General features: G+C 66.2%; 44 protein-coding genes and 3 pseudogenes (1 of these 47 cut by a window edge). 35 read left to right on the forward strand and 12 right to left on the reverse strand.

The features are described 5' to 3' along the window. Positions 1-391: 391 nt before the first annotated feature. Positions 392-928, forward strand: a complete 537-nt coding sequence (locus H582_RS0110930) for a hypothetical protein (RefSeq protein WP_028598559.1) — start codon at positions 392-394, stop codon at positions 926-928. Positions 929-1,016: 88 nt separating this feature from the next. On the opposite strand, the gene ilvA is transcribed toward H582_RS0110930, so the two are convergent. Continuing rightward, positions 1,017-2,327, reverse strand: coding sequence for a threonine ammonia-lyase IlvA (ilvA, locus tag H582_RS0110935; RefSeq protein ID WP_084137080.1), 1,311 nt, complete (start codon positions 2,325-2,327; stop codon positions 1,017-1,019). A gap of 150 nt (positions 2,328-2,477) precedes the next feature. Here ilvA and H582_RS0110940 point away from each other — a divergent pair, with 150 nt between their 5' ends. From H582_RS0110940 to H582_RS0110960, 5 genes are all read left to right on the forward strand, one after another. Beyond that, positions 2,478-3,026, forward strand: a complete 549-nt coding sequence (locus H582_RS0110940; RefSeq protein WP_028598561.1) for a hypothetical protein — start codon at positions 2,478-2,480, stop codon at positions 3,024-3,026. A 195-nt stretch (positions 3,027-3,221) separates the two neighbouring features. Further along, positions 3,222-4,040 carry a hypothetical protein gene (locus H582_RS27015; protein ID WP_052333147.1) on the forward strand — a complete coding sequence of 273 codons (819 nt, stop codon included), beginning with the start codon at positions 3,222-3,224 and terminating at the stop codon, positions 4,038-4,040. Positions 4,041-4,069: 29 nt separating this feature from the next. After that, positions 4,070-4,522, forward strand: a complete 453-nt coding sequence (locus H582_RS0110950) for a flavodoxin (protein ID WP_028598562.1) — start codon at positions 4,070-4,072, stop codon at positions 4,520-4,522. Between the two features lie 477 nt (positions 4,523-4,999). Continuing rightward, entirely contained in the window at positions 5,000-5,623 is a 624-nt protein-coding gene (locus tag H582_RS0110955; protein ID WP_028598563.1) for a deoxynucleoside kinase, read from the forward strand. Beyond that, the gene (locus H582_RS0110960) at positions 5,620-6,264 is read left to right on the forward strand and encodes a deoxynucleoside kinase (protein WP_043111204.1); all 645 of its coding nucleotides are present in this window, start codon (positions 5,620-5,622) and stop codon (positions 6,262-6,264) included. Before H582_RS0110955 ends, H582_RS0110960 begins: the two co-directional genes overlap by 4 nt. Positions 6,265-6,345: 81 nt before the next feature. On the opposite strand, the gene rsgA is transcribed toward H582_RS0110960, so the two are convergent. Next, complete coding sequence (gene rsgA / locus H582_RS27020; RefSeq protein ID WP_084137171.1) at positions 6,346-7,509, reverse strand: ribosome small subunit-dependent GTPase A; 1,164 nt, start codon at positions 7,507-7,509, stop codon at positions 6,346-6,348. A gap of 873 nt (positions 7,510-8,382) precedes the next feature. Then, positions 8,383-9,678, reverse strand: a complete 1,296-nt coding sequence (locus H582_RS0110970) for a hypothetical protein (RefSeq protein ID WP_028598565.1) — start codon at positions 9,676-9,678, stop codon at positions 8,383-8,385. Between the two features lie 600 nt (positions 9,679-10,278). Here H582_RS0110970 and H582_RS27025 point away from each other — a divergent pair. Further along, positions 10,279-13,605 (forward strand): glycoside hydrolase family 3 C-terminal domain-containing protein, encoded by a 3,327-nt coding sequence (locus tag H582_RS27025; RefSeq protein WP_084137083.1) that lies wholly within the window; start codon positions 10,279-10,281, stop codon positions 13,603-13,605. Between the two features lie 216 nt (positions 13,606-13,821). On the opposite strand, the gene H582_RS0110980 is transcribed toward H582_RS27025, so the two are convergent. Next, a complete protein-coding gene (locus tag H582_RS0110980; protein WP_028598566.1) occupies positions 13,822-14,115 on the reverse strand; it encodes a DUF3817 domain-containing protein in 294 nt (97 codons plus the stop codon). A 236-nt stretch (positions 14,116-14,351) separates the two neighbouring features. Between H582_RS0110980 and H582_RS0110985 the strand changes: the two genes are divergently transcribed. Beyond that, a complete protein-coding gene (locus tag H582_RS0110985; protein WP_205621421.1) occupies positions 14,352-15,326 on the forward strand; it encodes an arsenic resistance protein in 975 nt (324 codons plus the stop codon). A gap of 626 nt (positions 15,327-15,952) precedes the next feature. On the opposite strand, the gene H582_RS32820 is transcribed toward H582_RS0110985, so the two are convergent. Continuing rightward, complete coding sequence (locus H582_RS32820) at positions 15,953-16,045, reverse strand: putative holin-like toxin (protein WP_338047394.1); 93 nt, start codon at positions 16,043-16,045, stop codon at positions 15,953-15,955. Between the two features lie 118 nt (positions 16,046-16,163). Continuing rightward, complete coding sequence (locus H582_RS0110995; protein WP_240478994.1) at positions 16,164-17,324, reverse strand: AraC family transcriptional regulator; 1,161 nt, start codon at positions 17,322-17,324, stop codon at positions 16,164-16,166. A gap of 134 nt (positions 17,325-17,458) precedes the next feature. Between H582_RS0110995 and yicI the strand changes: the two genes are divergently transcribed. After that, positions 17,459-19,795, forward strand: a complete 2,337-nt coding sequence (yicI, locus tag H582_RS0111000) for an alpha-xylosidase (protein WP_028598569.1) — start codon at positions 17,459-17,461, stop codon at positions 19,793-19,795. A gap of 160 nt (positions 19,796-19,955) precedes the next feature. Here yicI and H582_RS0111005 read toward each other — a convergent pair whose 3' ends face one another. From H582_RS0111005 to H582_RS0111020, 4 genes are all read right to left on the reverse strand, one after another. Then, positions 19,956-20,909 carry an ABC transporter substrate-binding protein gene (locus tag H582_RS0111005; RefSeq protein WP_028598570.1) on the reverse strand — a complete coding sequence of 318 codons (954 nt, stop codon included), beginning with the start codon at positions 20,907-20,909 and terminating at the stop codon, positions 19,956-19,958. Positions 20,910-20,948: 39 nt separating this feature from the next. Continuing rightward, positions 20,949-21,968, reverse strand: a complete 1,020-nt coding sequence (locus tag H582_RS0111010; protein ID WP_028598571.1) for a FecCD family ABC transporter permease — start codon at positions 21,966-21,968, stop codon at positions 20,949-20,951. Continuing rightward, a complete protein-coding gene (locus tag H582_RS0111015; protein WP_052333148.1) occupies positions 21,969-22,973 on the reverse strand; it encodes a FecCD family ABC transporter permease in 1,005 nt (334 codons plus the stop codon). 150 nt (positions 22,974-23,123) lie between these two features. Continuing rightward, entirely contained in the window at positions 23,124-24,791 is a 1,668-nt protein-coding gene (locus tag H582_RS0111020) for a helix-turn-helix domain-containing protein (RefSeq protein WP_164820194.1), read from the reverse strand. A 507-nt stretch (positions 24,792-25,298) separates the two neighbouring features. On the opposite strand from H582_RS0111020, the gene H582_RS0111025 reads away from it, so the two are divergent. From H582_RS0111025 to H582_RS0111090, 14 genes are all read left to right on the forward strand, one after another. Next, positions 25,299-26,189, forward strand: a complete 891-nt coding sequence (locus H582_RS0111025; protein WP_084137175.1) for an ABC transporter permease — start codon at positions 25,299-25,301, stop codon at positions 26,187-26,189. Between the two features lie 12 nt (positions 26,190-26,201). Continuing rightward, positions 26,202-27,116 (forward strand): carbohydrate ABC transporter permease, encoded by a 915-nt coding sequence (locus H582_RS0111030; RefSeq protein WP_028598575.1) that lies wholly within the window; start codon positions 26,202-26,204, stop codon positions 27,114-27,116. A gap of 140 nt (positions 27,117-27,256) precedes the next feature. Next, positions 27,257-28,978, forward strand: coding sequence for an ABC transporter substrate-binding protein (locus H582_RS0111035; protein WP_028598576.1), 1,722 nt, complete (start codon positions 27,257-27,259; stop codon positions 28,976-28,978). 168 nt (positions 28,979-29,146) lie between these two features. Continuing rightward, entirely contained in the window at positions 29,147-30,940 is a 1,794-nt protein-coding gene (locus H582_RS0111040; RefSeq protein ID WP_028598577.1) for a sensor histidine kinase, read from the forward strand. A 2-nt stretch (positions 30,941-30,942) separates the two neighbouring features. Beyond that, on the forward strand, positions 30,943-32,481 hold the full coding sequence (locus tag H582_RS30010) for a response regulator (RefSeq protein ID WP_028598578.1): 1,539 nt from the start codon (positions 30,943-30,945) through the stop codon (positions 32,479-32,481). A 115-nt stretch (positions 32,482-32,596) separates the two neighbouring features. After that, the gene (locus tag H582_RS0111050; protein WP_028598579.1) at positions 32,597-33,463 is read left to right on the forward strand and encodes a helix-turn-helix transcriptional regulator; all 867 of its coding nucleotides are present in this window, start codon (positions 32,597-32,599) and stop codon (positions 33,461-33,463) included. Positions 33,464-33,520: 57 nt separating this feature from the next. Beyond that, positions 33,521-34,219, forward strand: coding sequence for an SOS response-associated peptidase (locus H582_RS0111055; protein ID WP_028598580.1), 699 nt, complete (start codon positions 33,521-33,523; stop codon positions 34,217-34,219). A gap of 313 nt (positions 34,220-34,532) precedes the next feature. Continuing rightward, positions 34,533-38,147 carry a chemotaxis protein CheB gene (locus H582_RS0111060; protein ID WP_240478995.1) on the forward strand — a complete coding sequence of 1,205 codons (3,615 nt, stop codon included), beginning with the start codon at positions 34,533-34,535 and terminating at the stop codon, positions 38,145-38,147. A 370-nt stretch (positions 38,148-38,517) separates the two neighbouring features. Next, on the forward strand, positions 38,518-38,718 hold the full coding sequence (locus tag H582_RS0111065) for a hypothetical protein (RefSeq protein ID WP_028598582.1): 201 nt from the start codon (positions 38,518-38,520) through the stop codon (positions 38,716-38,718). Between the two features lie 169 nt (positions 38,719-38,887). After that, positions 38,888-39,076, forward strand: coding sequence for a hypothetical protein (locus H582_RS0111070; protein WP_028598583.1), 189 nt, complete (start codon positions 38,888-38,890; stop codon positions 39,074-39,076). A 114-nt stretch (positions 39,077-39,190) separates the two neighbouring features. Beyond that, positions 39,191-39,967 (forward strand): type I methionyl aminopeptidase, encoded by a 777-nt coding sequence (gene map, locus H582_RS0111075; protein WP_028598584.1) that lies wholly within the window; start codon positions 39,191-39,193, stop codon positions 39,965-39,967. 245 nt (positions 39,968-40,212) lie between these two features. Next, on the forward strand, positions 40,213-40,884 hold the full coding sequence (locus H582_RS0111080; RefSeq protein WP_101807747.1) for a bifunctional 2-keto-4-hydroxyglutarate aldolase/2-keto-3-deoxy-6-phosphogluconate aldolase: 672 nt from the start codon (positions 40,213-40,215) through the stop codon (positions 40,882-40,884). Between the two features lie 110 nt (positions 40,885-40,994). Further along, positions 40,995-42,383, forward strand: a complete 1,389-nt coding sequence (fumC, locus tag H582_RS0111085; protein WP_028598586.1) for a class II fumarate hydratase — start codon at positions 40,995-40,997, stop codon at positions 42,381-42,383. Between the two features lie 143 nt (positions 42,384-42,526). Further along, entirely contained in the window at positions 42,527-43,252 is a 726-nt protein-coding gene (locus H582_RS0111090) for a class I SAM-dependent methyltransferase (RefSeq protein ID WP_028598587.1), read from the forward strand. Between the two features lie 79 nt (positions 43,253-43,331). Here the strand turns inward: H582_RS0111090 and H582_RS0111095 are convergent, their stop codons facing one another. After that, entirely contained in the window at positions 43,332-44,321 is a 990-nt protein-coding gene (locus H582_RS0111095; protein WP_028598588.1) for an ABC transporter substrate-binding protein, read from the reverse strand. 262 nt (positions 44,322-44,583) lie between these two features. On the opposite strand from H582_RS0111095, the gene H582_RS0111100 reads away from it, so the two are divergent. The 11 genes and pseudogenes from H582_RS0111100 (at position 44,584) to H582_RS0111150 (ending at position 55,752) form a co-directional block, all read left to right on the forward strand. After that, entirely contained in the window at positions 44,584-45,567 is a 984-nt protein-coding gene (locus tag H582_RS0111100; RefSeq protein WP_028598589.1) for a FecCD family ABC transporter permease, read from the forward strand. Further along, positions 45,564-46,607: a FecCD family ABC transporter permease gene (locus H582_RS0111105; protein WP_028598590.1), complete on the forward strand. Its 1,044-nt coding sequence runs from the start codon at positions 45,564-45,566 to the stop codon at positions 46,605-46,607. The genes H582_RS0111100 and H582_RS0111105 overlap by 4 nt, the downstream gene beginning before the upstream one ends. Before the next feature lie 20 nt (positions 46,608-46,627). Further along, on the forward strand, positions 46,628-47,452 hold the full coding sequence (locus tag H582_RS27035; protein WP_043111205.1) for an ABC transporter ATP-binding protein: 825 nt from the start codon (positions 46,628-46,630) through the stop codon (positions 47,450-47,452). Between the two features lie 331 nt (positions 47,453-47,783). Next, a pseudogene (locus tag H582_RS33340) lies at positions 47,784-48,617 on the forward strand (ABC-F family ATP-binding cassette domain-containing protein); the annotation flags it as partial. A 198-nt stretch (positions 48,618-48,815) separates the two neighbouring features. Further along, positions 48,816-49,130 (forward strand): annotated as a pseudogene (locus H582_RS33345) (ATP-binding cassette domain-containing protein); the annotation flags it as partial. Between the two features lie 441 nt (positions 49,131-49,571). Then, a pseudogene (locus H582_RS33350) lies at positions 49,572-49,805 on the forward strand (ABC transporter C-terminal domain-containing protein); the annotation flags it as partial. 6 nt (positions 49,806-49,811) lie between these two features. After that, entirely contained in the window at positions 49,812-50,471 is a 660-nt protein-coding gene (locus tag H582_RS0111120; RefSeq protein ID WP_240478996.1) for a fumarylacetoacetate hydrolase family protein, read from the forward strand. Between the two features lie 182 nt (positions 50,472-50,653). Then, complete coding sequence (locus H582_RS0111130; protein WP_028598593.1) at positions 50,654-51,244, forward strand: ribonuclease H-like YkuK family protein; 591 nt, start codon at positions 50,654-50,656, stop codon at positions 51,242-51,244. Positions 51,245-51,448: 204 nt separating this feature from the next. Next, on the forward strand, positions 51,449-52,627 hold the full coding sequence (locus tag H582_RS0111135) for a YhgE/Pip domain-containing protein (protein WP_028598594.1): 1,179 nt from the start codon (positions 51,449-51,451) through the stop codon (positions 52,625-52,627). 28 nt (positions 52,628-52,655) lie between these two features. Continuing rightward, positions 52,656-53,252: a TetR/AcrR family transcriptional regulator gene (locus tag H582_RS0111140; protein ID WP_028598595.1), complete on the forward strand. Its 597-nt coding sequence runs from the start codon at positions 52,656-52,658 to the stop codon at positions 53,250-53,252. 277 nt (positions 53,253-53,529) lie between these two features. Then, positions 53,530-55,752: a methyl-accepting chemotaxis protein gene (locus H582_RS0111150; RefSeq protein ID WP_028598596.1), complete on the forward strand. Its 2,223-nt coding sequence runs from the start codon at positions 53,530-53,532 to the stop codon at positions 55,750-55,752. Between the two features lie 781 nt (positions 55,753-56,533). Here the strand turns inward: H582_RS0111150 and H582_RS0111155 are convergent. Further along, positions 56,534-56,938 carry a secondary thiamine-phosphate synthase enzyme YjbQ gene (locus H582_RS0111155; protein ID WP_028598597.1) on the reverse strand — a complete coding sequence of 135 codons (405 nt, stop codon included), beginning with the start codon at positions 56,936-56,938 and terminating at the stop codon, positions 56,534-56,536. A gap of 176 nt (positions 56,939-57,114) precedes the next feature. On the opposite strand from H582_RS0111155, the gene galU reads away from it, so the two are divergent. Then, positions 57,115-57,671: the 5' portion of a UTP--glucose-1-phosphate uridylyltransferase GalU gene (gene galU, locus H582_RS0111160; protein ID WP_052333149.1), read on the forward strand. Its footprint extends 361 nt past the window's final position; 557 of the gene's 918 nt are visible here — the first part of the coding sequence; the start codon lies at positions 57,115-57,117; its stop codon lies beyond the right edge, outside the window.

A 57,671-nucleotide genomic window follows, 5' to 3' on the forward strand; every position in this document is an offset into this window, starting at 1 on the left:
TCGAGAGTGCCTTGGTTAGTGGATTTCAGTCTGACCCGTCCCGCCAGGGAGTCGAGAGTGCCTCGGTTCGTGGACTCCGGTCTGACCCGTCCCGCCAGGGAGTCGAGAGTGCCTTGGTTGGTGGATTTCAGTCTGTCCCGCCCCGCGAGGGAGTCGAGAGTGCCTTGGTTGGTTGATTCCAATCTGTCACGCCCCGCCAAGGAGTCGAGAGTGCCTTGGTTCGTCGATTTCAGTCTGACCCGCCCCGCCAGGGAGTCGAGAGTGCCTTGCCAGAAAGCAGAGTGCATTTGGAATCGGACTTGGCGAATGCAATAGCAATAGCAATAGCAATAGCAATAGCAATAGAAGCTGGAACGGTGAATTCTGCCGAATCCAGAGAGGAGGGGGAAACATGAAACGTCCGGCAAAGCTGCTGCTGGCGGGGAGCCTGCTTCTTGTGGCTGCGCTGAGCGCATCGTGGTTTTTATCTGCCGACAACAACGGAGGCAGAAATTCTGCCTCTTCCCGAGCTCCGATCTTGAACGAACCGATGTCCGGTCGCGTATCAGTCAAGTTGGACGACTCCCCGGCTGCGGTCGGCTTGCCCGCGAAGCCCGGCGTTCCCGACGAGGACGCCGCATGGTCCGGCAGGACCAGCGGCAGCAAGATGACCTCCGTTTCCTTCGAGGTTCCTCGGCATCACGGCTTCGTCGCCTTGGACTTCCTCAATGAGGGAGAAGGTGCGACGACGATCTCCGTCTCTCATCCTTCGTCCGGCGCGTTCTACTTCACGGAGAGCGTCGAGCCGGGGCAGCCTTTCGCCTGGAGCAGCGAACGCGACTATCCCGAGGGCATGCCGTCCGGCACCTACACGGTCAGCTTTCATTCCTCGACGGCTGAGGTGGAGGCAAGCTACTCGGGACGCGCGTCGCAGAGCGGGAATTCTTGAACGCATCTAGGAAAAAGACGGCTCCGCCTGGCGCGGAAGCCGTCTTTGCCGTTTCAATCCTTCCAATCATGCGAATCACTACAATCACTCAAATCAGCAGATCGAACAGCACCGGGTCCTTGTTCAGCTCGACGAACTGGTAGCCCTTGCCCTTCATCCGCTCGATGAGCGGACCGTAGTCCTCGCGGCGCTTGAGCTCGATGCCGACGAGCGCGGGGCCGTTCTCCTTGTTGTGCGTCTTGGTGTACTCGAAGCGCGAGATGTCGTCGTCCGGGCCGAGCACCTCGTCGAGGAATTCGCGAAGCGCGCCGGCGCGCTGCGGGAAGTTGACGGTGAAATAGTGCTTGAGCCCTTCGTAGATGAGCGAGCGCTCCTTCATCTCCTGCATGCGGTCGACGTCGTTGTTGCCGCCGCTGATGATGCAGACGACCGTCTTGCCCTCCAGCTCGTCGCGGTACAGGTCGAGCGCGGCGACCGGCAGCGCGCCGGCCGGCTCGGCGACGATGGCGTTCTCGTTGTACAGGCTGAGCAGAGTCGTGCACGCCTTGCCCTCGGGCACGAGCGCGACGTCGTCGAGCAGGTCGCGGCAGATCGCGAACGTCAGGTCGCCGATCCGCTTGACGGCCGCGCCGTCGACGAACTTGTCGATGGAGTCGAGCGGCGTCACCTCGCCGGCGCGCAGCGACAGCTCGAGCGAAGGCGCGCCTTTGGGCTCGACGCCGATGATGCGGGTGCGCGGCGACACCGCCTTGATGTACGAGGCGACGCCAGCGGCGAGGCCGCCGCCGCCGACGGTGACGAACACATAGTCCGGAATCGTATCGGTCGCATCCATGATTTCTTTGCCGACGGTGCCGTTGCCGGCGATGATCGCCGGATCGTCGAACGGATGGATGAACGCCGCGCCGGAGCGCTCGCATTCGCGGGCCGCCTCGGCATACGCGTCGTCATAGGTGTCGCCGGTCAGCACGATGTCCACCTGGTCGCCGCCGAAAAACTCCACCTGCGTCACTTTCTGGCGCGGCGTCGTGCTCGGCATGAAAATCTTTCCGCGGATGCCGAGCGTCTGACAGGAGTAGGCCACGCCCTGGGCATGGTTGCCGGCGCTGGCGCAGACGACGCCCTTGGCCAGCTCCTCCGGCGGCAGCGTGCGGATGCGGTGGTAGGCGCCGCGGATCTTGAAGGAGCGGACGACCTGCAGATCCTCCCGCTTGAGCAGCACGTTGCAGCCGTAGCGGGCGGATAAGACGCGGTTCGGCTGGAGCGGCGTGCGGGTAATGACCTCGTTGAGCGTCATCTGCGCATGCATGATGTCCTCCAGGGCGATCCGGACCGCGGGCGGCTGGTCCGCGCCGGCTGCATCGGGACGCCTTGGAGGCTGCGGGGTGCTGGGGTTCATTCGCTTCTTCTCTTCCTTTCCGATAGATGAGATGATTGTCTTGTTATACCGCTGGGACTTGCCTTTGTCAATGGCGGGGGCAGGCAGCGGCGGGCTTCGGGCAGGACTGGCGCAGGACCGCGGGCAGAGACGACAGGAGGAGATTTACGTATGGGAAAAGTCGCAAAAGGATTCATCGGCCTGCTCGTCGCGCTGCTCGTGCTGGCCGCAGCCGGCGCGGCCGCGGCCGTCTGGTACATCCGGCCGCAGCAGGAGCTGACGCTCGCGCATGAGCCGATCGACCTCGCGGCCAAAGGGCTGCAGATGGTCCAGGCCGGCAAGGCCGAGCTGTTCCTGAGCGGCGAGGACATCAACAATCTGGCGCGGGCGCGTCTCTCCGCCCAGCCGCAGGTGACGCCGGAATTCCGCATCGAGGGGGCGCAGCTGACGCTGCAGGGACAGCGGCTGACGGCCGACATCGCCGGACGCTACCGCGATCTGCTGGATGCGGGCGTGCAGGCCGAATACCGGCTGGAGTGGCGCGATCCCGACCTCGTCGCGACGCCGCTGTCCGCCAAGCTGCGCGGCATCGCCTTGCCGGCCGGGACGCTGGAGCCGATCGTCATCCCGGTCGGCTCGCAGCTGCCGTCCGTCGTCGGCATCCGCTCCGTCGAGTTCCGGGACGGCGGCGTCGCCGTCGCGCTCGAGCTGCGGCTGTAGGCAGCGAAGGGGGGCCGGAAGGCCCTTCTTTTTTTATGCCGTTGACATCGGCGGCTGGAATCCGTATCCTATAGGATGAGATTGAGAATCATTATCATACAAGCCGCTGAGGCCGACCGCATGTCGGAAGCGTCGGATTGGACGCGCCGCTGAGCGCATAGATCCATACGGAATCGAGAGAGGGTGAGAGCAGCTATGTCGAGGGACCACGCGGCGGAGACGCGCGAGGCGAGGGAGCCGCTGTCCTGCTCGTCGGTGCTGGCGGGGGGCGGCACGCTGTACGCCGCTACGATGGGCAGCGGCATTTACCGCAAGCGCGAGGAGCATCGCTGGGAGCGGATCAGCACGCCGGAGATGGACGGATTGACGGTCAACCGGCTCGTCCTGGCGGGAGAGAGGCTGCATGCGTGCACGAACCGGGGACTGTATATCTTTGACGGAGAAGAGTGGGAGACGGAGGAGCTGGAGCTGCCGGTATTCCAGTACCGCGCCGAGGGAGGATGCCTGTATGCGTGCACGACGCATGGCCTCTGGTGCTCGCATGGAGCGGACTGGGGCTCGGCGGCGTTCGCGGACCGCAAGGTGTACGACATCGTGAACGTGCCTCAGTACCTCATCCTCGGATGCGAGAAAGGGCTGGCGCTGTACGACCGCTTCAGCTCCGCCTGGATGGAGTTCGATCTCGGGGCGGGCGTGACGAGCGTGGCGGTATGCCACGGCCGGCTGATCGGCGTGAGCGAGCTCGGCGAGCTCGTCGTCGGCACGCCTCAGCATGGCTTTGAGCGCTACCGGTATCCGGGGCTGTTCCTGTTCTCGATCGCGGTCCGGGGCGGGCAGCCGCTGCTCTGCTCGGACCGCGGCCTTTACCGCGCGGCGTGGCTGGGAGGCCGGCTCGCGCTCCGTCCGGTGGAGACGACGGGACCGGTGACGGACGTGGATGCGAGCGGGGAACGGCTGTATCTGGCGACTTTATATGAGGGCATCCGTCAGCTCGACGGCATGCTGCCGGGCTGATCGCCCGAGCGAAAGGGAGGAGCGGGGAGATGGAGAAGATCATCCTGGTCTGCTGCAGCATGACCGGCAATACGGAGGAGATGGCCGACGCGATCGCCGCCGGCGCCCGCGAGGCGGGCGCGCAGCTGACCGTGCGGGATATTTTGGACGCGGAGGCGGCGGAGCTGGAGCAATACGACGGCATATTCATCGGAGCTTACACCTGGGGCGAGGGCGATCTGCCCGACGAGAGCCTCGATCTGTACGAAGGGCTCGACGCGGTCGATCTGGCCGGCAAGACGGCGATGGCGTTCGGCTCGGGCGATACGTCGTACGACATTTACTGCGGGGCCGTCGACCAGTTCGAGGCCAAGCTGGCCGAGCGCGGAGCGGCGATTCTCGCGCCCGGCTTCAAGGTCGAGTTCAACCCGTCCGACGAGGAAAAGGAGCAGCTGCGCGAGCTCGGCCGCCGCATGGCCGAACTGACGGTCGAGGCGCTGTGACGGTTCGACCCGCCCCCTGGGCGTAACATTCAAAACAGGCCGGATGGAGCGACAGGCGCTCCATCCGGCCTGTTTTTGCTTGCGGCGAGACGGGCGACGCCCTGCGCGCGATAAAATCGTGCAGCCGGCCGGCGGGCGAGCAGACGCCCTGCGCGCGAAAAACCGGGCGTGCTGCACGGACAGCCTGCTACTTTTTTGACGAAATGTGAAAAAGAGCGTTCTCCTAATCTCTCGGAGCGGCTATAATCAAGCAGTGCGTCTTTGGGCCGCCCTGCGGAGGGTCCGGGCGCAGAGCACTGGGGCAAGCCGCGCCAGCAAGCGAAGCGAGGCCAACTAGCCGCGCCAGTCAGGCCAGCCGCGCCAGCAAGCAAAGCCTGCCCTGCAGGCCAGGCCAGCCCGGCATGCCCAGATCAGGCCGGCAAGTCCCGGCAAGCCGAGAACGGCTGCCGGCAAGCATTCAAGGGGGAAGCAGCTACGATGAGTCATGCGCCATATATCGCCGTCGAGGGGCCGATCGGGGCCGGCAAGACGACGCTCGCCACGATGCTGGCCGAAGCGTGGGGATACCCGCTGGTCAAGGAGATCGTCGAGGAGAATCCTTTTCTGGACAAATTCTATCAGGACATGGACGATTGGAGCTTCCAGCTGGAGATGTTCTTTCTGTGCAACCGCTACAAGCAGCTCGAGGACGCCGTCATCCCGAGGCTGGCCGCGGGCCAGGCGATCGTCTCGGACTACCATATCTACAAGAACCTGATCTTCAGCGAGCGCACGCTGAAGGGCGTGAAGCGCGACAAGTACCGCCACATCTACCATGTGCTCACCGACGATCTGCCCAAGCCGAACGTCATCGTCTACATCCGCGCCAGCCTGGACGTACTGCTGGAGCGCATCGCGAAGCGCGGCCGGCCGTTCGAGGACGAGATGTCCACGGCCTACCTGCAGCAGCTGATCGAGGACTACGATACGGCGATGAGCCAGCTGGCCGAGCGCGAGCCGGATACGATCATCCTGCCGATCGACGGCGACTCCGTCGACTTCGTAGCCGACCGCGGCGAGTTCGACAAGATCGTCGCGCGCGTAAAGGAGTGCATCCGATGAGCGCCAACCCCTACGGCATCCCGCAAAACGCCGTCATCACCGTCGCGGGCACGGTCGGCGTCGGCAAGTCGACGCTGACCGCGGCGCTTGCGCAGCGGCTCGGCTTCCGCACGTCGCTGGAGAAGGTCGATTTCAACCCCTATCTGGAGAAGTTCTACCACGACTTCGAGCGCTGGAGCTTCCACCTGCAGATCTACTTCCTCGCCGAGCGCTTCAAGGAGCAGAAGAAGATGTTCGAGCTCGGCGGCGGCTTCGTGCAGGACCGCTCGATCTACGAGGATACGGGCATCTTCGCCAAAATGCACGCCGATCAGGGGACGATGTCCCCGGTCGACTACGAGACGTACACGAGCCTGTACGAGGCGATGGTCATGACGCCGTACTTCCCGCATCCGGACGTCCTGCTCTACATCGAGGGCAGCCTGCCGTCGATCCTCGCCCGCATCGCTGAGCGCGGGCGGGAGATGGAGATCCAGACCGACGTCACCTATTGGGAGCATATGCACGAGCGTTATGCCAAATGGATCGACGGCTTCAGCGCCTGTCCGGTGCTGCGCCTGAACATCGACGAGTACGACGTCAACGATCCGGCCTCGACCGCCGATATCCTGACGCGCATCGGCCGTGTCATCGGCGGCTGAGCGCAGCCCCTCATTCGAAAAAGGACCTCGATCGTCGCCGGCACGGCGCGATTCGAGGTCCTTTTCATCACTTGAAACGGGTCAGTCCCGCTCCTGCGCCGCTTCCTTGCCGGAGCGGCGCTCCTGCTTGCGGCGCTGCTTGTTCCGGGCGGGAGGCAGGCTCTTGCGCGCCGCGGCCTGCTCCTTGCGGGCGACGCGCGCCAGCTCGCGGCCCGTCTTGAGGTAGTTCTCGTAGCGCCCGGCGTCCAGCTCTCCGCTGGCGAGGGCGCTTTTAATCGCGCAGCCCTGCTCGCGCTTGCCGTGCGTGCAGTCGCCGTAGCGGCACTGTGAGGCGAGCTCCTCGATGTCGGCAAAGGCGCCGGCATGCGAGGACGAGGAGCCGCCCTCGTCCCATAGCTGCAGCTCGCGCATGCCCGGCGTGTCCATGAGCAGCGCGCCGCCCGGCAGGCGGAACAGCTCGCGATGCGTCGTCGTATGGCGGCCGCGGTCGTCGCCTCCGCGCACGCCCTGCACGCGCTGCGAGGCTTCGCCCGCCAGCTCGTTCAGCAGCGTCGACTTGCCGACGCCGGACGAACCGGCGACCGCGATCGTGCGGCCCGGCAGCAAATAAGGCTGCAGCTGCTCGAGCCCTAGGCCGAGCTGCGCGCTGACGGCATGCACGGCGACGCCGGGAGCGGCTCCTTCGACCTCGCGCACGAGCGCTTCGGGATCGTCGGCGAGGTCGGCCTTTGTCAGCAGCACGACCGGCGTCGCCCCGCTCTCCCACGCCGCCACCAGGTAGCGCTCGATGCGCCGCAGGTTGAAGTCATGGTTGAGCGCCATCGTCAGGAACAGGACGTCGATGTTGGCGGCGACGACCTGGCCCTCCTGGACCTGGCCGGCCTCCTTGCGGATGAGCGCCGAGCGGCGCTCCAGCAGCGCGTGGATGCTGGCGCGGGAGCTGTCGCCGGGCTTCGGCACGGAGGCGAGCACCCAGTCGCCCACGGCCGGGTAGGCGGTGCGGGACGCCGCGCCATGCGCGTAGCGTCCGGTCACTTCGGCGAGATGTTCGCCGTCCGCCGCCGCGAGCCGGTACAGATGGGAGAACTGCGCGACGATGCGAGCAGGCTCCAGGCCGGCCGTGGACAAGCCGCCGGCTTGCAGCCGGCCGGCGGCCGCCGCGAGCGGCTCGGACCAGGCTTCGTTCCAGCCGAGCGGCTGCAGCGCTTCTTCGTCGAGGGAAGCGAGGCTAGTAGCGGACCCGATGCCGTCCGGTCCGTTCGGTTCTTGAGGGGCGCTGTTTTTATCGGTGTGGAATGGGTTCAAGGGAATCTCTCCTTTTTTGTAGGGGGAATGAAAAAAAGCCCGCAGCGGCTGGAAGGCCGGGTCTGCGGACCGATTGAGGGAGGCGACGGAGCGGGCGAGCCGCGCCGCCTGCCCGCGAACCTGCGGACGGGGGGGCGCGGCTGCCCGGCCGAAGGCCAAGCAAAAAGCCGCAGGAGACAGCGGTCTCCTGCGGCTTAGGCATGGGCATGGCGTCAGGCAGGCAGCCTCGTCCCGGATGGGACGGCAGGCGGCCTGGCCCGCGTCATGCGGCAAGCTCCGTAGAGACCGGCATAGGGACAATCGACGACAGGCGCATTGCGATAGTAGTCACCATAGAACATCGGCCTCCTTGACTAAGATAGGTCCAGTATAGCTTCCGGCGGGCCGGCGGAGCAAGGTAGAGAACGGGTATAGCGGATTGCGGTCCCGACCGTGGAAGAAGCCCACGCTGCTCGGAGCGAGGGCTTTTGTGCACATGCCGTTTTTGCCGTAAGGGAGAGCGATCTGCCAGCAGAGGCGCGTCCTAACGGCATTTTTGCCGTGAGGGAGAGCGATCCGCCAGCTGCGGCGCGTCCTAACGGCATTTTTACCGTAAGGGAGAGCGATCCGCCGGCAGAGGCGCGTCCTAACGGCATTCTTGCCGTAAGGGAGAGCGATCCGCCGGCAGAGGCGCGTCCTAACGGCGTTAATCCGTGAAGACGGCTTCGAGCTGGGCGCTCATGCAGTCCCGAGCCTCGTCGGTGAAGCCCGGTTGCCGCGGTTCGCTTTGGTGCATGCGGGGAACCATGCGGGACGGCGGCAGCGGCGGCCGCTTCAGTCCGCGCCCGGCGGCAGCCAGTCGATCCGCTCCACGGGCAGGCCGATCTCAGCGAGCAGGGCGGAGCTGACGTACAGGCGGTCGCCGAGCAGCTGGCTCGTTGCGCTGTCGGCGCGGACGGTGCCGGCCGGGCCGGTCAGCTCGAACCAATTCTCGCTGCCGCCCTTGCCGGGAACTCGGTGCGCCTCGACGTGGAGTCCGGCGGTCTCGATCAGCTCCCGTGCGGGCAGCAGCGTGCGGCCGCCGCGGATGAAGGCGAACGACAGGTCGACGCTGATGCCGGGAGCGATGACGGCGCGGGCGACCGGCTCTACGTCCAGCGTCGTCGCGGTCACCGGCAGCTCCTGCGGCTGCAGGCCGGCCGGCGGAGGCTCCGCCGGCGGGGCCGGATTTTGATACGACGTCCCGGGCTGGATCGGCGAGCGAATCTCGCGCAGGTCCTTGTCCGAGGCGGGCCGCCGGGAGCCGTCCTTCAGGTCGAGCACGGAGCCGGGGCGGCCCGGCTCGTTGAGCAGGAGGAGCGCCCGGTTGCTCTTGGCGTCGTAGGCTTGCAGGCGGGCGAATGCGACATGAGACGGATTGCCGGTGACGGGATCGATGCGGAGCACCTCGATCCGCTTGCTGCGAGCATTGTAAGCCTCGCCGATCATGCCGCCGTCCGGCAGCGGAAAGAAGCCGGACGACCAGCCATAGTCGCCGATTTCCCGAACAAGGCCTTTCGGCGAACGGTAATAAAGCTTGTACGAGACGCTCGTGCTGATGCCGTCCTGGAGCTTCTTATAGGACTCGATGCGCAGCATAGTCATGCCCGTATCGCCTTCGCTGAAAGCGGCGTTTACGCCGGCCCGGTCATGTGCCGGATCGTAGCGGCCGACGAGCGGCGTCGTGCGGTTGTACATGCCGGACAAGGCGAGCCGAGGCTCTCCGGCCACGCCGTCCCAGTAGGAGACGACATCAGGCTCGAGCGCGTGCCAGGAGCCCTCGCGGTCCTGGTAGACCTGTCGGATCAAGGGGAGGTAGCGGCCGGTCTCGTAGGCGTAGGCGGTATAATAGGAGCGGCCGCTCGCTTCATCGGCGTAGGCGGGCGAGAACGACCAGTCGTAGCGTGCCGCCGCGTCGTCGCTGTAGACCGAGGCGGAGACGGTCGCGGACGGCTGCCGCTCCTGCGGCGCGGCGCCTGCGGCAAGCGCCTGTGACGGCAGCGCCGCCGTCAGCACGGCCAAGGCGCCGAGCGCGGGCAGGACGGCCAAGGCGCTGAGCGCAGGCAGCAGGCGGCGGATCGGTTTTTTCATCGGCAGGTCTCCTTCGTTGCAGAGGGATGCGAATCTGCTCCGTTGGACGCGAGGGCCGAAGGAAAAGTTGCGTGAAATGGGAAATTCAGGTCGGCGACAGCGGCGGATCGGGCGGGCTACAATGAGCGTTCAACGACAGGATGACGGAGGGGGGGCAATGACGGATTCGTCCGCAAGACGGTGAGCGGCCAGGGTTGGATCTGGATGAACGAGGACGGACGGAAGTTCGAAAGAATGGAGAAGGGGCCGTCTCTCGGCCCCTAGGAAATCTCTCGATCCGCCAGCCGCGGATGAAGGTGAACGACAGCCGACGCCGATGCCGGGAGCGATGACGGCGCGGGCGAAGGGCTCTACGTTCAGCGTCGTCGCGGTCACCGGCAGCTCCTCAGGGCTCCTTTTCCTTCGAATGATGCGGCTGACAGCTTGGACGCGGGCCGGCAGAGCAAGGTTTCGGCGCCAAGACGGAATCTCCGATTTCTATATGAAAACGGCTGCGAATCAGCGGGTGACCAATCGATTGAAAACGCTTTATGATAGAGTGAGTCGTCCTTTGCCCCAGCGGGCAAGGGAGAATCCGGACTGGACGAAGGAGTGCCGAGCATGAGCGAGAACACGAATGCAACCGCTGCTGCAAGCGCGGAAGCTGAGGCCATTGTCGATTCAACCGCCACGACGAGCACGAACGCCGATGCGACGCGAGCGTTCGCTTTTTATAACCATGAGCTGCCGCTGGCGGAAAGGGTCGCGGACCTCGTCTCGCGGCTGACGCTGGAGGAGAAGATCGGGCAGATGCCGCAGTACCAGGAGGAGGTGCCGCGGCTCGGCCTCTCCAAGTACAAGCACGGCACCGAAGGCGCGCACGGCATCGCCTGGCTCGGAGAGGCGACGGTATTCCCGCAGCCGATCGGGCTGGCGTCCACCTGGGACGAGGAGCTGCTGCGGCAGGTCGGCGAGGCGATCGGCACCGAGGCGAGGGTGTTTTACCAGCGCGACCCGGAGCGAAACGGGCTGACGATCTGGGCGCCGACGGTCGACATGGAGCGCGACGCCCGCTGGGGCCGGACGGAGGAGGCTTACGGCGAGGACCCGCTGCTGGCGGGCAAGCTGACAGCGGCGCTCGCGCGCGGCATGCAGGGAGAGGACCCGGCGTATTTGCGCGCGGTCGCGACGCTGAAGCATTTTTATGCCAACAACAACGAGCTGCATCGCGGCTTCGGCTCGGCCAGCATCGACGCCCGCAGCAAGCGCGAATATTATCTCAAGGTGTTCGAGCTGGCATTCAAGGAGGGCGGCGCGAAGTCGATGATGACCGCCTACAACAGCGTCAACGGCGTGCCGGCCAACCTGCTGGACGACATCGAGGCGATCGTGCGCGGCGAGTGGGGCATGGACGGCTTTGTCGTGAGCGATGCGGGCGACGTGCTCGGCACCGTGCATGAGCACAAGCATGTCGGCTCGTACGCCGAGGCGGCCGCGCTCTCGATCCGGGCGGGCATCGACAGCATCACCGACGACGCGGAGACGGTCAAGCGGGCGATCCGCGACGCGCTGGAGCAGGGCTTGCTGGAGGAGGCCGATCTCGACCGCGCGCTGTCGCGCACGTTCTCTGTGCGGATGCGTCTGGGCGAGTTCGACCCGCCGGGGCTGAATCCATATGAAGGCGTGCCCGAGGAAAAGGTCGGATCGCCCGAGCATGCCGCCCTGTCGCGCCTGGCGGCGGAAAAGTCGGTCGTGCTGCTGCGCAACGAGCCAGCGGCAGCAGGAGCGGACGGCACGGCGGCTCCGCAGAGCGAAGCGGCGGCTAACGAGGCCGCGACCCGAGGCCGCGGCGGATCTTCAGCTGCCAGCGAAGCGGCTCGGACCGTAATCGCTGGCGCCGCCGCCGGGGATGCCGCGCCGCTGCTGCCGCTCGCGCCGGAGGGGCGGATCGCCGTCATCGGGCCGCTGGCCGACGAGGCGTTCACGGACTGGTACAGCGGCACGCCGCCGTACCGGAGCACGCCGCTGGCCGGCATTCGGGAGCGGCTGGCCGACGCCGGCGAAGCCGTCTATGCGACCGGCGGCAGCAAGCTGCGTCTGCGCAGCGCGACGAGCGGCCGCTACGTCGGGCGCGGGCCGGTGCTGTCGGCGGACGCGGCAGGGCCGGAGGAGGCCGAGGTATTCGAGGCGACCGACTGGGGCTATGGCAATGTGACTCTTCGCGCCCTGTCGAGCGGCAAGCTCGTCACGGACGCCGAGGACGGGCTGACGGCAAGCGCGGACGAGGCTCGCGGCTGGTTCGTCAAGGAAGTGTTCCATCTGGAAGACGCGCAGGCGGGCTTGGGCGGCCAGGCGCTAGCGGCGGCTGATGGAGTCCGTGCAGGCGCGCATTCAGCAGCGGGAGCCGGCCCGTCCGGGACGGCTGCGGGCAGCCGTCCGAGCGAGGAGAAGGAGCGCGTCGTGCGGACGGTCGAGCTGCGCACCTGGGACGGCACGCCGGTCGGCCTGCTGGCGGACGGTCGGCTCATGCCGGCGGAGCTTGCGCCGGAGGCGGCGGTCAACGCGGCCGACGCGGCCAATCCGGACGCCGCCGCCGAGGCGGAGCGCGCCGAGCGGCTGCGGCAGCGCCGCAAGCCGGCGCAGGCGGAACGCTTCCTCGTCGAGGTCGTCGAGGACGGGATCTCGGCGGCGGCGCGGCTGGCGGCATCGGCGGACGCGGCGGTCGTCGTCGTCGGCAACCAGCCTTTCATCAATGGCAAGGAGGATGCGGACCGCCCCGGCATCGCGCTCGCGGCCGCCCAGCAGGAGCTGATCCGCGCCGTCCTGCGCGCCAATCCGCGCACGGCCGTGCTGCTCGTGAGCAGCTATCCGTTCGCGCTCGAGGGCCTCGAGCGGGAGGCTCCGGCGATTCTGCAGCTATGCCATGCCTCGCAGGAGCTCGGCCGCGCGGCGGCCGGGGCGATCTTCGGCGATTACAGCCCGGCAGGACGGCTGCCGATGACATGGCCGGCGACGGAGCAGGGGATGCCGTCGATCATGGACTACGACATCATCCGCAGCGGCCGCACGTACCATTATGGAGACATTCCGGTGCTCTATCCGTTCGGCCACGGCTTGTCGTATGCGTCGTTCCGTTATGGGGAGCTGCGCGTGGACCGGGAGGCGCTGGAGGCGGGCGATGCGGCGACGGTGCGGCTGGAGGTCACGAATGAGAGCGGCCTGGAGGCCGACGAGGTCGTGCAGCTGTATGCCCGCGTCGAAGGCTCGGCGCTTCAGCGGCCGAAACGGCAGCTGGTCGGCTTCCGCCGGCTGCGGCTCGCGGCAGGGGAGACGGCGGCGGCGGAGTTCCGCGTCGAGGCGTCGCAGCTGGCCGTCTGGGATCCGGCGGCAGACCGCTGGGCGTTCGAAAGCGGCGTCTGCCGCCTGCTCGCCGGCGCGAGCTCGGCGGACATCCGCGCCGAGGCGCAGCTGCGTCTGGACGGCGAGCCGCTGGCCGCCCGGCCGCTCGGCGATTGGACGGCAGCCTCGTCCTATGACGAGGCGCGCGGGCTCGCGATCGACGCCTGCCGGGACGGCGGCGACAGCGTGCGCCCGGCCGGAGCGGAAGCGGCAGCTTTGACGGCAGCTTTTGCAGGCGGAGCGCCCGGCCAGGGCTGGGCGCGCTTCGGGCGCGGCTTGCTGCCGGCGGGCGCGGACCGCTTCGAGGCGCGCGTGTCGGGCGCTGGCGGCGGCAGCGTCGAGCTGCGCCTCGGCGGCCCGGACGGCGAGCTGCTCGCGCGCTGCGACGTGCCGCGCACCGGCGGTCCGCAGGCGTGGACGACCGTCGCCGCGCCGCTGGCGCTGCCGGCGTACTCTGCTGCCGCGGCCGGTCGAGATGGAGCGGACACTGTTTCCGTCGTGCTGCGCGGCGAGATCGGATTGGCGCGATTCCGCGTCGTGAAGTCGTAGACAATTGGAGCGGCCTCATTTCGGCATCAAGCCGAAATGAGGCCGCTTTTCTTGCGAGCAAGAATTTCCTAGCCATCTATAGGACGGTGCTGTCGGTCTGGTAGCCGAGACGCTGCCTTGGTCGCCGGGTCGATACGAATAGGCTCTCAAAAGCAAACCAGGACGTGCCGCGGCACGTCCTGGTTTGCTTTCAGCAAGCTGGTATGGTTGGCTTTGTTATGCCGGGTCGCGCTTGATGCGGGCATCGAGCCAGAACGTGCCGAACGGCACGAACGACAGCAGCACGGCGCCGACGACGCGGCCAAGCTTCCAGCGGGCGGAGATCGTGGCCAGCAGCAGCGTGATCATATACAGCACGAACAGTCCGCCGTGGGCGGCGCCAACGATCGTGACGGGCAAGCCCCAGTCGCCCAAGTATTTGATCGGCATGGCGATGAACAGCAGGATCAGAAAAGACCAGCCTTCCAGCAGAGCGACGAACCGGAAGCGGCCGACAGCCGTTTTGAGCATGGGAACCTCCTCGGATGATGGAAACGATAAGAGCGCAGCAGGCTACGAGCCGCAGAGCGGATAAGCTCCCGCATGGCCGCTGTTGGATGCCCTTGTCCGTGTAACGGCTGAGGCAAGCTGCGGTTTCGCATTCTCGGCCGGAAGTTGTGACAACTCTGGGACAGTTGCGGCGGGATGGAGCGGAGGGGCGGAATGAAGTAGGATGGAAGGAAACAAGCGGAAGCGGAGGAAGCGTCATGCGCATCACGAGAGAAGGGCTGGAGCGCCGTCAGATCGCCGTCTACGCGGCGGCTTTGCTGGTTGGGGCGGCGATCGGCCTGACTGCGGGAGAAAAAGCGGAACCGCTCGGCGTCGTCGTCAGCCCGGCGCTCGCGCTGCTGCTGTACGGCATGTTCACGCAAATTCCGCTGCTGGAGCTGCGGCAAGGCCGGGCGCAGGGCCGCTTCGCCGCCGGGCTGCTGCTCGTCAACTTCGTCCTCGTGCCGCTTGCTGTCCTGGCGCTGGCCTGGCTGGCCCCGCTGGAGCCAGCCGTGCGCTTCGGGCTGTGCCTCGTGCTGCTCGCGCCCTGCATCGATTATGTGGTCGTCTTCGCCCAGATGGGCCGTGGCGACGGCAAGCTGATGCTCGCCTCCACGCCGCTGCTGATGCTGGCACAGCTGGTCGCGCTGCCGCTCTGGCTCTGGCTGATCCTCGGCCGCGAGGCCGCCGCTCTTGTCGAGGCCGGTCCGATCGTACAAGCCTTCCTGCTGCTTGTCGCCGCTCCGCTCGTACTGGCGACGCTGACGCAGCTCGCCGCCCGCCGCAGCCGCGCCGGGGCAAAGGCGCTTGATGCGGCTGCTTGGCTGCCGGTGCCCGGCATGGCGGCGGCGCTGCTGCTCATCGTCGCCTCGCAGGCAGGTACGGCCGTCCGCCATTTGGACGCGATCGGTCCGGCGATCCCGGCCTATGCCGCTTTCCTGCTCATCGGCCCGGCTCTAGCCTGGCCGATCGCGCGCCTGCTTCGGCTCGGCGCCGAGGCTTCGCGGACGCTTGCGTTCAGCGCAGGCACGCGCAACTCGCTCGTCGTGCTGCCGCTTGCGCTTGCGCTGCCCGGCGAGGCGGGGCGGCTGGCCGCGGCCGCAGTCGTCGCTCAGAAGATGGTGGAGCTGATCGGCGAGCTGGTTTACATCCGCGTCATGCCTCGGCTTTTTCGCGGGGGGCGAAGAGCATGAAGACCGCCGTTCGGATCGATGCACGTAGGCAAATGACTCGATCCGACGAATCGGCCTTGGGTTAGCAATTCAGGGCGCATTTGTGCCTTGAATCCGGCGAATCGGCCTTGGGAAGAGCAATCCAAGGCACATTTGTGCCTTGGATCCGGCAAATCGGCCTTGGGAAGAGCAATCCAAGGCACATTTGTGCCTTGGATCCGGCAAATCGGCCTTGGGAAGAGCAATCCAGGGCACATTTGTGCCTTGGATCCATAGATTTGGCGGGAGAATGAAAGGAGCAAGTCTAAAGTCAAAAAACCTGCTTCGGCAATAAGCTCCTCCGCTGGCGTTCCGCCGAACCATGGCCCTAAACAGGCCCCGTTTCGTAGAGCGAGCGGGGGCGATTAGCTCGGTGCCGCGCGCTCGGGAGGTTAGCTTCTTCGGAGGGGCGGGCGAGCTGAAATCGGCCTAGATAGCGGCCTTGATGGTATAAAAAGGGTGTGGTATGCTTAAAAATAGATAGAGGCCCCGGTGTTGACGCACCGGGACCTCCGGGAAATGGCTTCCGCATTAAGAGCGGCGGCTTGCCCCCGTAAGTGTCAGCAGCAGCAAAATAGACCGCCGACCTTATGAGGGGTGTGGGCGGTCTACTTCTTTTTCAGGTACGTGAGCAGCGCCAGCAGGAACATCCCGAACATGAACATGAGGGATAAAGCCTGAAACACTTCCACGGGCAACACCTCCCTTCAACCGGGAGAGCCGCCGACCGCCCTTAAAGCCTATGCGCATTTCTTGAATCGATTATACCAAGATTTTCTAGATTGAGAAGGCGAACATAGAAAAGAAAGGCATGATCATCTACTTCTGCCCGTTACGCCGTCGGAATGCCGACGGCGTTTCTTTGAGCTGCCGCTGGAATTGGCGCACGAAGTAGCTGATGTTGTCAAAGCCGCATTCCAGCGCGATGTCGGCGATGCGCAGCTCGGTCCGTCGGAGCCGCTCGGCCGCGCGGCGAATGCGCAGCGCGTTGAGGTAGGCGATCGGCGTCTGGCCGGTCATCTCGCGGAAGAAGCGGCTGAAATGCCCTTCGCTCATCGCGGCCAGGCCGGCCAGCTCGGCGATGCGGATCGGGCGTCCGTAATGCTCCTGGAGATGAGAGATGACCCGCTTCAGCCGCTCGACCTTGGCCGCGTCCGCCGCCACCCCGCTCGCCGGGCCGCCGTCCGCGCCCGCCCGTCGATCCTCGGCCGCGCCGAGCGCATGCGTGCCGGCGAGCATGAGCAGCAGCCGGCCTTTCACCGCCGCCTCCCAGCCCGGCGGACGCTGGCGGCAGGCTTGCCGGATGTGCGCCAGCTCGCCGAGCAGCAGCGCGCCGGCCGGCTCCTGCGGCCGCGCCTGCCGCGGGAACATCGCGCGCCGCTCCAGCAGCGGCAGCACGACGCGTTCCTCCACCGCGTCGAAGGCCGCGCCCGACAGCAGCGCTCCGTGAAACACGAGCGCGAAGAAGCGGCAGCCTGCGCTTCCGCTCGCATGCGCCGCATGCAGCTCGCCGCTCGGCACGAACGCCGCTTCGCCCGCGCGCAGCAGCAGGCTTTCCGTGCCGATCTGCAGCAGCGTCTCCCCCTCGGCGACGTACAGCCACTCCATCTCCTCATGCCAATGCGCCTCGATGACATGCTCGCCGGGACCATACCGGTACTCGTAGCTGCCGAACAGCCGGCGCGCCTCGTTGTGGCCGCGGGCTTCCCGCAGCCGCTCGAAGCGCTCCTTGCGCTCGGCTTTTCCTTGTGCAAAGCCGAACGGCCCGCCTTGGGCCAAATCCGCGTCTCCCGCCAAGTCTGCGATTCCCGTCAAGCCCGCGATTCCCGCCCAGCCCGCGTTTCCCGCCGCATCCGCGTCTCTCATCGAGGCTCCATCTCCCGCCAAGCCCGCGTTTCCCGTCCAATCCGCCTCTTCTGCTCCGGCCGGATCGCCTGTCGGCCGTTCGCCGCCTTGCCGCGGCGCCATCTCGCTGCCCATGCTCGTGCCTCCCCCTGCGCGATGATCAGAATCGTGTCAGAAACATCACGGGATTCTGCAAGATTAACGATCCGTCCATCGGTATACTGTCAGTATAACGCTTACACTCCCGATACGGAAGGATGGTTCCTCCCATGAAATTCACCGATGGAAACTGGCTCGTCCGCGAAGGCTTCGCCATCGACGGCGCCGTGCAGGCGCATGAAATCGTCGCCGAGGACGGCGGCCTGACCGCCTACATCTCCACGACGCCGCTCCCCGGCCGCGGCGCGATGATCAACACGCAGCTGCTGACCGTGCGCGCCCATGCGCCGCGCGAGGGCATCATCGGCGTGAGCATCTCCCATTTCGAGGGCGAGCGGGAGCGCGGCCCGCGCTTCGAGCTCAGCCGGTCGGCCGATCCGGCCGGCTTCACCGCGATCCGCCACACGGACGAGTACGCCGAGCTGACGAGCGGCGGCCTGACCTTGCGCATGAGCAAGGGAGAGCAGTGGTCGATGGCCTTTTACCGGGGAGAGGAGAGGCTGACGGGCAGCGCGTTCAAGTCGATCGCCCATGTGACGGGGCCGCACGGCGAGCCGTACACCCGCGAGGAGCTGGACCTGACGGTCGGGGAGAACGTCTACGGCCTCGGCGAGCGCTTCACCTCGTTCGTGAAGAACGGCCAGATCGTCGACATCTGGAACAAGGACGGCGGCACGAGCTCCGAGCAGGCGTACAAGAACATCCCGTTCTACCTGACGAGCCGTGGCTACGGCGTGTTCGTCGACGAGCCCGGCGCGGTGTCGCTGGAGGTCGCCTCGGAAAAGGTCAAGAAAGTGCAGTTCAGCCTCCCCGGCGAGACGCTGAGCTATTATGTCATCGACGGCCCGACGCCCAAGGAGGTGCTCGGCCGCTACACCGATCTGACCGGCAAGCCGGCGCTGCCGCCGGCGTGGTCGTTCGGCCTGTGGCTGTCGACTTCGTTCACGACGGAGTACGACGAGGCGACGGTGAATTCGTTCGTGGACGGCATGGCGGAGCGCGACCTGCCGCTGTCAGTGTTCCATTTCGACTGCTTCTGGATGAAGGAGTTCCACTGGACGGACTTCAAGTGGGACGAGCGCGTCTTCCCCGATCCGGCGGGCATGCTGCAGCGGCTCAAGGACAAGGGCCTGCGCGTCTGCGTCTGGATCAACCCGTACATCGGGCAGCGCTCGCGGCTGTTCCGCGAGGGCCGGGAGCGCGGCTACCTGCTGCGCAAGCCGAACGGAGACCTGTGGCAGACGAACCTGTGGCAGCCGGGCATGGCGCTCGTCGACTTCACCAATCCGGACGCTTGCGCGTGGTACGCGGGCTATCTGGACGAGCTGATGGACATGGGCGTCGACAGCTTCAAGACGGACTTCGGCGAGCGCATCCCGACGGATGTCGCCTACCACGACGGCTCGGACCCGCAGGGCATGCACAACTACTACACGTTCCTGTACAACAAGGTCGTGTTCGAGGCGATCGAGCGCAAGCTCGGCCAGGGCGAGGCGGCGGTGTTCGCGCGCTCGGCGACGGCCGGCGGCCAGCAGTTCCCGGTCCACTGGGGCGGCGACTGCTACGCCGACTACGAGTCGATGGCCGAAAGCCTGCGCGGCGGCCTGTCGCTCGGCTTGAGCGGCTTCGGCTTCTGGAGCCACGACATCGGCGGCTTCGAGAACACGGCGCCGGCGCATGTGTTCAAGCGCTGGCTGCAGTTCGGCCTGCTGTCCACGCACAGCCGCCTGCACGGCAGCACGTCGTACCGGGTGCCGTGGGCGTACGACGAGGAGTCGGTGGAGGTGACGCGGACGTTCACCCGGCTGAAAATGAAGCTCATGCCGTATCTGTACGATACGGCGGTCCAGGCGCAGGAGCAGGGCGTGCCGGGCATGCGCGCCATGCTGCTGGAGTTCCCGGACGATCCGGCCGCGGAGACGCTCGACCGCCAGTACATGCTCGGCCGCTCGCTGCTCGTCGCGCCGATCTTCAGCGAGAGCGGCGACGTCTCGTACTACGTGCCGGAGGGCGAGTGGACGTCGCTGCTGACGGGCGAGACGGTGCAGGGCGGGCGCTGGCGCAAGGAGCGCCACGGCTTCCTCAGCCTGCCGCTGCTCGTGCGGCCGAACACGCTGCTCGCGCTCGGCGCGGAGGACGGCCGCCCGGACTACGACCATGCGGACGGCGTGGAGCTGGCGCTGTACGCGCTGGCGGACGGAGCCTCGGCCGAGGCGGCCGTGCGCGACCTGAAGGGCGCGCCGCAGCTGGCGGCAAGCGTGTCGCGCTCCGGCGGCACGCTGACGCTGCGCGTGTCCGGCGCGGGCAAGCCGCTGCGCCTGACGCTGCACGGCGGCCTGCCGGCGGCGGCTGCCGTCAGCGGCGCGGGCGCGCGGCTCGAGGGCGGAGCCGTCTGGCTGAGCGGCTGGGGCGGCGAGGCGACGGTGACGATCGAGCTGCAGGCGTAGGCGTTGGAGTCGGGCGCGGCGCAGGCGCAGAATAAGAGCGTCTGCGCCGCGCCCGCGAGCTTTCCAGCCCGGCGGCCCAGCGGCCCCGCCGCGCAAGACGCAAACGAAAGGAAGCGGAGCCGCCAGGCCCCGCTTCCTTTCGTTTCCTTGCCGGCCTTGCTTAGCTGCCGAACAGCTTCTGCGCGTCGTCGAGCGCCATCTTGTGGCCGAGCGAGGAGTAGTCCAGCCATTTTTGGCCGTCGAGCACGTACACATGGCCGTTCTTCACCGCTTTGAGCCCGGCCCAGAGCGGGTTGCTTTCCAGCAGCTCGAAGTTTTTCTTCGCTTCGGAGCCTTTGCTGATGATGACCAGAATCGCATCGGCGTCGAAGTCGTCCAGCACTTCCTGGGAAATGACCTCGTACGCCTTGCCGATGTTCTCCACGCCGTCGGCCGGCTTGAGGGCCAGATCCTCGTACAGCAGCGGGCCTACCGGCCGCGCCATGCCCATGACGCGCAGCTCCTTGGCCGTCATGCGGATGGCCATCACCTTGGCGTCGGCGCCGAGCTTGCTTTTGATGAGCTCGGACGTCTCGGCGGCTTGCTTCTCGTAGTCGGCGATGAACGTCTCGGCTTGCGGCTCGCGTCCGGTCTCCTTGGCGACCAGGCGCAGATGGTCGCGCCAGGTGCCCTGGTCGAGATCGATCGCGACGACGGGAGCGATCGGCTCCAGGCGCGGCTGATCCGCCGCGGTCTGCTGCACGTCGATGAAGATGCGGTCCGGCTTGAGCGCAAGCACCGCTTCGAGATCGGGCTCGGCGGCGACGCCGAGCTTTTCGACGCCCTCGAGCCGGTCCTTCACATGCGGGAGGAAATCCTTCACGTCCCCGCCGATGGCGGAGCCGACCGGCTTCAGGCCGAGCGCGAGCAGATGGTTGGTGAGATGGATCGACAGCGAGGCGATGCGCTCCTCCGTCGGAGCGGGCGAGTCGGCCGGAGCGGAAGGAGAGGGAGCGGCGGAGCTGGCCGCCGAGGCTCCGTTCGCGGGATCGTTCGTGCCGGCGGAGCCTCCGCAAGCGGATAGAAGCAGGCAAGCGCTTAGCAGCAGCGCGGACAGGGAAAAGATGCGTTTCATGAGATGGTTCAACCTCCAGGAATAGGGTCGCTTCGGCGGCTAGCGCCTGCGTTTGAACAGCAGATACAGGAAATAGGGGCCGCCGATGGCGGCGCAGACGACGCCGGCGGGGATGGCGACCGGCTGGAACAGCGAGCGGCCGATCGTGTCCGCCGACAGCAGCAGGATGAGGCCGCACAGAGCGGCGATCGGCAGGAAGTGCCGATGCTGCGGGCCGGCGATCCGGCGCGCGAGATGCGGAGCGGCGAGGCCGATGAAGCCGATGCTGCCGGTCATCGCCGTGCTGGATGCCGCCAGCGCGACGGCGGCCAGCGCCAGCAGCAGGCGGCTGCGCTGCACCGGCTGGCCGAGGCCGGTGCCGAGAGCGTCGCCGAGAGCGAGCAGATCGAGCTGGCGCGAGGCTCGGTAGACGAGCGGCGTCAGCAGCGCGATCCAGGGCAGCAGCGTCCACGCGTGGATCGGATCGCGCCCCCATACGCTGCCGGCGAGCCAGCGCGCGGCGAAGGCGTACGTGTCCGGGTCGAGCCGCAGCGACAGCATCAAGGTCGCCGCGCTGAGGCCGGCCTCGACGGCGATGCCGACGAGCAGCAGCTGGATCGGCTGCAAGCCGCGCGTCCGGCTCCAGGAGAGCAGGAAGACGATCGCCGCGGCTGCCGTGCCGCCGACGAAGCTGAAGGCGGGAATCCAGAGCGCGGCCGATCCTTCCAGCGTGCGAAAGAAGGAGATGAACAGCATCAGGCCGAGCGCCGATCCGGCATGGATGCCGAGCAGGCCGGGATCGGCCAATCCGTTGCGCGTCGCGCCCTGCAGTACCGCTCCGGCGACGCCGAGTCCGATGCCGGCGAGCATCGTCACCACGATGCGGGGCAGACGGTATTGGAACAGCACGAGCTGCTCCTGCTCCGTCCCGCCGCCGAGCAGCGTGCGCAGCACGGCGTCAGGGCCGAGGCGCAGCGTGCCGGCATTGAGGCTGGCGAGCGCGATCGCCGCCGCTACGGCCGCCAGCGCCAGCGCGGCGAGCAGCGCCTTGCGGGAGCGCGGGGAGAGGGAGGCGGGCATCTACAGCTCCCTCCTCTCGCGGCGGGCCAAGTACAGGAAGAACGGCACGCCGACGAACGCCGCCATCGCGCCGACGGCGAACTCGCGCGGCGGCTGGACCGTGCGCGAGGCGAGATCGGCTGCGAGGAGCAGCGCCGCGCCGAGCAGCGCGGACAGCGGCACGACGAGCCGATAGTCGGTGCCGGCGAGCCTGCGCGCCGCATGCGGGGCGATCAAGCCGATGAAGCCGATGCTGCCGGCCGCGGATACGGAGGCTCCGGCCAGCACGGCCATCAGGCCGAGCGCGGCCAGACGCGTGCGGCCGGTGCGGGCGCCGAGTCCTTCGGCGGCCTCGTCGCCAAGGGAAAGCAGCGACAGCCGGCGGCCGAGCAGCACGGCCAGCAGCAAGCCGAGGACGAGCACGGGAGCGAGCAGCCGCAGCTGCTCCCAGCGGACGGCGGCCAAGCCGCCCGCATACCAGAACGCCAAGTCCTGGCTCAGCTCGAAATAGATTGCCAGGCCCACGGCGAGGCTATGCGCCATCGCGGACACGACCGCTCCGCCGATCGTCAGCTCGAGCGTGGCGAAGCCGCCGCGCGACAGCCAGGCCAGCAGCGCGATGACCGCGGTAGCGGCCGCCGCCCCGCCGAAGGACGCGAGCATGACGAGTCCGTAGCCCATCCACGGGCTGAGCGCGAAGCAGAGCACGACGGCGAGCGCGGCGCCGGCATTGATGCCGAGCACGCCCGGATCGGCGAGCGCGTTGCGCGTCGCGCCTTGGACGAGGGCGCCGGCCGCCCCGAGCGAGGCGCCGACGAGCAGCGCGGCCAGCGCCCGGGGCAGCCGCAGGCCGTGGATCGCGGCATGCTCCGGCAGGCTCGGGTCGTAGGCGGTCAGCGCCTCCCAGATGACGGGAAGCGAGACGTCCTTGGCGCCGTAGGCCAGAGCGGCTGCGAGCAGCAGCAGCACCAGGGCGGCAGAGGCGGAAAATGCGGCCGCCTTCGTCCAGCGGCGGGAATGGCTCATCACAAGCGGCAAAGCCTCCTTCAGGTCGGTGAGAGCGAGAATCATTATCAGTCAAAAAGGGACAAGCCCCAGTATACCAGCTTTCGGGGCGGAGTCCATGTGGAGATTGTGGAATGTGGACTGGACATTTTTCAGATCGGGGAAAGCGGATCAAAAGGGGGCGGCTTGCCCGGCCATCAGCCGAGGCAGGAGCGGCTCCAGCTCCTCCAGCTGGCGGAGCAACGCGCCGGGAGCGTACGGCAGCCAGAAGCCGCGGTCGAGCAGCGCCCAGCGGCCGGAGCGGATCGCCGGATGGCGCTGCCAATGGGGATTGCGGGCGACGAGCTCCAGCAGCTCCTCCCGTTCCTGAGGGCTCCCGGCGAACAGCAGCAGCGCGTCCGATTCGTAGCGGCGCAGCTCGTCCGGAGCGATGGCGGTCCAGTTGAAGCCGGTGCCGGGCGGATGCTGCCGCAGCTCGTCCGCGATGCGTCCGCCCGGGGCGTAGCCGAGCGAGCGGTAGAGCGCATGCCCGAGGTTGCGCTCGCCATAGATGCGCAGGCCGCGCCTCATCGCCGCCAGGCAGGTGAAGCTGGCGGCGCCGACGGCCGCTTCCGTGCGGGAGCGCACGCGGGCAGCCAGCGCGTCATGCCGCTCCCGCCAGCGCCGCGCCTCGTCCGCGCGGCCGGTCAGGCGGGCGATCTCCTCCATTTGGCCGTACACGTCCAGCCCGTTCCAGGGGACGCTGCGGACCGGCGCGATGTCGGCGAGCTGCTCGCGCGCTTTGGCCTCGACATTGGGCTTGCACAGGATCAGCTCCGGGCGCAGCTCCTCGAAGTCGCCGCGCTGCGCCTCCCAAGGATCGACCGCATGCTCCGGCAGCCGCAGCCCGCGCGCCAGCGCATCGGGCGCGAGCGCATAGGCCGGCAGCTGGGCGGCGGCCGGCTGCACGCCCAGCGCGAGCAGATGATCCGTGTACGGCGCCGACAGGCAGACGATGCGGGCGGGCGCGGAGGCGGCGTAGCGGGCGGGCGAGCGGCCCGCGTCCGCCTTGAAGCGGCGGCTGAAGTAAAACTCGTCGGGGTAGCCGCATTCCGCGGCGATCTCCCGGATCGGCCGCTGCCGCCCTTCGCCGAGCAGCAGCTCCTTGGCCCGGTTCAGCCGGATGGCGGTCAGGTAAGCGAGCGGCGTCTTGCCCCAGCGCTGCTTGAACACCTGCGAGAAATATCCCGGATGCAGGCCGGCCTCCTCGGCGAGCGACTCGATGCGCAGCGGCTCCCGGTAGGCGGCCTGCATCGTCTCCGCAGCCCGGTCGAGCCGGTCCAGCAGCTCGTCCCTCGCTGCCGGACGGGCGCCGGCGATCAGCGAGGCGAGCAGATCGTGGAGCAGCTGCTGCGCGCCATGCCATCCGTGCTCGCGGGCTTGGACGGCTTGGGCAGCGAGCCTGCGCAGCAGCCGGCGATGCCGCTGGCCGGACACGCGCAGCAGCCCTTGCAGCGGCATCGCCGTCTGGCGGACGAAGCTGCGCCGCTCGCCGAGCCGCGACTCCGGCAGGAACAGGTCGAAGACGATCCACTGGAGCTCGACGCTCTCGCTCCCCTCCGGCTCCAGCCGCGGGGCTTCGCCGGGAGAGAGCAGCAGCACCGAGTCGCCCTTCAGCCGCATGGGCGGCAGGCCGTCGTCCGGCTGCCAGAGCGCTTCGCCTCGCACGGCGGCGATGAGCGCGAAGTGGGAGAGCGGGTCGGAGGAGCCGGCCCAGTCCGGTACGGAAGCGGAGGAGCCGGCCTCCTCGATTTCATAGATGGCGCCTTTCAGAAACGATTTGCTCCATCGGGGAAGCATGGCTTGCACCTCCAGACGGCTTCGGCGAGCCGGATTCGTTGCTTCCATCTTAGCATATCGCATGCCGGCGAGCAGGCGGGCGCATGCCGCGTCCGGCGCGAAGCGGCCGGAGCCGGCGGCCGCGGACGAAACCGCTTCCGCCAATCTCCGATTTCTATCTGATTTTCGCTCCGATCCGTCCGGTAGGAAGCGCATTCTGTATGCGTTACCATTAGGGCATGAGGTTGGCGGATGTACGGAAACCGGTCGAGCGGCGCTTGCGATGAGCGCTTGCCGGGCGGCCGTCCGGCGAGCCGCGAAGCCTATGGAGCTAGCCGCCTTCGGCGCCGGCGTCCATCGGCATTCGCGCTTGCGTCACGCCAGCCAAGAGAGCCCGCTGGCGAGCCGAAACGGCACGCAGCAAGGAGGTCGAAAGCAGCCTTGGAAGCATACACAGACAAGACGCCCGGCAAGCAGGCGGCTGCGGGCGCGGCCGAGCAGAGCGGACTCTCCCGCTTCTGGCGCAAGATGAAGTCGCAGAAGGTGCTTTATTTCATGGCGATCCCGTTCGTCCTCTGGGTGTTCGTGTTCAGCTACCTGCCCCTCTGGGGCTGGACGATGGCGTTCCAGGACTTCAAGCCGGGACGCACGTTCATGGAGCAGGACTGGGTCGGCTTCAAGCACTTCGTCGACCTGTTCACGGACGAGCGGTTCTACCTGGTCATGCGCAACACGCTGGCGATGAGCTTCATGGGGCTGATCGTCGGCTTCACGGTGCCGATCCTGTTCGCGGTGCTGCTCAGCGAGCTGCGGGGCAAGTACTTCAAGCGGACGGTGCAGACGGTGTCGTATCTGCCTCACTTCGTCTCCTGGGTCGTCGTCGCCGGCATCGTCACCAAGATGCTGTCCACCGAAGGCGGCGCGGTGAACGACCTGCTGCTCGGCCTGAACCTGATCGACCAGCCGATCCAGTTCCTCGCCAAGGGCGAATGGTTCTGGAGCATCGTCACCGCCTCCGACCTGTGGAAGGAGCTCGGCTGGAACGCGATCATCTACCTCGCCGCCATCTCCGGCATCGACCCGGAGCTGTACGAGGCGTCCCGCGTCGACGGGGCGAACCGGCTCAAGCAGATGTGGCATATCACGCTGCCGGGCATCCGCACGACGATCTCGGTGCTGCTCATCATGAGCATCGGCCATCTCATCAGCATCGGCTTCGAGAAGCAGTTCCTGCTCGGCAACAATCTGGTCATGGACTATTCCGAGGTGCTGGACCTGTACGCCTTGAACTACGGCCTCAACCTGGGCCGATTCAGCTTCGGCACGGCGATCGGCATTTTCAACTCGGTGGTCAGCATCCTGCTCCTATTCGCCGCGAACGGCGTGCTGAAGAAGGTCACCAAGGAAAGCATCATGTAAGGAGGGGTATCCATGGCAAGGGCAACGGCGGGCGGCTTCAACGCCACCCGCGGCGAAAAGACATTCGACGTCATCAACATCATCATCATGCTGATACTCCTCGTCATCACCCTCTATCCATTCCTGAACGTGCTGGCGATCTCGCTCAACAACTCCCAGGATACGGTGCGGGGAGGCATCACCATCCTCCCGAGGGAGTTCACCTTCGAGAACTACCGCGTCATCTTCGCCTACGAGGGACTGCTGCAGGGCCTCCAGGTGTCGGTGCTGCGGACGGTGGTGGGCACCGTGCTCGGCCTCGCCAGCGCTTCGATGCTGGCGTTCACGCTCAGCCGCGTCGACTTCCAGGCGCGCCGCTTCGTCTCGGTGTTCCTGGCGCTGACGATGTACTTCTCCGGCGGACTCATTCCGGTGTACCTGCTCATGCGGGACCTGCATCTGATCGGCACGTTCTGGGTGTACGTTCTGCCCGGCATGGTCGGCGCGTTCAACGTGTTCATCATCCGCTCGTTCATCGACGGACTGCCGTACGCGCTGCAGGAGTCGGCCAAGCTCGACGGCGCGAACGACTTCACGATCTACTGGCGCATCATCCTGCCGCTGTGCAAGCCGGCGCTCGCCACGATCGCGCTGTTCCTAGCGGTCGGGCAGTGGAACTCCTGGTTCGACACCTACCTGTACAACGGCTCGAACGAGACGTGGACGACGCTCCAGTACGAGCTGATGAAGGTGCTCCAGAGCACGCAGCAGGGCGGGGCGAACATGCGCGGCAGCAACGAGGACCTGTCCAAGCTGATGAACCAGGTGTCGCCGGAGTCGATCAAGATGGCGATCACGATCGTCGTCACCGTGCCGATCCTTGTCGTGTATCCGTTCCTGCAGCGGTACTTCGTCGGCGGCATGACGCTGGGCGCGGTCAAGGCATAGCCTGACGGTTAGCCGGGCCGCCCTACGCGGCCCTTCTAATAAAAGCAAGATTGTATGCGCTTCATCTTTGCAAGACGGCATGATCGCATCCGGTTAGGGTCATACAAAGAATGGGAGGCAACGACATGAAGGTATTGCAGATGAAAAAGACGCGGACGGCGGCGATGCTGCTGCTGGCCGGCGCGCTCGCCGTGACGGCGGGCTGCAGCGGCAGCGGCAACAACGGCAACGGCAACGCTCCGGCGGCGAACTCCGCCGCGAATGCGGGCACGGATGCGGGCGGAGAGGCGAAGGCCGATCCGATCACGTTCAGCTTCTTCGGAGCGGACGCGAGCCCGAACTGGAACAACATGCAGGACGAGGTCGGCAAAGCCATCACGGAGAAGACCGGCGTCACGATCAAGGCCGAATACGCGGTATCCGGCGGCGGCACCGACAAGATCGCCCTGATGGCGGCGAGCGGCCAGTATCCGGACATGGTGTTCGCCAAGGGCGACATCAACAAGCTCGTCGACGCCGGCGCGGTGCTCGACCTGACCGACCTTATCGAAGAGCATGCGCCGAACCTCAAGAAGGTGTACGGCAAGTACATGCAGCGCCTCAAGTACAGCAAGGAGGACCCGGCGATCTACGTGCTGCCGACCAACGATTCCATCGACCAGACGTACTTCGACGCCGGCGGCGGCTTCGAGCTGCAGCAGCGCGTGCTCAAGGAGCTCGGCTACCCGCAGATCAAGACGCTCGAGGACTACGAGAACGCGCTCAAGACGTATTATGCCAAGCATCCGACGACGGACGGACAGCCGACGATTCCGCTGACGCTCGACGCCGACAACTGGCGGATCATGATTACGGTGACGAACCCGGCCTTCCTCGCGACGGGACTGCCGGACGACGGCGAGTACTACATCAATCCCGAGACGTACGAGGCTTCCTTCCATATCAAGCGTCCCGAGGAGCGCGAATACATCCGCTGGCTGAACAAGATGTTCAACGAGGGGCTGCTCGACAAGGAAGCGTTCGTCCAGAAGAGCGACCAGTACAAGGCCAAGATCGCCAGCGGCCGCGTGCTCGGTCTGATCGACCAGGAATGGGGCTACGCCGACGCGGAGAACGCGATCAAGACCAAGGAAGACGGCGCGTATACGTACGCCCATCTGCCGGTGACGATGTCCTCCGAGTTCAAGGACGCCAGCTTCGCGCCGACGGGCTTCATGGCCGGCTACGGCATCGCCATCACCGAGAGCTGCAAGGATCCGGTGCGCGCGATCAAGTTCCTGGACTGGCTCGCCTCCGATGAAGGCCAGGTGCTGCGCAACTGGGGCATCGAAGGAAAGCATTACGAGGTGCAGGACGGCAAGCGCGTCATTCCGGCCGACATCCAGAAGCAGAAGACGGAAGACAACGCCAACTTCACGAAATCGACGGGCATCGGGCTGTACTACGCGATGGGCCCTCACTACGGCGACGGCGTGAAGGATCCGTCCGGCAACTACTACACGACCAACTTCCCGGAGCAGATCATCGAGGGCTATACGCCGGCGGAGAAAGAGACGCTTCAAGCCTACGGCGCGTCGACGTGGATCGACCTGTTCCCGAAACCGAGCGAGTTCAAGGAGCGTCCTTACGGCGCGGCGTGGAACATTCCGGCTCCGACCGATCCGGACTACAACGTCATCTTCAAGAAGGCCGAGGACATCATCTGGAAAAAGGTTCCGGAGGCGATTCTCGCCAAGCCGGAAGATTTCGACAAAGTCTTCGACGACATGCTGGCCCAGCTCGACAAGGTCAACCTCAAAAAAGCCGAGGAGATCTACACCCAGGCGGTCAAGGACCGCGTGGAGCAGTGGTCGGCGAAATAAGGCTTCCGCAAGGCAGCGCGACCGCGGCCTGAGGCAGGGCTTCCTGTTCCTTTCGGAACAGGGAGCCCTTGGCGATTGTGCGGCTGGAGCGGCTGTCTTACGATAGAGGAAAAGCTTGCGGGGCGTCGGGGCGGCGCGTCCGGCAAGCGGGCAGAGAGAAGGAACCGCATGCGCGCACTCGCATCCCGCATCATCCGGAGCTTCAACAACCTCCGGCTCAAAAACCAGCTGTTCATCGCGTTCCTCATCGTCGTGCTCGTGCCCGTCCTGATCGCGGGCCTGTTCCTGACGGCGGCGTATCGGAGCAACGTGCTCGAGCAGGCGACCCGGCAGACGACGAACAACGTGGACAAGATCGTGACGCAAGTGTCCGACGTCCTGCGCGTGCCGATCGACCTCTCCGACGACTACATGATCAGCGAGTCGCTCAAGGAGACGGTCGCGGGCAGGTACGAGACGGTGTACGAGGCGACCAAGGCGCTGTGGGACTTCACGAGCTTCACCGATGCGTCCAGCCTCTACCGCGAGGTGTCCGGCATCCGGATGTACCATTCCAACGAGACGCTGCTGAACAACGGGGAGTTCGTGCTGGAGACGCCGGAGATTCAGCGCCAGCCTTGGCATCGGGCCGCGGCGGAGAAGGACGGCATCCACTGGAGCTATGTCTCCGGCGAGTCCGTGCTGAGCGGCAGGCAGCTCAGCCTCGTGCGGCGGATTCCGTTCCCGGAGTACCGCTCGAGCGGCATCCTCGTCATCGAGGTCAACTCCGACCTCTTCAATGCGATGCTGAAGCAGGAGCCGTACGACACGGTGATCGCGGACGCCGACGGCATGATCGTCGCGGCGCGCGACAGCGGCTGGGTCGGCCGCAACCTGCGGGAGCTGGACATGCCCGATCTGGCCGAGCTGGGCGCAGGAACGTACGAGCAGCAGATCGACGGCGCGGCGTACCGCGTTTTCATCGAGGATCTGCTGCCCCGCTCCAGCGTCAGCGGGCTGCGCATCGTCAGCCTGTTCCGCGTCGAGAGCATCGTCGGCGAGGCGAACCGCGTCGCCCTGCTCGGCCTCGGCGTGCTTGCCGCCAGCATGGGCGTCGGGCTCGTGCTCATCTGGATCGTGTCGAGCGTGCTGACGCGCCGCACGCTCGTGCTCTACCGCAACATGTCGCGCATCAGCAAGGGCGATTTCAACGTGTACTCCGACATCCAGGGCACGGACGAGATCGGCCTGCTGTCCCGCCAGTTCAACCTGATGGTCGCCAACATCCGCGAGCTGATGGCGGAGGTCGAGGAGTCGCACCGCCAGCGGGTCGACATGGAGCTGCGGCAGCGGGACATCAAGCTCAAGATGATGGCGAGCCAGATCAACCCGCATTTCCTGTTCAACGCGCTGGAGTCGATCCGGATGCGCATCCATATGAAAGGCGAGAAAGAGATCGCCTCGGTCGTGCGCATGCTCGGCCGGCTCATCCGCAACAACATCGAGATCGGCTCCCGGCATATCGCGCTCGCCGAGGAGCTGGAGATCGTCCGGTATTACCTGGAGATCCAGAAGTTCCGCTACGGCGGCGAGCGGCTCGCCTACGAGCTCGTCGCGGGCGAGGCGGCCGCAGCGATGCCCGTGCCGCCCCTGATCGTGCAGACGCTCGTCGAGAATGCCGTCGTGCACGGGCTCGAGGGCATCGGCGAGGGCGGCCGCGTCACCGTCCGCGCCAGGCTGACGGAGGACGGAGAGCTGGAGGTCGAGGTGGCGGACAACGGCGTCGGCATGGCGCCGGAGCGGCTGGAGCAGGTGCGGCAGGCGCTCGACGACGAGGCCGAGGACAAGGGCCATCGGATCGGCCTGCGCAACGTGCATCAGCGGCTCGCGCTCGGCTTCGGCCGGGAGAGCGGCCTGACGATCGAAAGCAAGGAGGGGGAGGGCACGCGCGTCTTCTTCCGCATCCGCGACAAGGAGGGATGATCATGTTCAAGCTGCTGATCGTCGACGACGAGCCGGCGATCCGGGAAGGGCTGCAGACGCTGGTCGATTGGGAAAGGCACGGCTTCCGCGTAGCCGGCCTCGGCGTGGACGGCGAGGACGGCCTGCGCCTGTTCCGCGAGCTGGAGCCGGATCTGGTCGTCGTCGACATCCGCATGCCGAAGCGCAGCGGACTCGAGCTGGTCGAGGAGATCCGCCGCTCGGACCGTGCCTGCCGCGTGCTCGTGCTGAGCGGCCACGCCGACTTCGCCTACGCGCAGCAAGCGATCCGGCTCGGCATCGAGGGCTATCTGCTCAAGCCGGTCGACGAGGAGGAGCTCGAGGCTTACGCCGAGCGGATCTCGCAGTCGCTGCGGGAGGAGCGGCGGGAGACGGGCGGCGGGGCGGACGGGCCGGACCGCGAGGCCGCGCTGCTGGCGCTGCTGGACGGCTCCGCGGACGCTCCGGACGAGGCGGAGGCGGCGGATCTCGCCGGCGGACCCGGTCCGTGGCGCGTGCTGCTCGTCGAGCCTCCGGAGGGCGACGCCGCCGGGGCGGAGCGGCTGCGCGAGCGGCTGTCCGCCCATGCGGCCGGCGCCGGGCTCGGCCCGGCCGTGCGGTCCGCCGGTGCGGCGGCGCTGCTCGTGCCGGGCGGAGACGCCGGGCGGCGGCTGGCGCGCCGGCTGCTGGAGGCGGCGCTGCCGGAGGCCGGCTGCACCGCCGCGCTCGGCGCCGACGCCGGCGCTGCCGAGCTGGCCCGCTCCTGCCGCGAGGCGGCGGAGCTGCTGCGGCATCGGTTCGCGCTGGAGCCGGATTGCGTGCACGAGCGGCTGCCGGAGCCGCTGGCGGCCCGGCTCGGCGCGGACGGAGCGGGCGGCGGCCCGCCGGGGCCGGAGGAGACGGCTCAGCTCGCCAAGCGGCTTGTCCAGTCGATCGAGACGGGCAATCGCGAGCGGCTGCGCGAGACGCTCGAGGAGGCGGCGTGGAGCTTCGCCGCGGCGGACAGCTCGCGGCCGGCGCTGGCCGGAGCGATGGCCGAGCTGTGCGGGCTGGCGCTGGCGGAGCTCGCCTCGGCGGTCGACGGCTTCGCCCCGGCGGCGCATGCGGGGCTCGCGGCGGGCGTCTACCGCCAGGCCCGGCTCGGCGGCCTGCTGGCCGAGCTGGAGCGGCAGCTCGCCGAGCTTTCCGCGAAGCTGGACGCCGGAGACAGCGGCTCCGTGATGCGGCGCATGCTCGCCTACATGGAGCGCCATTACGCCGAGCCGCTGCGGCTCGAGATGCTCGCCGGCTTGTACGGCTACAACAGCGGGTATCTCGGCAAGCTGTTCAAGAGCCATACCGGCCTGTCGTTCAACGCCTATCTCGACCAGCTGCGCATCGAGCGCGCGATCGCCATGCTCGAGGGCGGCATGAAGGTGCGCCAGGCCGCCGAGAAGGTCGGCTACGGCAACGTGGACTATTTCCATGCCAAGTTCAAGAAAGCGACCGGAAAGCCGCCTTCCTCCTACAAGAAATCGGCCGGCTCCGACCCCGGCCTGTCCTGAGGGCCGCGAATTTGGTAGAATAGGTTCGGTCCGGGAAGCCGGGCGTCCCCGAGCGGGCGCCCGGCCTTCCCTTTTAATCGGGGCGCAAGGCCCCTCAGGCAGGAGAGATGGTTCGATGCAGGATATGCCCGTCATGACGTTCCGCTGCCCGCCGCTGCCGTTCCTCGTGGACGCGCGGCGGCGGACGTACGGCGCGGGAGAGGAGCATCCCGGCCGGATCGACCTGGGATGGTTCGAGCTGCTGTACGTGCGCCGGGGCAGGCTGAGGATCCGCGAGGCGCAGCGGCTATGGACGGCCGAAGCTGGCCAGGCGCTGCTGCTGCCTCCGGGAGCCGCCCGCTGGAGCGGCGGGGCGTGCGCCGAGGAGACGGAGGTCGAGCTCGTGCACTTCCAGAGCTCCGGCGATTGGGAGGAGACGGCCGCCGGCAGCGAGCCGGGACTGCTCGGCGACCATTACACGCACGCGATCCGGCTGCCGCGGCTGATCGACGCCCGCGAGGCGGAGGACGCGTTCGGCCGGCTCGCCGCGGCCGCGGCCGATGCCGAGACGGACGGCTTCTGGCTGCGCCAGCAGCGCTTCGGCGAGCTGCTGCGCGCGCTCGAGGCGGCCGGCCGTCCGGCGCTGCCGGAGGCGGCCGCGCGGGCGGTGGCCGAGCAGGCGGCCGCCTATATGAAGCGGCGCTGGCTCGAGCCCGCGAGCAACGCCGAGCTGGCGGAGGCGCTCGGCTTCCACGCGGTGTACATCGCGCGCTGCATGGTCGAGGTGTACGGCTGCACGCCGCAGCAGTATCTGCAGTTTTACCGCCTCGACCAGGCCAAGCTGCTGCTGCTGTCGACCGACTGGCCGATCGCGCAGGTCGCCGAGGCATGCGGCTTCCGGCAGCTGCCGCATTTCACGCGCCTGTTCGCGGCGCATGCGGGCCTGCCGCCGCTGCGCTTCCGCAAGCGGTTCACGGCGGAGCCTCCTCGCCCCCATGAATAATATTCCACCTCCTGCGGATGCTAAGGGCAGCAAGCCACCATCCGGGAGGTAGACCCCATGTGCATCCGTTTTTCCCTCGCCACCGACATCGGCGAGCTGAAGCAGCAGTTCCGCATCCAGAAGCATGAGCCGCTGGAGGCGACGCGCTACAACATCGCGCCCACGCGTCCGATCCCGCTCGTCCGCAACGACCGCCACGGCGTACGCATCCTCGACGAGGGGCGATGGGGCCTGTTTCCGTTCTGGGCGCGGGATTCGGTCAACGCCGACGCCTCCTCGCTGGAGGCCAAGCCCTACTTCAAGCGCATGCTGGCCGGAGGACGCTGCGTCATTCCGTGCAGCGGCATGTACGGCTGGGAGCGTCTCGAGGAGGAGGGCAAGGCGGCGCGGCGCGAGGAGGGCCGCCAGCGGCAGCCGCGCGCGATGCATATCCAGGTGCAAGGCCGTCCGCTGTTCGGCATGGCCGGCCTGTACGAGGAGTGGCGCTCTCCGGACGGACGGCTCGAGCGGGCGGCGACGATCGTCACGGTGCCGGCGTCCGGCAGCCTGACGCAGTGGCAGGAGCGTCTGCCCGTCGTGCTCGACGAGGAGGGCATGGAGGAGTGGCTGCATCCGTCGATCCGCGACTTCTCGTTCCTGCGGCGGCATCTGCAGCCGCTGGAGCCGTTCCAGCTGCGCATGTACCCGGTCAGCAACGCCGTCGACGACGAGCGCTACGAGGCGCCGGACTGCATCCAGGAGATCCGCTGGGCGTGACGCCGGCGGTCCCTGTCGCCCTTGTGCAAACAGCCCCGCGCGGAGCAATCCGAGCGGGGCTGTTTGACGTTCCGCCGTACGTACGGCCTGCCTCCGGCGCAGCCGGTCAGGCGGACGCGATCCTCGGAGGGAGTCGCCGCCTCCAGCGCAAATAAAGACGAAAAAACCCGGCTTATAGCGAAAGATAGGTTCTCTTTTATTATTGGAGGAAATGGAAAGGAAAAGGAGAATAGTATCCCTTCTGCAAGTGTTTCCGAGGAAAGCGGGAAAAGGGGACAACCAGCTGCAGAACGGGAACGAGGAGGGACAGCCAGTGTCGCGTAACAACCCCGAGCCGGCTCAGGAAGCAACGATGGCGAAGTTCGGCGAACCGGTCCGCGTCGTAGGCATCGGAGCCTCGGCGGGAGGGCTCGAAGGCCTCAAAAGCTTCTTTCAGCATACGAGCGCCGAAAGCGGACTCGCTTTCGCGGTCATCCAGCATCTGTCGCCTGACCATAAGAGCCTGATGAATGAAATTCTGTCTCTGTACACGCCGATGGCCATCCATGTGGTGAGGGACGGCATGGAGGTGGAGCCCAATACGATCTATCTGATCCCTCCGCGCAAGACGATGACGCTGCGCAGGGGCCGGCTGTGGCTGGCGGAGCCCCATCCCGACGAGATCCATTATCCGATCGACCACTTCTTCTACTCGCTGGCGTCCGACGCCGCCTCGCAAGCGATCGCGGTCGTGCTGTCCGGCACGGGCACGGACGGGACGCGCGGCATCTCCACGGTCAAGCGGGCGGGGGGCATCGTGTTCGCCCAGAGCGGCGAGACGGCCAAATTCGACGGCATGCCCCGCAGCGCGATCGAGACGGGCTATGTGGACTACGTGCTCGCGCCGGAGAAGATTGCGGCGAAGCTCCGCATGCCGCAGTCGCTCATTCCGAGCGTGACGCATGTGCTCTCCTCGTGCAGCGGCGACGGGGACAAGTCCGAGGCCGCGGTCGCCCTCATCCTGGAAAAGGTGCGGGAGCGGACGAACATCGACTTCAGCTTTTACAAACGGAACAGCCTGCTGCGCCGCATGGAGAAGCGGATGGCGGAAAAAAGCTGCTCCTCGCTCGAGGCCTATGCCGAGTACATCCAGGAGGAGCCGGACGAGATCTACGAGCTGCGCCAGGATCTCCTCATCCATGTGACGCATTTCTTCCGCGATCCGGAGGCGTTCCAGATCATCCGGGACACGGTGCTGCCCAAGCTGCTGCGGCAGAAGAGCGAGGCCGCCGCGCCGGAGCTGCGCGTCTGGACGGCCGGCTGCTCGACCGGGGAAGAGGCCTATTCCATCGCCATGCTCGTCTCGGAGGCGCTCGCCGCGGAAGGACTGGCGGACCGGATCGCCGTCCGGATCTTCGCCACGGACGTGGACAAGCAGTCGATCGACTATGCCAATCACGGCGTCTATCCGCTGACCATCGAGTCCACCGTCGGCAAGGAGCGGCTGGCCCGCTTTTTCGTCCGGCACGGCGATACATACCAGGTGACGCGCGAGCTGCGCCGCATGATCGTGTTCGCTCCCCATAATCTGACCAAGGATCCGCCGTTCAGCAACCTCGACCTCATCGCCTGCCGCAACATGCTCATCTACCTGCAGCCGGAAGTCCAGCAGAAGGTGCTCTCCCTGTTCCATTTCGCGCTGGGGGCGGGAGGCTATCTGTTCCTGGGGCCGAGCGAGACGATGGGCAGGCTCGACCATCTGTTCGAGACGACGAGCGGCAAGTGGAACATCTTCAAGCAGAAGATGCGGCCGCGCAAGCTGACGGCGGCTGCGCAGCTGCTGCTCGAGGGCGGCCGCAGCCTGCACGGGGGAGCGGACGGACGGGAACGCCGGCGGGCGTCGATGACGTCGGACTTCCAGGAGAGCCAGCGCCAGAACCAGTTCTACAGCACGTACGTCAACGAGCATATGCTGCCCTCGCTGCTCGTCGACGAGCAGCTGGAGGTGCAGCATGTGACGGGCAGCATCCAGCCGTTCCTCTCGCCGGCCGAGGGCAAGCCGTCCTGGAACCTGCACAAGATCCTCGATCCGGCGCTCGCGATCTCGATCGTGACGGCGCTGCAGCAGATTCGCCTGGACCGCGTCCAGGAGGTGCGCTTCCGCGATCTCGTCATCCAGACGCCGCAAGGGCAGGAGCGCGTGCATGTCGTCGTCCGGCCGTTCACCCGTTCGGTCTCGGCGTTCAGCACGTACAGCCTCGTCGTCTTCCAAAAGTCGGACGAGCAGGATCGGGAGGACGTCAAGCAGATCGATCTGGACGAGAGCGTCCGCCGGCAGATGGTGTGGCTCGAGCAGCAGCTGCGGATGACCGAGGAGAAGCTGCAGACGGCGATCGAGGAGCTGGAGGCGTCCAACGAGGAGCTGCAGAGCACCAACGAGGAGCTGATCGCCTCGAACGAGGAGCTGCAGAGCACGAACGAGGAGCTGCAGGCGGTCAACGAGGAGCTCGTCACGATAAACTCCGAGTACCAGTTCAAGATCCAGGAGCTGACCGAGCTCAACAACGACATGGACCTGTTCCTCGTCAGCACGAAGATCGGCACGATCTTCCTCGATACGCAGTTCTGCATCCGGCGCTTCACGCCGGCGGTGACCAAGGAGATCAACCTGCTCGACGTCGACATCGGGCGGCCGTTCCACCATATCTCGCATCAGTTCTACTACGACGGCTTCATCGAGGACGCCTCCCGCGTGCTGCAGTCGCTGCGCTCGCTGGAGAAGGAGATCAAGAGCCGGGGCGGCAAATGGTACAAGATGCGCATGATGCCGTACCGGACGCTGGAGCATCTGACCAAGGGCGTCATCATCACGCTCGTCGACATCACCGAGCTCAAGGAGATGAACGAGGAGCTGCTGCGCCTCTCCTACGCAGTCGAGCAGAGCCCGAGCCTGATGGTCATCTCCGATCTCGGGGGCAAGGTCGTCTACGCCAACAGCCCGTACCTGGATCTGGCCCTGGACACGCCGGAGGGGGTGCAGGGACGCCATCTGGAGCAGCTGGACGACTGGCAGGCGAGCGGCGCGGCGTTCTCGGACATCTGGAGGCGGCTGCAGGAGGGCGAAGTATGGGAGGGCGAGCTCGCCGGCCTCCGCACCGACGGGGAAATCTACTGGGAGCAGGCGAAGTTCCTCCCGATCGTCAAGCGCGGCGAGGTCATCCACTACATGAAGCTGTCCGAGAACATTACCGACCGCAAGGAGACGGAGGAGATGCTGCGCAAGTCGGAGATGCTCGGAGCGGTCGGCCAGCTCGCCGCGGGCATCGCGCACGAGATCCGCAATCCGCTCACCTCGCTCAAGGGCTTTACGAAGCTGATGCAGGAGGACAACCGCCGCAACTATATTTCGATCATGGCGATGGAGCTCGAGCGGATCGAGCAGATCGTCAGCGAGCTGCTCGTGCTGTCCAAGCCGCAAGCGGTCGATTTCCATGCCGTCTCGCTCGGCGCGGTGCTGCGCGACGTCATCATGCTCATCGAGGCGCAGGCGATCATGAACAACGTGCAGCTCGTGCTGGAGCTGCCGGAGGAGGAGCTGTACGTCCTCGGCGTCGCCAACCAGCTCAAGCAGGTGTTCATCAACCTCCTCAAAAACGCCATCGAGGCGATGGGCTCGGGCGGTACGATCCGGGTCGAGACGTCGACCGACAGCGGCATGATCTGGACCCGCGTCGCCGACGAGGGCGGAGGCATCCCGCAGGAGAAGCTGGCCAAGCTCGGCGAGCCGTTCTTCTCGACGAAGGCGAAGGGCACGGGGCTCGGCCTCGTCATGACGTATAAGATTGTCGAGAACCATCACGGCAAGCTCTATTACGAGAGCGAGCTCGGCAAAGGCACGGTCGGCCATGTCGGCCTGCCGCTGCTGCAGGCGGACGAAAGCGTCGGCTGAGACGATCGAACCGCAGGCGGCGCAGCGAAAGCCGCCCGGAAAGCCGCCGCGCGGCGGCGGACAAGACGCCAGGCCGAGGCCGGAGGGAGCGCCCTCCGGTTTTTTTTGGCGTCCGCGCTCATACACTGGGGGTAGCCGCCGGGAGGAGCGGCGAACAAGCTTGATTGAGGAGCGGATATTTCGGGTAATGGGCTGAAAAGCTTGTCCTTTTTCGCCGATACTCCTAAGAAGAACGAGGAATGCCAGCTGCCTGCCGCACAGGGCTCGAACAGGGGGAATGGAAGGAAGCCGCACGGTTGTAAGCGCCTCTTCCGATACGCTATACTTCTCTGGATGGGAGTTATTGGAGAAGCGAAGGGAGGCGGCGCGGATGGTGGTCAAAGGCTGGGTGACAGCGGTTACCCTTGGATTCGGAGTGCTGGTCGCCATCGTCGTCGTGATCGCTTATCTGCGTCTCTACACCCGTCAGCGTCAGGATGGAACCGTCGAGCAGGCCGGAGACGGCCGGCCGCGATCGGGGCCGGACCGTCGGTCCGATCCGAACGATCCGCCGGATCAGGCGGACCAATGATTGGAATTTTATTTCCTATCCGTGCATCAAGTGCTATAATAGTGTGAAAAATAAAAACATTCACTCATCTGCCGTGGAGTGCCTGCAGCGTAGGGGAGCGGCCGGACGCCGCTGTTTTCTCGATTGGGATGTTTCGGACTGACCATCCACTGTAAGAGGAGGAGATTTCATGGCCAAGCACAGCCAGAATGAAGTCAAGGAAAGCCTCAAGGAACTCACGAGAATTTTTCAGCCCAAGGATCCGCGCAAGTTCGTCAAGGACTACATTCGCAAGTATCGCATCACCGGCGGCTATGAGGACGAATTGACCTCTCTGGTGGAGCATGAAATGGGCAGAATGAAGTCTTCCGTCAGCTGATCGGACATGAGATGAACATACCGGCCCGCCCTTCCTTCGCGGAAGGCGCGGGTCTTTTTTTGCGTCTCCCCCGAATAAGATGTAGCAAGCTTTAGGAAGCGGGGGTGGCGCCGGATGGCGGAATGGAAGTCGGAAGAAGAGATCGCCTGCATCCGCAGAGCCGGACAGATCGTGGCCGAATGCCACGAGGCGATCGGGCGGAGGATCGCTCCGGGAGTGACGACGCTGGAGATCGACCGCTTTGTGGAAAGGCTGATGGCCGAGCGCGGGGCGAGGCCGGCGCAAAAAGGCTATTGCGGCTATCCGTTTGCGACATGCGCGTCGGTGAACGAGGTCGTCTGCCACGGGTTCCCGGACTCGATTCCGCTGCAGGAGGGAGATCTCGTCACGATCGACATGGTAGCCGATGTCGACGGCTGGAAAGCCGACTCGGCCTGGACGTACGCGATCGGCCGGCCGCAGCCGGAGGCCGCGCGCCTGATGGAGGCGGCCAGGCGGGCGATGCTGCGCGGCGTCGCCGAATGCCGCGCCGGGCGGAGAATCGGCGACATCGGCGCGGCGATCGTCAAGGAAGCGCGGGCGCATGGCTGCTCGGTCGTCGCGACGTTCGCCGGCCACGGCATCGGCCAGTCGATCCACGAAGCGCCGGAGGTCGGCCACACCGGGCTGGCCGGCAGCGGCGCGCGGCTCGAGCCCGGCATGGTGCTCACCGTCGAGCCGATCCTTGCCGCCGGCGACGGCGCTGTGTGGATCGACCGCGACGGCTGGACGGCGCGGACGCGCGACCGCTCCTGGTCGGCCCAGTTCGAGCATACGGTCGCGGTGACGGAGCAGGGACCGGTCATCCTCACCTGCCTGCAGGGCGCGGCGGGCCATGCGGTTATCCCCTGAATTGTCCACATATGCACAAAAAATACCCCCAGTATCCACAACTGACCTGGGATAAGGGAAAGCTTCTCCTTGCGCGCGCTTCCATGCGGGCAGGAGCGGCTTTTTTGGGCTTGCCTTTCCCCATGTGGACAACTTTTGCGAGCTTTTCGGAAGGAAATGAAGCGCCGGGCTGTGGATAAACGGTTGACGATCGGACGGGACGGATGAGACAATGAATCCGGTTATCATGGGGAGGGAATGGTCGAATGCTGAACAAGTTGAGAGTGACCGCCGCGGTCGCGGAAGCGGGCGTCGTGGCGGTGCTGCGCGCCGACTCCGCCGAGGAGGTCGTCCGCATGGCGCGCCATGCGGTCAAGGGCGGGATCAAGGCGATCGAGATCACGATGACGGTGCCGGGCGCGCTGCGCGCGATCGAGCAGCTGGCCGCGGAGTATTCCAGCAAAGCTGATCCGGCCTCGGACAAGCATGCGATCATCGGCGTCGGCACGGTGCTCGATCCGGAGACGGCGCGCGCGGCGATTCTCGCCGGCGCGGAGTTCGTCGTCGCCCCTGCGTTCAATCCGGACACGATCAAGCTCTGCAACCGCTACGCGGTGCCGATCCTGCCGGGCGCGATGACGATCCACGAAATCCAGAGCGCGCTTGAGCTCGGCGTCGACATCGTCAAGCTGTTCCCCGGCAGCGTCTACGAGCCGAGCGTCATCTCGGCGATCAAAGGGCCGCTGCCGCAGGCGAACGTCATGCCGACCGGCGGCGTGTCGCTCGGCAACCTGCGCGAGTGGGTCAAGGCCGGAGCGGTGGCGGTCGGCATCGGCGGCGACCTGACCAAGGAAGCGGTCAAGACGGGCGATTTCTCCTTGATCGAGCGGCAAGCGGCGGCGTACGTGCAGGCCTATCGCGACGCCAAGGCGCAGTAAGTCCGAAGAAGCGGCTCCCGCGGTGGCGGAGGGCCGCTTTTTCCGTTAAAATGGATAGCGGCAAACCAAACGGAAAGCGGTTCAACGAGTTCAAGGAGGCGGAGAAACGAATGACGGAATATCGGATTGAAAAGGATACGATGGGCGAGATCAAGGTTCCGGCGGACAAGCTGTGGGGCGCGCAGACGCAGCGCAGCCGCGAGAACTTCAAGATCGGCTGGGAGAAGATGCCGCTCGAGATCGTGAAGGCGATGACGATCGTCAAAAAGGCGTCCGCGCAGGCGAACGCCAAGCTCGGCGTGCTGGAGCCGGAAAAGGCCGAGGCGATCTGCCGCGCGTCCGACGAGATCCTCGAGGGCAAGCATGACGGCGAGTTCCCGCTCGTCGTCTGGCAGACGGGCAGCGGCACGCAGACGAACATGAACTGCAACGAGGTCATCGCCCGCCGCGCGAACCAGCTGCTCGAGGCAGCGGGCTCGTCTACGCGCATCCATCCGAACGACGACGTCAACCGTTCCCAGAGCTCCAACGATACGTTCCCGGCGGCGATGCACATCGCGGCCGTCATCGCCGTGCAGACGCGCCTGCTCCCCGCGCTCGAGGTGCTGAAGGCGACGCTGCACGACAAGAGCGTGCAGTTCGACGACATCGTCAAGATCGGCCGCACGCATCTGCAGGACGCGACGCCGATCACGCTCGGCCAGGAGATCAGCGGCTGGGAAGCGATGCTGGAGAAGTCCAGCTGGATGCTGACGAGCAGCACCGACGCGATCCGCGAGCTCGCGCTCGGCGGCACGGCGGTCGGCACGGGCATCAACGCCCACCCGGACTATGCCGTGCAGGTTGCGGCCGAGGTGGCCGAGATCACCGGCCACAACTTCGTCACCGCTTCCAACAAGTTCCACTCGCTTACGTCGCATGACCAGATCGTCTGGGTGCACGGCGCGATCAAGGGCCTCGCGGCCGACCTGATGAAGATCGCCAACGACGTGCGCTGGCTGGCGAGCGGCCCGCGCAGCGGCATCGGCGAGATCACGATTCCCGAGAACGAGCCGGGCAGCTCCATCATGCCGGGCAAGGTCAACCCGACGCAGGCGGAAGCGATCACGATGGTCGCCTGCCAGGTCATGGGCAACGACGCGGCGATCGGCTTCGCGGCCAGCCAGGGCAACTTCGAGCTGAACGTGTTCAAGCCGGTCATCGCCTACAACTTCCTGCAGTCGGTCGTGCTGCTGTCCGACTCCATGCTGTCGTTCAACGAGCACTGCGCCGTCGGCATCGAGCCGAACCGCGAGACGCTGCAGCGCAACCTCGACCAGTCGCTCATGCTGGTGACGGCGCTCAATCCGCACATCGGCTACGAGAACGCCGCCAAGATCGCCAAGCAGGCGCACAAGGACGGCACGACGCTCAAGGAGAGCGCGATCAAGAGCGGCCTGCTCACCTCCGAGCAGTTCGACGAGTGGGTGCGTCCGGAGAAAATGACGGGCAAGCGCTAAGCAAGCCGGGTAAAAGGCGCAGTACCGGCTTCAAGCGGAACGGCAGAGAAATGAAGGACGGACGTCGACCAGCATCGGCGTCCGTTTTTTCGCATCCTGGCCAACTGTCATCAGATCAGCGCCATCTGCGGAAGGAGCCATGCATGATACCGCTCGTATATGACCAGATCAATCGTTGGGGCAAAGACGATGATTTCTTTTTAGCCTTGTTGAAAAAGGCGGATGTCGAACATGTGGCTGATTTAGGTTGCGGCACAGGCAGGCTGACTACGCATTTTGCGGAAGCCGGCTATCGCCTGACAGCAATTGATCCCCATGAAGAAGCGATCGAATATGCAAGAAGCAAAGACCGCTCCATCCTTTGGATCGTTGGCGACAGCTCGCAGCTGCAGCCGAATCACTTTGACGCTGTCGTCATGACAGCGAATGTGGCGCAAGTATTTCTTACAGACTGCAGCTGGCAGCGCGTTGTTTCGGATGCATACGCAGCCTTGAAGCCGGGTGGACACTTTATGTTCGATGCGCGAAATCCAACGGCAAAAGCGTGGGAGCAATGGGAAAAAGATCTGACCCCCGACATTGCAACAGATCCATCGAGCGGCGAACCGCTCGAGATTTGGACGGAATACGAAGGATTCCGGGGAGACGTCTATGTTTTTTATGAAACGGTTAAACATGCACGTACAGGCGAAACGCTCATTCATCAGAAAATGGAATTGATTTTCCGAACGCAAGAACAAATTCATGAATCACTGGCCCTGGCCGGATTTTCACAGATTCAAGCTTATGGAGATTGGGAATTCAGGCCAGCCACGGAAAAATCCAACTCGGTCGTCTTTCACGGCATTAAATCTTCCCGATCGGTCTGACTCCTTGAATAACAAAACAAGCCGTCCCGAGTCAGTCCCGGAACGGCTTGTTTGCGTTGCTATGGAGGAGGGAACGGCCCTATGCCTCGTAGATCCGGTACAGCTCGTCGAGCATCAGGTTGGCGGCCAGAATGCCTCCCGCCGTGTTCCAGACGGCGTCGTCGACACGCTTGGCTTGGCCTTCGCTGACGACCTTCAGGCTTTTCCACAGGGGATCGCTCGTCCATTCCTGCTCCGTCGCGCTGCCCTTTCCGTCCCCGGTGTCGTAGGTGAAGTAGAAGAGGCGGTCGGCTTCGACCTCGGGCAGGCGCTCCTTGGTGATCTCATCGACGAAGGTCTCCTTGCTCGTCTTCGTCATCTCGTTGCGGGCGATGCCGATCTGGTCGAAGATGATGCCGGAGAACGTATCCGTATGATAGACGCGCGTCTTGCCGGCCATGAAGCGCACCATGGAGACGGTCTCGTTGAGCTTGTCGCCGGCTTTTCCCTTGAAGTCCTCGATGCGGGCGTCGAAGTCGGCGATCAGCTTGTCGCCCTCGTCCTTCTTGTTCAGCGCCTCGGCGTAGAGGGCGAAGTTCTTCTTCCAGTAGCCGCGCAGATCCTCGGCTTCAACCGTAGGCGCGATCGCGCTCAGCTGCTCGTAGATCTTCTCGTGGCGCATCTTGTTGGCGATGATGAGGTCCGGCTCCAGGCCGGCGATCAGCTCGATGTTGGGCTGGCTTTCCTCGCCGAGCACCGTGACGCCTTCCATCTTGTCCGCGATGTGGGCGTACCACGGATTCCCCGTCCACGACTTGACGGCTCCGACGGGCTTCACGCCGAGAGCGAGCACGGCTTCGGTGCCTTCGTTGGTCAGGACGACGACCTTTTGCGGCGTGCCTTTGATCGTCGTCTCGCCGAGCGCATGCTTGACGACGCGCTCGGCGCCCGCGCCGGCTTCCGCTTCGGCATTCGCATTCGTATTCGCGGCGCCGTTCGTGCTGCCGTTGCTGCCGTTATTGCTGCCGCAAGCGGCCAGCAGGCCGATCAGCAGGACGCAGCCCATAAGAATGAGTAGGCGTTTTTTCATTTCATGATCCCCTTCGATTTTGATTGATAACCGTTATCAGTACAGATAGCAATGATAGAGAAGAAGGGAGGCTCTGTCAATCGAATTTTGAGAATGATTATCATGATCGTTGACAGCAGGTGGTTCTTCTTCTACACTTTTCCCTAGCATTCTGCTGCCCTCAGGCTTCTAGATCGGATTGAACCCGGCATGCGGGCCGGATTCGGGAGCTCGGGCAGCAGGGCAACAGACAAGTTCCAAGCGAACGAGAAAGCAGGCGGACATGAGAGTTGCGGGCATCATTCTGTTTATGGCGCTGCTGGCCTTCGCGGTCCTATGCAGCATCGCCTTCGGCACGGCGGACATCCCGCTGGACCATGTCATCGATTCCTTCACGCGCTACAGCGGAACGCAGGAGGACCTCATCATCCGCACGGCGAGGGTTCCGCGGGCACTGATCGCGGCCGCCGTCGGGGCCAGCCTCGCCGTAGCCGGAGCGCTCATGCAGGTCATCACGCGCAATCCGATCGCGTCGCCAAGCACCTTCGGCGTGAACGCGGGAGCGGCTTTTTTCGCCGTGCTCGGCGCCGGGCTGCTCGGCCTTGAGAGCATGCAAGCCCAGACAGGGATGGCTCTGGCCGGAGCCGCCGTCAGCGGCTTGATCGTCTTCGTCCTGGGCAGCGTCGGCAAGGACGGCATGACGCCGGTGAAGATCACGCTGGCCGGCGCTTCCATGGCCGCATTCTTCGCCTCCGTGACGCAGGGGTACATGCTCTCCAGCGGCAAGATGTTCGATCAGGTGCTCGTCTGGCTGGTCGGCTCGGTCGCGGGACGGGAGCTGGACTCGCTGACCGCCGTGCTGCCGTACATGGGGGCCGGAATGCTGCTGGCGCTCCTCCTGTCCCGCCATCTGGGCGTGCTCTCGATGGGAGACGACATCGCCAGCAGCCTCGGGCAGAATACGGCCTGGATGAAAGGGGCGGCCGCCCTGTCCGTCATCCTGCTCGCCGGAGCATCGGTGGCGGCGGCCGGACCGGTGGCATTCGTCGGCATCATCGTCCCGCATATCGTCCGCCGCATCGCAGGCAGCGACTACCGCTGGATCATTCCTTACTGCGCCGTCATCGGCGCCCTGCTGCTCGTTACGGCCGACCTGGGCTCGCGGTACATCGCCATGCCGAAGGAAGTGCCCGTCGGCGTCATGACCGCGGTCATCGGCGTTCCGTTCTTCGTCTATATCGCACGTTCGGGGAGGGTGAGCCGATGAGCCGATACCGTTCGGTGCGAGTGAGCCGTCCGCGGATGTCCTTTCTGGTCGAGCGCAGGACGATCGGAATCCTTGCCCTACTCGCCCTCCTGTGCGCGGTGCTGATGGTCGTGAGCACGGGCGTCGGCAGCCTCTACCTGTCGCCTCTGGAGGTCATCCGCTCCATAGCGGGCAAGGGCGCCGCCGCGCATGAGGTCATCGTGAACAAGCTGCGCCTGCCGCGCATCGTCATCGCGGTGCTCGTAGGGGCATCGCTGGCGGTGGCGGGCGCGATCCTGCAGGGGCTGGTGCGCAATCCGCTGGCCTCGCCCGACGTGACGGGCATCACGGAGGGAGCCTCGCTGGGCGCCGTGCTGTTCCTGTTCCTGCTCGGAGACTCCGTCTCCGTTTCCTGGATGCCGATCTCGGCCATCGCAGGCGCCTTTGCGGTCACGGGACTGCTGTATGTCCTGTCCTGGAGAGGAGGGGTATCGCCGCTGAGGCTCGTGCTGATCGGCACGGGACTGTCGGCCGCGTTCAAGTCCGTCTCCTACATGCTGATCATCTCCGGGCCGCTCATCCTGTCGGTCAAGTCGCTGACGTTCATGACGGGAAGCATCTACGGCGTCTCTTGGGAAAAGGACGTCTACGCGCTGCTGCCCTGGGTCGCGGTCCTGCTGCCGCTGGCCTGGCTCCAAGCCCGGCATGTGAACATCCAGGCGCTCGGCGACGAGGTGGCCGGCAGCGCCGGAGCGCAAGTGCAGCGAGGCCGCCTGGTGCTGCTGCTGCTGAGCGTGGCTCTGGCGGGAGCGGCCATCGCCATCGGCGGCGCCATCAGCTTCATCGGGCTGATGGCTCCCCATATGGCGCGCCGGCTCGTCGGCTCGTCGTTCGGCGGCCTGCTGCCGGCGAGCGCGCTGATCGGAGGCATCCTCCTCCTGGCCGCCGATCTGGCCGCGCGCACGGCGTTCCCGCCGCTCGACATTCCGGCGGGCGTCTTCACGGCTGCGATCGGCGCGCCGTTCTTCCTATACATGCTGTATCGGCACCGCAATTCATGACAGGCAGGGGGCACGGAACGATGGGGATGCTGGAGGCAAAAGGACTGTCGCTCTCCTATGGAGGCGCGAATATTTTCGAAGGCCTGGATCTGACGATTCCGGAGGGCAAGGTGACGGTGTTCATCGGCAGCAACGGCTGCGGCAAGTCGACGCTGCTGCGCTCCATGGCCCGGCTGCTGAAGCCGCAGCAGGGCTCGGTCGTCATCGACGGGAGCGACATCTCCCGGATGACGACCAAGGAGGTCGCCCGCAAGCTGGCCATCCTGCCGCAAGGGCCGCAGGCGCCGGAGGGGCTGAGCGTGCTCCAGCTCGTCAAGCAGGGCCGCTATCCCTACCAGAGCTGGCTGCAGCAATGGTCGCGGGAGGACGAGGAGGCGGTCATGAAGGCGCTGAAGGCGACGGGCATGTCGGAGCTGGGCGAGCGCAGCGTCGACGCGCTGTCCGGCGGCCAGCGCCAGCGGGCCTGGATCGCGATGACGCTCGCTCAGCAGACCGGCGTCATCCTGCTCGACGAGCCGACGACCTATCTCGATCTGACCCATCAGATCGAGGTGCTGGACCTGCTCGACGAGCTCAACGCTTCCGAGCGGCGCACGGTCGTGATGGTCCTGCATGACATCAACCTGGCCTGCCGCTACGCCGACCATATCGTCGCGATCAAGGGCGGAGCGGTCTACGCGCAAGGAGCTCCGCGGGACGTGGTCAGTTCCGCCATGATCGCGGAAGTGTTCGGCCTCACGTGCGACATCATGCCGGATCCGCTCCACGGCACTCCGATGTGCATCCCGCACAGCCGGAGCGCCCGCAGGCTGCCGGCCGGATCAGCCGAGCCGGCGCTTCGCTGAGGCGCTGCAACGGCAGGCCGGCCTCAGGATGCCTGCGGCATCGGACGCATCCGCCGCAAAAAGCTCGCCCCGCGAAGGACTCGCGGGGCGAGCTTTTTGCGGCGCGAATCCTTCACGTCATGAGGCTTTCGGTCTCGCCGCATTCCCTCCGAAGCCTGGCCGGGACGATGCCGCCGGAATGCTCCATCGTGCACCACGCTTGGCGGCGGCCTGCAAAAGGGAGCGGCGGCGGCGCCTCTGCACCGGACTTGGCCGCCTGTGGTATGATGGGAGGACGAGCGTCCGGCCGCCGCGCGGCCGGAAACGGATCAAGGAAGGAAAGAGGCCTGCTATGCATCTGTTATCCATCGAGCATCTGACCAAGACATACGGAGAGAAGAAGCTGTTCGAGGACGTCAGCTTCGGCATCTCCGACGGCGACAAGATCGGCATCATCGGCGTGAACGGCACCGGCAAGTCGACGTTCCTCAAGGCGATCGCCGGCATCGAGCCGGCCGACTCCGGCAAGGTCGTCATCCCGCCGCGCGTGAGCGTCCGCATGCTGCTCCAGAATCCCGAGTTCGATCCGGAGGAGACGGTGCTGGAGCATGTGCTCGGCGGCGACACGCCGCAGCTGCGCGCCGTGCGGGAGCATGCGGCGGCGCTGGAGGCGCTGGAGCGCAGCAGCTCCGACGCCTCGCTGCAAGAGCGGCTGCTGCGGGCCGGCGCGGCGATGGACGAGCTGGACGCCTGGCAGCTGGAGAGCGACGCCCGCACCGCGCTGTCGAAGCTCGGGCTGCGGGATCCCGAAGCCCGGCTCGGCACGCTGTCCGGAGGCCAGCGCAAGCGCGCGGCGATGGCGGCGGCGCTGCTGTCGCCGTCGGACGTGCTCATCCTCGACGAGCCGACCAACCATATCGACAACGAGTCGGTCGCCTGGCTGGAAGGCATGCTTCAGAAGCGGCGCGGCGCGCTGCTCATGGTGACGCATGACCGCTACTTCCTCGACCGGGTGAGCAACCGGGTCGTCGAGCTCGACCGGGGGCGCGCGTATTTCTACACGGCCAACTACAGCCGCTTCCTCGAGCTCAAGCTCGAGCGCGAGGAGCGCGAGGCCTCGAGCGAGGCCAAGCGGCAGAACCTGCTCCGCAATGAGCTGGCCTGGATCCGGCGCGGGGCGAAGGCCCGCTCCACCAAGCAGAAGGCGCGCATCGAGCGCTTCGAGGCGCTGAAGGCGTCCGGGCCGGACAAGGCGTCCGGCAAGCTCGACCTGTCCGTCGCCTCGTCGCGGCTCGGCCGCAAGATCGTCGAGCTGGACGGCGTAGCGAAGCGCTACGGCGACCGCACGCTGATCGAGGACTTCAGCTACATCGCCGTGCCGGAGGACCGCGTCGGCATCATCGGGCGCAACGGCAGCGGAAAATCGACGCTGCTGAAGCTGATCGGCGGCCGCCTGCAGCCGGATGCCGGCGAGGTGTCGCTCGGACCGACGGTACGGATCGGGTACTTTTCCCAGGAGCATGAGGAGATGGACGAGTCGATGCGCGTCATCGAGTACATCCGCGAGCAGGCCGAGCAGGTGCGCACGGCCGACGGCACGACGATCTCGGCGGGCCAGCTGCTGGAGCGGTTCCTGTTCCCGCCGGCGATGCAGTGGTCGCCGATCGCCAAGCTGTCGGGCGGCGAGAAGCGCCGCCTGCAGCTGCTGCGCATCCTGAGCGGAGCGCCGAACGTGCTGCTGCTCGACGAGCCGACCAACGACCTGGACATCGCCACGCTCGGCGTGCTGGAGGACTACCTCGAGGACTTCCCGGGCGTCGTGCTCGTCGTCTCCCATGACCGCTACTTCCTCGACCGCACGGTCGAGCGCATCTTCGCCTTCGAGGGCGGCGGGACGATCGTGGAGCATACGGGCAACTACTCGGAGTACGAGGAGAGCCGCGGCAAAAGAAGCCCCGCCGAGCCGGAGCAGGCCGGCGCGGGCGGACGTAGCGGATCGGGAGCGGCAGCCGGGAGGAACGGCGCTCCAGCCGCAGCCGGAGGGGACCGTCCGTCAGGCGGCTCCGCGCAGCCGTCCGGAGAGGCGGCGGACGCCGCGGCCGGCGCGTCCCGCCGGGAGCCCAAGCTGCGCATGTCCTACCAGGAGCAGAAGGATTTCGAAGCGATCGACGGCTGGATCGAGGAGGCCGAGGCCAAGCTCGCCCGCGTGCACGAAGGCATGGGCGAGAGCGGCAGCGACTCCGTGCGCCTGCAGCGGCTGATGGCCGAGCAGGCGGAGCTCGAGGCGCGCCTCGAGGAGCTGATGGAGCGCTGGACATACCTGAACGAGCTGTCCGAGCAGATCGAAGCCCAAAAAACGAAGCCGAGGAGCTGACCCGCCATGATGACTTCACCCCTGCAAGACTACAGCCAGGAGTCGATCCGCAACATCTACTGCATCGGCCGCAACTACCGCCTGCATGCCCTGGAGCTCGGCAACGAGGTGCCGAAATCGCCGATGGTGTTCACCAAGCCGACCCACTCGCTCGTCCCGATGGACGGGCGCGAGGTGGAGCTGCCTGGAGCGGAAGGCGAGGTGCATTTCGAGCTCGAGATCGTGCTGCGCGCCGGCCGCGACTGGGAGCCGGGCCTGCCGGCGGACGAGCTGTTCGACGCGATGGCGCTCGGGCTCGACCTGACGCTGCGCGACGTGCAGAGCCGGCTCAAGGAAAAGGGCCATCCCTGGCTCGCGGCCAAAGGCTTCCTCGGCTCTTCGCCGCTCGGGCCGTGGCTGACGTATCCGGGACTTGCCGGACTGAACAACGCCGACTTCTCCCTGCTGCGGGGCGCGGAGGTCGCGCAGCTCGGCAACGCCGCCGACATGATCTTCCCGCCGGACGTGCTGGCGGAGCATATCGGCTCCCGCTACGGGCTGCGCCGCGGCGACGTCATCTATACCGGCACGCCGGCCGGCGTGGCCGCGCTGCTCGACGGGGAGACGCTGACCGCGCTCTGGAACGGCGAGCCGGCGGGCTCGCTGCAGGTGAAGCTGCGCCGCTAGCTCCATTCCGGCCGCATGCCGCAGGGCGGATCCGATGCCTTTCGCGCCTCGCCGCCTCCGGCTGTCCGTGCCGCCTGTTCGTCCGCCATCGCCGAGCCCTCGTTCATAGCCGTCCCCGCGCCCGCATAAGCTGGTCGAGAGGAAGCGAGGCATCTACGAGCAGCGAGGGCGGTGAAAGCTGGGTGACGAAAGCCAAACGGAAGCCGGAGGCGCATGACCGGGCCAACCGGCTGCGGTTCCACAACGTCAAGGAGCAGCATCTCACGGTCGCGGACGTAGCCGACCGCCTGCTGCGCTTTGTCGCGGAGGATCCGCGGGCGAGCTACCATTTCGCGATCGGGACGGACTGCCAGGTCCATCCGAGCCACACGAAGTTCATTACCGGCCTGGTGCTGCACCGGCTGGGCCGCGGAGCGTGGGCGTGCTACCGGCCTTACGTGCTCGGCAGGGAGCTGGGATCCATTCGGGAAAAGCTGGCGCTGGAGACGTCGCTGTCGCAGGAAATGGCCGCCCATCTGGAGGAGCTGTCGGTCATCCCCCGCATGGAGGAGTTGCTGCTGCCGCATGTCTACCAAGGCGCGGGGCTGCGCACCTTCATCGACATCGACGCCGGCACGGAGCCGTGCGTCAACCCGACGGCGCTGTACGTGCAGGAAATGATCGCCCGCGTGGAGACGATCGGAAGCTATGTACCGCGCGTCAAGCCGGAGGCGTACTGCGCCTCCAGCTACGCCAACCGCTACACCAAGCGGCCGGCCAAGTTCGTCATGTAGCGAAGCCGGAAGCGGCGGAGCCGTCTTCAAGAGCCGTTCGCGGGCATCCGCGGACGGCTTTTCGGCATGACGGCGTCCTCCGAGGCGATTCGCCGGCAAGAAAACGCTTCATAAAAAAGAGTTTGACAGCCAAAATAATCCCTCGTATAGTTTAAACTGTTGTTTAAAACAATTGTTTAAATCCATGCGATAGGGGATAGAGGAATGAATCAAGCTTTCCGGGCCTTCCTGCAAAGGCCGACGACAAAAGCGGGCATCGCCACGGCGCTGCTCATGCAAGTGGTGTTCTCGATCATCTGGATGACGGGCTATAGCGGCGTGAACGACCGGATCGGCCAGCTGGCGATCGCCGTCGTGAGCGAGGACCGCCAGGCGGGCGACCAGCTGGCGCAGCAGCTCGTGAAGCAGCTGCCGTTCCGCATGGAGCAGGCGGACAGCCTGGCGGCGGCGAAGACGGAGCTCGACGAGCGCGAGGTGCAGATGGTCGTGCATATTCCGGCGGACTTCACGGCCAGCGTGTCGGATCCGGCCGGCAAGGCTTCGCTGCATTACCTGCTCAACGAGTCCAACCCGGTCATGATCAAGAACGTCATGAGCTCGGTCGCGGCGCAGATCACGGCCGAGGCCAATGCTCGCGCCGCGGGGCAGGGCATCCAAGGCGCGCTGGCCGCGCAAGGCATGCCGCAGGAAGCGGCGGCAGCCGCTGCGGGCAGCCTGGCGCAGCGGGTCGAGGCGCAGCTGGAGTCCATGCACGTCGTAGACGGCATGAACAACCAGATGGTGCCGATGATGCTCGTGCTGGCGTCGTGGGTCGGAGCGATGATCATGGCGCTGAACTTCTTCCAGTCGGGCATGGCCGTCGCCCGCTCGACGACGAAGTGGCAGCGGTTCGGCGTGCAGGCGTCGCTGACGGTCGTCATCGCCTTTGTCGTCTCGCTCGTCTCGGCAGGCTTGCTGGCCGCCCTGGGCGGCCAGATGGAGAGCGGCTTCCTGAGCGTCTGGCTGTTCATGCTGCTCCTCCTGCTCAGCTTCATGCTCGTGTCCCAGATGGTGCTGCAGGTGCTCGGCATGGCCGGCATGTTCCTCAACATCATCCTGATGTCGGTGCAGCTGGTGAGCTCCGGCGCGATGCTGCCGCGCGAGCTGCTGCCGCCGTTCTACCACGGCATCGGCGAGTGGCTGCCGGCGACGCGCGCGGTCGACGGCATGATGAACCTGCTGTTCGGCGGTCCTTCGGCCGGTCCGGACGTGCTCGCGCTGGCGCTGACCGGCGCCGCGGCTCTGCTCGTCAGCATCGGCTCGATCGCGCTCAAGAAGGCGGGAGCCCCGGCTCAGCGCGCGGCTTCGCAGCCGTCGCCCCAGCCGGAGCCGTCGGTCCGCTGATCGGGCACGGACAGACAGGAGGCGGCTTATGAGCAAGGTAGACGTGCGCGTCCGCATGCTGCGGGCCGCCAAGAAGCTGTTCGCGAAGCACGGCTTCGAAAAGACGACGATCCGCCAGATCTGCGAGGAGGCTTGCGCCAACGTGGCGCTCGTCTCCTACCATTTCGGCGGCAAGGACGGCGTCTTCGCCGCGATCTTCAACGAATATTTTCCCGATCGGGACATCAAGTCGCTGAAGCCCGGCCCCGATCCCGAGGCCGATCTGAAGGTCATCATCCGGGAGATGACGCTGTTCCGCCGCCGCGAGCCCGAGCTCATCTCGATCATCCAGCAGGAGATGGCGCTGCGGTCCCCGCGCCGCCAGATCATCCAATCGCACAAGTCGCTCCTTCAGGTCCGCCTGCGCGAGTGCCTCGAGCGCGGCCGGGCGGAGGGCCGCTTCCGCTTCCGCTCGCTCGATACGACGCAGCTGTTCGTCATGGGCGCGCTGCTCGCCCACACGAGCATGATCGACATGAACGGCGTGCCGGAGGTGGAGCGGATGTCGGCCGAGGAGATCGCCGAGCATTTGACGGCCTTCATCCTGGCCGCGGTCCGAGGGCTGCCGGAGGCGGAGGGAAGGTAGGACGCAAGGAAGGGCTGCTTTCGAGCAGGCCGGTTTCGGACCGGCTTCTCGAAGGCAGCCCTTTTTGGCCTTCGATGCGATGGGGACGGGAATGGCGGAAGCTCAGCCGGATGCGAACGCATCCGGCGTCGCAGCGGCCAGGAACTCGCGCATCGTGGCGAGCGGGCGGTTATTCTTTTCGAAGAGACGGACCTCCTCCCTCTCGACGAGGCCCCGTCGGACCGATAACGTAATCAATCCGATCAAGAGACAGATAGGACAAGAGGGGGAAAACGCCATGTTTGACTGGCTCGGCTTTCGAACGGGGCTGCCGCTGTGGATATCCTGCCGGCTGAACCGCGGCCGGACGGAGGACGTCAAGGAGATCTTCGAAGGAATCGCGGCGACGCGGGCGGCGCTGCTGCAGGATTGGGCGGAGGAGTACTGGGGCCATATGAGGCGGCTGCGCGAGCGGCTGCAGCAGGAAGCGGGAGAAGGCGGCGCCGAGGGGCTGCTGGCGAGCGGAGGCGGAGAGGCTTCGCTGCAAGCGGCGTACAGCCGCGCGGGGGATTTCACCGAGCTGTTCTTCCTCGACCGGGAGGGAATCGTGACGGCATCGACTTTACCGCGGCACAGCGGGACTGCATATGCTGAAGGACACGCGGAAGGTCCTGGACCGGGGCTTGCCTATGCGAAGCGCATCGGAGGGCGCTGCCTGTACGGACCTTACCGGGACGAGCGGACGCTCGAGGCCGGGCCGCGCTCGTCGAGCTTCCACGACCGCATCACGCTGCTGTTCATCGAGCCGGTGCTGGAGGAGGGCCGCTGGGTCGGGGCGCTTTGCGGGCGCGTGCCGGGGGATGTGCTCGGCGACCTGATCCAGCGGGAGTCGGGACATGTGTACCCCGATTCGGGCGACAACTACCTGTTCATGGCCAAGCCGGAGATCGACCGCTCGATCGAGCCGGGCACGGCGCTGTCGCGCAGCCGCTTCGAGGATCGGACGTTCACGCGCGGAGACAACCTCAAGGACGGGGTGCGCACCGAGTACGGCGTCGTCCGCATCCAGGAGCATACCGAGCTGGAGCTGCGGTTCACCGATCCGGCGACGGGCGAGCTGCATCCCGGCGTGGCGAATACGATCCGCAGCGGCTCCAACCTGTTCGTCGAATTTCCGGGCTATTCGGACTATCGGCATATCCCCGTCATCGGCAAAGGAGTCACGTTCCGCCTGCCGCATCACCCCGATCTGTGGGGAATGATGTGCGAAGGCGACCTGGAGGAGGTGTACCGGATCCGAAGCATCGACTGGCAGCATCGACGCAGCTCGGCGCTGACGCTGCTGGCCGGAACGGCGCTGTTCGCGCTGCTCATGGCCGTGCTGCTCGGACTGGACGCCGGTCCGCCCGCGCTGGCGGGCGCGGCCGTCGCGGCCTACGCCGGGCTCGGCATCGCCGGATCGCTGGCGGCCCGCCGCCGGCTGACGCGGCGGACGGCGGAGCGCCTCGGGGCGCTCGCCCGCTTCATCCGGCTCAACGCCGAGGGCGGGGGCGACCTGACCCAGCGGCTGCGCACCGAGACGTTCGCCGCAGACGAGACGCGCGAGCTGGCCAAGTGGATCAACAACATGATCGACTCGCTCGAGGGCATCATGCTGCGCGTGCGGACCGCCTCCGGCGACGTCCGGCTCAGCCAGGGCGACCTGAGCCGCAAGGCGGCCGAGCTGGCCGAGCGGACGGAGCGGGTCAGCGGAGCGATGGGCCAGATGATCGCAGGCACGGCCTCCCAGCTGAACGACATCGATGGCGCCAAAGCTTCGGCGCGGCAGATGCGGGAGCAGCTGCGGGAGCTCGAGGAGCAGGCGAGCCGCGAGCTCGGCGTGGCGCGCGGCGAGGTGGAGCGCATCGGGGAAGCGATGAACGCGATCTCCGACCGCATGGAGCAGTCCGGGCAGACGCTGGGCGGACTCGTGCAGGCGGTCCGGCAGGTCGGCGAGGTGCTCGGGGCGATCGAGCAGATTTCGGCGCAGACGCACCTGCTGGCGCTGAACGCCTCGATCGAGGCGGCACGCGCGGGCGAGAGCGGCCGCGGCTTCGCGGTCGTCGCCGGCGAGATCCGCAAGCTGTCGGAGCTGACGCGGCAGTCGACCGAGCATGTGCGCGCCATCATCGAGGGCATCCACGGCGAGGCGGAGCGGGCGACGATGTCGATGGACGAGGGCAGCCGCGCCGTCGAGACCGGGCGGCAGCTGGCCGAGGCGGCAGGCGCCATGCTCATGGCCGCCGCCGCAGGGGACGGCCGCAAGGGCGAGGTCGCCGGCGAGGTCGCGCGGCTCATGGAGAGCATCGCGGAGGTGAGCCAGCACAACCGCCGCATCAGCGCCGAGGCGGAGCGGCAGATGCAGGAGCTGCAGCGGGGCATGGCCCAGGTGCAGGCGACCGCCGGCGAGGCCGAGGCGATCACGGGCCAGCTGGAGGGCATGGTCGGCCAGTTCCATCTGACCGAATCGCGCGTGCGCTGAAAGGCTCGGCGGACCTGATGGGCGCAGGGCCGCGGCGCGCGGAACGGCGTAAAGCCCGTGCACGCGAGGCAAGCACGCCCTGGTGCGCGAGCGCGGCCGGCTGCTCCGCGGCCGCGCATTCAGCCGGCTAATCGGCAAGGTGGCGGCGTTGCCGCGCGGTCCAAGCGGATGATCGGCAAGGAGGCGGCGTTGCCGCGCGGTCCAACCGGATAATCGGCAAGGAGGCGGCGTTGCCGCGCGGTCCAAGCCGGCTAGCGTGCTGCGGATCCGGCCGCAAAAAGACCCGATCGGGTCTTTTTTTGCATCCTCTTTAGTAAGGATATCGGGGGAATAGCGGGTCGAGGGAGGATTGAAGCGTGGATGGATGCGATGAAGGGGTCCGGAGTACCTTCGTGGGACGTGTCGGGCAGGAGCGCCGGTCGATGAGCTGCCAACGACTCCTCAAACCGGTAGAAGGTTGCTTTTGGACAAGACAAGTTGCTTGCGACTCGTGAAAAGCTTAGCGGCGGAACTAACCGTCTAGACGTTGAAAAGACGGGACGAAGTCCCGTCTAAGCGTCTGAGGAGTCGCCCGGCTTGCGGCAAAGGCCGCAAAAGGGCTTATAAGCTTTTCAGGAGTCGCCTGCGATGCAGGACCAAGTCCTTAGGCGTCCGGCAGGAGGCTGTCCCGGAAGGGGTCGGCATGCCGCCAGCGTCAGGCGCAGCGTCAGCGCCGGCTGCCCGATGCCTTCGGCAGCGTGAGGCTCGGCTGTTCGCCGTGCCGTCCCCGACAGCCTGCGAGCTAGCGGTCGCCGGTGATGCGGATGCGGTACTCGCGCGAGCGGGAGCCGTCGAACTCGCAGAAGTAGATGCCTTGCCAGCGTCCGAGCGCGAGGCGTCCGCCCTCGATCGGAACGAGCTGGCTCGTGCCCGTCGTCAGCGCCTTCAGATGGGCGGCCGTGTTGCCCTCGGCATGGCGGTAGCGCGGATGCTCCCACGGATAGACCTCGTCCAGGCGCAGCAGGATGTCGTGCTTCACGTCCGGGTCGGCGTTCTCCTGGATGGTTAATCCAGCGGTCGTATGGGGACAGTATACCAGGACTTCCCCGCTCTGAATGCCGGCTGCCTGGACATGGGACTGGACTTGCCGGGTAATGTCGATCATCTCATCGCGCCGCAGCGTGCGCAGCGTTTCGGTGACAAGCATGGGCCTCGCTCCTATTCTTTCGTGGATTTTTCACCGTCAGGCATCGCTGCCATCATAACCTCCGCTGGCGCGATCCTTCAACAGTTGGTAAACTTATGGAACAAGCGGCGAACCAGGCCCAGCCCTGACCGCCCCGCGTCCGTCCCGGCGCGATCCGCCGGGGGACCTGCAGCCTCATGTCCGATCTTACATCCTTAAGGAGTGGTTCAATCTTGACGCATATCCGCAAAGCCATTATTCCAGCCGGCGGGCTGGGCACGCGCTTCCTTCCGGCGACCAAGGCGCAGCCGAAGGAAATGATGCCGCTGATCGACAAGCCGGCGATCCAATACATTGTCGAGGAAGCGGTCGCCTCCGGCATCGAGAGCATCATGATCGTGAGCGGGCGCAACAAGCGGGCGATCGAGGATCACTTCGACAAATCCGTGGAGCTGGAGGCCGAGCTGGAGGAGCGGGGCAACGAGGAGATGCTGGAGCTCGTCCGCGGCATCTCCAAGCTGGCCGACATCGTCTACGTGCGCCAGCGCGAGCCGCTCGGCCTCGGCCATGCGGTGCTGTGCGCGCGCAGCTTCATCGGCAGCGAGCCGTTCGCGGTGCTGCTCGGCGACGACATCCTGCGCTCGAAGCAGCCTTGCCTGGGCGAAATGATGAACTACTACCGCGAGACCGGCTCCTCGGTCATCTCGGTCATGGAAGTGCCGTGGGAGCAGACGCATAAATACGGCATCGTCGA

Source organism: Paenibacillus pasadenensis DSM 19293, from assembly GCF_000422485.1.
GTDB classification, from domain to species: domain Bacteria; phylum Bacillota; class Bacilli; order Paenibacillales; family Paenibacillaceae; genus Paenibacillus_O; species Paenibacillus_O pasadenensis.

Excerpts from the sequence above, each read along its gene's own strand:
- H582_RS0110930 (WP_028598559.1), top strand. The coding sequence starts at position 392 with ATGAAACGTCCGGCAAAGCTGCTGCTGGCGGGGAGCCTGCTTCTTGTG.
- ilvA (WP_084137080.1), bottom strand. The coding sequence starts at position 2,327 with ATGAACCCCAGCACCCCGCAGCCTCCAAGGCGTCCCGATGCAGCCGGC.
- H582_RS0110940 (WP_028598561.1), top strand. The coding sequence starts at position 2,478 with ATGGGAAAAGTCGCAAAAGGATTCATCGGCCTGCTCGTCGCGCTGCTC.
- H582_RS27015 (WP_052333147.1), top strand. The coding sequence starts at position 3,222 with ATGTCGAGGGACCACGCGGCGGAGACGCGCGAGGCGAGGGAGCCGCTG.
- H582_RS0110950 (WP_028598562.1), top strand. The coding sequence starts at position 4,070 with ATGGAGAAGATCATCCTGGTCTGCTGCAGCATGACCGGCAATACGGAG.
- H582_RS0110955 (WP_028598563.1), top strand. The coding sequence starts at position 5,000 with ATGAGTCATGCGCCATATATCGCCGTCGAGGGGCCGATCGGGGCCGGC.
- H582_RS0110960 (WP_043111204.1), top strand. The coding sequence starts at position 5,620 with ATGAGCGCCAACCCCTACGGCATCCCGCAAAACGCCGTCATCACCGTC.
- H582_RS0110970 (WP_028598565.1), bottom strand. The coding sequence starts at position 9,678 with ATGAAAAAACCGATCCGCCGCCTGCTGCCTGCGCTCAGCGCCTTGGCC.
- H582_RS27025 (WP_084137083.1), top strand. The coding sequence starts at position 10,279 with ATGAGCGAGAACACGAATGCAACCGCTGCTGCAAGCGCGGAAGCTGAG.
- H582_RS0110980 (WP_028598566.1), bottom strand. The coding sequence starts at position 14,115 with ATGCTCAAAACGGCTGTCGGCCGCTTCCGGTTCGTCGCTCTGCTGGAA.
- H582_RS0110985 (WP_205621421.1), top strand. The coding sequence starts at position 14,352 with ATGCGCATCACGAGAGAAGGGCTGGAGCGCCGTCAGATCGCCGTCTAC.
- H582_RS0110995 (WP_240478994.1), bottom strand. The coding sequence starts at position 17,324 with ATGGGCAGCGAGATGGCGCCGCGGCAAGGCGGCGAACGGCCGACAGGC.
- yicI (WP_028598569.1), top strand. The coding sequence starts at position 17,459 with ATGAAATTCACCGATGGAAACTGGCTCGTCCGCGAAGGCTTCGCCATC.
- H582_RS0111005 (WP_028598570.1), bottom strand. The coding sequence starts at position 20,909 with ATGAAACGCATCTTTTCCCTGTCCGCGCTGCTGCTAAGCGCTTGCCTG.
- H582_RS0111010 (WP_028598571.1), bottom strand. The coding sequence starts at position 21,968 with ATGCCCGCCTCCCTCTCCCCGCGCTCCCGCAAGGCGCTGCTCGCCGCG.
- H582_RS0111015 (WP_052333148.1), bottom strand. The coding sequence starts at position 22,973 with ATGAGCCATTCCCGCCGCTGGACGAAGGCGGCCGCATTTTCCGCCTCT.
- H582_RS0111020 (WP_164820194.1), bottom strand. The coding sequence starts at position 24,791 with ATGCTTCCCCGATGGAGCAAATCGTTTCTGAAAGGCGCCATCTATGAA.
- H582_RS0111025 (WP_084137175.1), top strand. The coding sequence starts at position 25,299 with ATGAAGTCGCAGAAGGTGCTTTATTTCATGGCGATCCCGTTCGTCCTC.
- H582_RS0111030 (WP_028598575.1), top strand. The coding sequence starts at position 26,202 with ATGGCAAGGGCAACGGCGGGCGGCTTCAACGCCACCCGCGGCGAAAAG.
- H582_RS0111035 (WP_028598576.1), top strand. The coding sequence starts at position 27,257 with ATGAAAAAGACGCGGACGGCGGCGATGCTGCTGCTGGCCGGCGCGCTC.
- H582_RS0111040 (WP_028598577.1), top strand. The coding sequence starts at position 29,147 with ATGCGCGCACTCGCATCCCGCATCATCCGGAGCTTCAACAACCTCCGG.
- H582_RS30010 (WP_028598578.1), top strand. The coding sequence starts at position 30,943 with ATGTTCAAGCTGCTGATCGTCGACGACGAGCCGGCGATCCGGGAAGGG.
- H582_RS0111050 (WP_028598579.1), top strand. The coding sequence starts at position 32,597 with ATGCAGGATATGCCCGTCATGACGTTCCGCTGCCCGCCGCTGCCGTTC.
- H582_RS0111055 (WP_028598580.1), top strand. The coding sequence starts at position 33,521 with ATGTGCATCCGTTTTTCCCTCGCCACCGACATCGGCGAGCTGAAGCAG.
- H582_RS0111065 (WP_028598582.1), top strand. The coding sequence starts at position 38,518 with ATGGTGGTCAAAGGCTGGGTGACAGCGGTTACCCTTGGATTCGGAGTG.
- H582_RS0111070 (WP_028598583.1), top strand. The coding sequence starts at position 38,888 with ATGGCCAAGCACAGCCAGAATGAAGTCAAGGAAAGCCTCAAGGAACTC.
- map (WP_028598584.1), top strand. The coding sequence starts at position 39,191 with ATGGCGGAATGGAAGTCGGAAGAAGAGATCGCCTGCATCCGCAGAGCC.
- H582_RS0111080 (WP_101807747.1), top strand. The coding sequence starts at position 40,213 with ATGCTGAACAAGTTGAGAGTGACCGCCGCGGTCGCGGAAGCGGGCGTC.
- fumC (WP_028598586.1), top strand. The coding sequence starts at position 40,995 with ATGACGGAATATCGGATTGAAAAGGATACGATGGGCGAGATCAAGGTT.
- H582_RS0111090 (WP_028598587.1), top strand. The coding sequence starts at position 42,527 with ATGATACCGCTCGTATATGACCAGATCAATCGTTGGGGCAAAGACGAT.
- H582_RS0111095 (WP_028598588.1), bottom strand. The coding sequence starts at position 44,321 with ATGAAAAAACGCCTACTCATTCTTATGGGCTGCGTCCTGCTGATCGGC.
- H582_RS0111100 (WP_028598589.1), top strand. The coding sequence starts at position 44,584 with ATGAGAGTTGCGGGCATCATTCTGTTTATGGCGCTGCTGGCCTTCGCG.
- H582_RS0111105 (WP_028598590.1), top strand. The coding sequence starts at position 45,564 with ATGAGCCGATACCGTTCGGTGCGAGTGAGCCGTCCGCGGATGTCCTTT.
- H582_RS27035 (WP_043111205.1), top strand. The coding sequence starts at position 46,628 with ATGGGGATGCTGGAGGCAAAAGGACTGTCGCTCTCCTATGGAGGCGCG.
- H582_RS0111120 (WP_240478996.1), top strand. The coding sequence starts at position 49,812 with ATGATGACTTCACCCCTGCAAGACTACAGCCAGGAGTCGATCCGCAAC.
- H582_RS0111135 (WP_028598594.1), top strand. The coding sequence starts at position 51,449 with ATGAATCAAGCTTTCCGGGCCTTCCTGCAAAGGCCGACGACAAAAGCG.
- H582_RS0111140 (WP_028598595.1), top strand. The coding sequence starts at position 52,656 with ATGAGCAAGGTAGACGTGCGCGTCCGCATGCTGCGGGCCGCCAAGAAG.
- H582_RS0111150 (WP_028598596.1), top strand. The coding sequence starts at position 53,530 with ATGTTTGACTGGCTCGGCTTTCGAACGGGGCTGCCGCTGTGGATATCC.
- H582_RS0111155 (WP_028598597.1), bottom strand. The coding sequence starts at position 56,938 with ATGCTTGTCACCGAAACGCTGCGCACGCTGCGGCGCGATGAGATGATC.